Here is a 57,671-nt window from a genome sequence, read left to right on the forward strand (position 1 = left end):
CCGCGGGCGCCCATCCCGCGGTGCGGCAGGGCGCCAAGCCCTGACGGGGCCACCAGCAAACAAGCAAGCCCGGCAGCCCAACAACCCCGACAAGCCCGACAGACAGCGGAGGCGAACGCGCCGCAATGACGCACTCATCTGACACAACCGACTCCGCAGACACTCACCCGTTGGGCCCGCAGGAGTTGGCGCAGCGCCTCGGTGACGCGGCCCGGCCCGGCATCGGCCGCTTCGGGGAGTTCGGCGGGCGGTACGTGCCCGAGGCCCTCGTGGCCGCCCTCGACGAGCTCGACGAGGCCCGCCTCAAGGCCGAGTACGACCCGGAGTTCACCGCCGAACTCACCCGCTTGCACCTGACCTACACCGGCCGCCCGAGCCTGCTCACCGAGGTGCCGCGGTTCGCCGAACACGCCGGGGGAGCGCGGATCTTCCTCAAGCGCGAGGACCTCAACCACACCGGTTCCCACAAGATCAACAACGTGCTCGGCCAGGCGCTGCTGACCAAGCGGATGGGCAAGACCCGCGTCATCGCCGAGACCGGAGCCGGTCAGCACGGCGTCGCGACCGCCACCGCCGCCGCGCTCATGGGGCTGGAGTGCGTCGTCTACATGGGGGAGCGCGACACGCAGCGCCAGGCGCTCAACGTCGCCCGCATGCGGCTGCTCGGCGCGCAGGTCGTCCCGGTGACCAACGGCAGCCGCACCCTCAAGGACGCGATCAACGAGGCGATGCGCGACTGGGTGACGAATGTGTCAACCACTCACTACGTCATCGGCACCGTCACCGGCCCGCACCCGTTCCCGGAGATGGTGCGCAACTTCCACCGGATCATCGGCGACGAGGCCCGCGCCCAGCTCATGTCCGAGATCGGCGCGCTTCCGGACGCGGTGTGCGCGTGCGTCGGCGGCGGCTCCAACGCGATGGGCATCTTCCACGCGTTCGTGCCGTTCGAGCAGGTGCGGCTGTACGGCTTCGAGGCCGGCGGCGAGGGCGTCGACTCCGGCCGGCACGCCGCGCGCTTCTCCGGCGGCACCCCCGGCGTGCTGCACGGCGCCGCGAGCTACCTGCTGCAGGACGACGACGGGCAGACCGTCGAGTCGCACTCGGTCTCCGCGGGGCTGGACTACCCCAGCGTCGGGCCCGAGCACGCCTACCTGCACGACACCGGCCGCGCCGAATACCGCCCGATCAGCGACGACGAGGCGATGGAGGCGTTCCGGCTGCTGTGCCGCACCGAGGGCATCATCCCGGCCATCGAGTCGAGCCACGCCCTGGCCGGGGCGCTGCAGGTCGGCCGCGAGCTCGGCGACGAGGCGGTCGTGCTCGTCAACCTCTCCGGCCGCGGCGACAAGGACGTCGACACCGCCGCCCGCTGGTTCGGTCTCATCGACGGCGACGACCTCGTCGAGGCGGAGAAGAAGAAGGCGGCCGAGCCCGTCGAGGACTCGGCGGGGAGCGGAGCATGACGCGCATCGAAGACGTGCTGGCGGCCACGAAGGAGCAGGGCCGCGCCGCGCTCATCGGCTACCTGCCCGTCGGCTACCCGAGCGTCGAGGGTTCGCTGGAGGCGATGACGGCGCTCGTGGAATCCGGCGTCGACATCGTCGAGGTCGGCTTTCCCTACAGCGACCCGCTGATGGACGGACCGGTCATCCAGGCCGCCGCGCAGCACGCCCTGGCGAACGGGGTGCGGCTGCGTGACGTCTTCCGGGCGGTCCGGGCCGTCACCGACGCCGGTGGCGCGGCGGTCGTCATGAGCTATTGGAACCCGATCCTCGCCTACGGGGTCGACCGGTTCGCCGCCGACCTGGCGGCCGCGGGCGGCAGCGGCATCATCACCCCGGACCTCATCCCGGACGAGGCGGGCGCGTGGCTGAGCGCCGCCGACGCCCACGGGCTGTGCCCGATCTTCCTGCTCGCCCCGAGCAGCACCACCGACCGCATCGCGATGACGACGAGCGTGTGCCGCGGCTTCGTGTACGCGGCCTCGCTCATGGGCGTCACCGGCGAGCGCACGAGCGTCGGGGAGGCGGCGGGGGCGCTCGTCGCGCGGGTCCGGGAGGCGACCGACGAGTCGCACCTGCCGATCTGCGTGGGCCTGGGTGTCTCCAACCGCGAGCAGGCCGCCCAGGTGGCGGCCTTCGCGGACGGCGTGATCGTCGGATCCGCGCTGGTCAAGGCCCTGGACCCGTCCAGGCCGTTCTCAGCGGCGCTGACTAGCCTGCGCGCCGGAGCGCGCGAGTTGCGCGCGGGGGTCGAGGAGGGACGGACACCACGATGAGCCGGAGCGCGACGCTGGAGGCACCCCCGGGCGGCCAGGGAGGTGGCCGAGGAGGTGGCCGAGGTGGCCGTCGGTTGCTCGGGTACGCCCCGGCCGACTGGATCGGTCTGGTCGCGCGGCTCGTGCTCGGTGGCGTGCTCATCGTCGCCGGCGGCCTCAAGGTCACCTCACCGCTCGTCTCCGCGCGGGCCGTGCAGGCCTACCAGATCTTCCCGTTCGACGTCGCCGCGTACATCGGCTACGCCCTGCCGGTCATCGAGATCATCGTCGGGGCCCTGCTCGTCGTCGGGCTGTTCACGCGCCCCGCGGCGATCGTCGGCACGCTGCTCATGGCCGCGTTCGTCGTCGGGATCGCCTCGGCCTGGGCGCGGGGGCTGACGATCGACTGCGGCTGCTTCGGCGGCGGCGGCCAGGTGGGGGAGTCGGAGACGACCTACGGTCTCGACCTGGCCCGCGACCTGGGCCTGGCCGCGCTCGGGGTCTGGCTCGTCGCGCGTCCTCGCTCGGCGTTCGCGCTCGACTCCCGCCTCGCGGGCGGAGCCTGAGCGATGGCGAAGGCTCGGCCGCGCACAATGGTTGTCGACACGAGTCGTCTCTGATCCCAACAGCATCCAGTTCGAACGCACGAGGAGCCCGACATGACCTCCGACCACCAGTCGAAGGCCGACCGCAGCAGCCGGCAGGCGAAGATCGACGCCGCCGGCCCGAAACCCAGCAAGGCGCGGCCGGTGCTCATCGTCACGGTGGTGCTGGTGACCCTGCTGGCCCTGGGCGCGGCGGTCTTCTTCGGCAGCCGTTCGAGCGCCCCCGACGCGTCCCCGGCCCCCTCCGGCAGCGCCGACTACCCGCCGAGCGCCACCGGTGCCGAGGGCGGCATCTCGGTCAACGCCGACAAGGTGCAGCAGAACACCCCGCGGCTGGACATCTACGAGGACTTCCAGTGCCCGGCGTGCCAGCAGATCGAGCGGGCCCTCGGCCCGACGATCAAGCAGATGGCCGACGCCGGTGAGGTGCAGGTCGTTTACCACATCAAGACGTTCCTCGACGCCAACCTGCGCAACGACGCCTCGATGCGGGCGAGCATCGGCGCGGCCTGCGCCGACGACGCCGGGCACTTCCAGGCGTACCACGACCAGGTCTACGGCAACCCGCCCGCGCAGGAGGGACAGGGCTGGACCGACGAGCAGCTGCAGCAGTTCGCCGGCTCCGCGGGCCTGAGCGGGCAGGCGCTGACCACGTGGCAGCAGTGCACCGCGCAGAAGAAGTACGAGGCGTACTTCCAGCGGGTCGAGGAGGCCACGGCCCGTGACGGCATCACGAGCACGCCGAGCTTCCGCGTCAACGGCAAGGACTTCAAGCTCGACGAGCAGCAGGTCTCCTCCGCCGAGGACTTCCGCACCAAGGTCCTCGCGGCCGGCAAGTGATCCCGGCCGGCCGATGATCCTCGCGAGCCTGCCGGCGCTGCCGGCGCAGATCCCGAGCCCGGCGCAGGGCGTCTGGTACCTCGGGCCGGTGCCGATCCGGGCCTACGCGCTGTGCATCCTCGCGGGCATCGTCGTCGCGGTCTGGTGGACCCAGAAACGGCTCGATGCGCGCGGTGGCCAACCCGGGCAGGTGCTCGACCTCGCGATGTGGGCGGTGCCGTTCGGCATCGTCGGGGGGCGGCTGTACCACGTCGTCTCCTCCTACCAGCCGTACTTCGGACCGGGCGGGAATCCCGTTGACGCGCTGAAGATCTGGCAGGGCGGCCTGGGGATCTGGGGCGCGGTGGCGCTGGGCGCGGTGGGCGCGATCATCGCCTGCCGCCGCTACGGCGTGCCGGTGCGCGACCTCGCCGACGCGGTCGCCCCGCCGCTGCTCGTCGCGCAGGCCGTCGGCCGGCTCGGCAACTGGTTCAACAACGAGTTGTACGGCGGCCCGACCGACCTGCCGTGGGGGCTGCAGATCCACGCGTGGAACCACGCGACGGGCCAGGCGGTGCGCGACGCCGCCGGCAGCCCCGTCGTCCTCGGCACGTTCCACCCGACGTTCCTCTACGAGGCGCTGTGGTGCCTGTTCGCGGCCGCCGTCATCGTGCTCATCGAGCGCCGCACCCGGCAGCCGCGCGGCGCCCTCATCGCCTGGTACCTCATGCTCTACACCCTCGGCCGCGGGGTCATCGAGAACGTGCGCATCGACGAGGCGAACCACGTGTTCGGGTTGCGCCTCAACGTGTGGACCTCGGTGGTCGTCTTCCTCGGCGGCGCCGCGCTGCTGGTCGGCCTGCGCCGTCGGGAGCGCGCCGAACGGGCGCAGCCTGAGCTGGGGCAACGCGAAAAACCCGAGCGGCGAAGCGGCGTCGGCGACGGGGTGGTGTAAGCGCCGTCTCGGGGTGCTGGCAGGATGACGCCACCGCACCTCCCCGCACCGCACGGTGGGCCGAGACCGATGTCAGCGACCGCTGAGCGGGTGACCGGCCTCCCGCCACGCTGAGACAGCCGTATCAGCATCTGAAAGTCTGCGTGTTCGGCGGCGCGCGGCCGTGAGTATTCTGTGCGTACTCGCGCGGCCGCCGTCGTCTTGCGCCCGGTGCCGGTGACCCTTCACCGGCGCTGCTCTTCATAGTCGATAAGGACGGTGGTTGCCGATGCCCGGCCCCCTCTTCACGTCCCAGCCCGCGGCCCAGGGCCTGTACGACCCGGCCTTCGAGCATGACGCGTGTGGTGTCGCGATGGTCGCCACGCTGCGCGGAACGGCCGGTCACGACATCGTCGAGCACGCCCTCACCGCGCTGCGCAACCTCGACCACCGCGGTGCCACCGGCGCCGACCCTCGGGTCGGCGACGGCGCCGGCATCCTCATCCAGACCCCCGACGCGTTCTTCCGCGATGTCATGACCGAGCAGGGCGTCGAGTTGCCGGCCGCCGGCGGGTACGCCGCGGGCATGGCCTTCCTGCCGATGGACGAGGCCGCGCGGGCCGCCGCCGTCGAGTCGGTCGAGCGCGTCGTCGGCGAGGAGAACCTGCGGGTGCTCGGTTGGCGCGAGGTGCCCGTCGACCGCGACCTCGTCGGCGACATGGCGCGCGACGTCATGCCGTACTTCGCCCAGCTGTTCGTCGCCCCCGTCGACGAGTCGGTGCGCGGCCTCGACCTCGAGCGGCTCACCTTCTGCGCCCGCAAGCGCGCGGAGAAGGACGCCGACGTCTACTTCCCGTCGCTGTCCGCGCGTACCCACGTGTACAAGGGCATGTTGACGACCGATCAGCTCTCGGAGTTCTACCCCGATCTGCTCGACGAGCGGATGGCCACCGAACTGGCCCTCGTCCACTCCCGCTTCTCGACGAACACGTTCCCCAGCTGGCCGCTGGCGCACCCGTACCGCCTCATCGCCCACAACGGCGAGATCAACACCGTGCGCGGCAACCGCAACTGGATGCACGCGCGCGAGTCGCTCATGGTCTCCGACGTCATCCCCGGCGACATCGAGCGGCTGTTCCCGATCTGTACCCCGGGTGCCTCCGACTCCGCGACCTTCGACGAGGTGCTCGAGCTGCTGCACCTGGGCGGCCGGTCGCTGCCGCACGCGGTGCTCATGATGATCCCCGAGGCGTGGGAGAACCACGCCGAGATGAGTCCGGCCCGTCGCGCGTTCTACGAGTTCCACGGCTCGTTCATGGAGCCCTGGGACGGACCCGCCTGCGTCGCGTTCACCGACGGCTCCCTCGTCGGCGCGGTGCTCGACCGCAACGGGCTGCGCCCCGGACGCTGGTGGGTCACCGACGACGGCCTCGTCGTGCTCGCCTCGGAGGCGGGCGTGCTGCCGATCGACGACGAGCACATCGTGCGCCGCGGCCGGCTCAAGCCGGGCCGCATGTTCCTCGTCGACACGCAGGCGGGCCGCCTCATCGAGGACGACGAGATCAAGTCGGAGCTCGCGGGGGAGCACCCCTACGAGGAGTGGCTGAAGGCCGGCAAGGTGCGCTTCGACGAGCTGCCCGAGCGCGAGCACATCCTGCACACGCCCTCGTCGGTGGCGCGCCGCCAGCAGACCTTCGGGTACACCCAGGAGGAGCTGCGGATCATCCTGTCGCCGATGGCCCGCACGGGCGGTGAGGCGCTCGGCTCGATGGGCACGGACACGCCGATCGCGGTGCTCTCGGCCCGTCCCCGGCTGCTCTTCGACTACTTCAGCCAGCTGTTCGCGCAGGTGACGAACCCGCCGCTGGACGCCATCCGCGAGGAGCTCGTCACGAGCCTGGGCACCTCGCTCGGCCCGGAGTTCAACATCCTCGACCCCGGTCCGGGTCACTGCGGCCAGATCGTGCTGCCGTTCCCGGTCATCGACAACGACGAGCTCGCGAAGATCGTGCACATCGACGAGGACGACTTCGGCGAGACCGACGGCCCGGCCCGCACCGTCGTCGTGTCCGGTCTGTACGAGGTGGCCGGCGGGGCCCGGGCCATGAAGTCGCGCCTTGAGATGATCTTCAAGGAGGTCTCCGCGGCGATCGGCCGGGGCGCCGAGTACATCGTGCTCTCCGACCGCGACTCCGACGCCGACCACGCGCCGATCCCGTCGCTGCTGCTCACGGCCGCGGTGCAGCACCACCTCATCCGCACCAAGCAGCGCACCCGCGTCGGCCTGGTCGTCGAGGCCGGTGACGTGCGCGAGGTGCACCACGTGGCGCTGCTCATCGGCTACGGCGCGGGCGCGGTCAACCCGTACCTGGCGATGGAGACCGTCGAAGACCTGGTGCGCCGGCGCGGCATCACCGAGGTCACCGCCGAGAAGGCGGTCGCCAACCTCATCAAGGCGCTCGGCAAGGGCGTGCTCAAGGTCATGTCGAAGATGGGCATCAGCGCCGTCTCCAGCTACCGCAGCGCGCAGGTCTTCGAGTGTGTGGGCCTGAGCAAGGAGGTCGTCGACGCCTACTTCACGGGCACGACGAGCCGGCTCGGCGGCGTCGGGCTGGAGTCGATCGCGGCCGACGTCGCGGCCCGGCACGCGCAGGCCTTCCCCAAGGACGGCATCAGCCCCAGCCACCGCGTGCTCAACATCGGCGGCGAGTACCAGTGGCGCCGCGAGGGCGAGCCGCACCTGTTCGACCCGGAGACGGTCTTCCGCCTGCAGCACAGCACGCGCAACCGCCGCTACGACATCTTCAAGCAGTACACCCAGCGGGTGAACGACCAGTCCCACCGGCTCATGACGCTGCGCGGGCTGTTCGAGTTCGACTCCGACCGGCCGAGCATCCCGCTCGAGGAAGTCGAGCCTGTCAGCGAGATCGTCAAGCGGTTCAACACCGGCGCGATGAGCTACGGGTCGATCTCCAAGGAGGCCCACGAGACCCTCGCGATCGCGATGAACCACCTCGGCGGGCGCTCCAACACCGGCGAGGGCGGCGAGGACCCCGAGCGGCTCCTGGACCCGGAGCGGCGCAGCGCGATCAAGCAGGTCGCCTCCGGCCGGTTCGGCGTGACGAGCCTGTACCTGACGCACAGCGACGACATCCAGATCAAGATGGCCCAGGGCGCCAAGCCCGGCGAGGGCGGCCAGCTGCCCGGCCCGAAGGTGTACCCGTGGGTGGCGCGCACCCGGCACTCCACGCCGGGAGTCGGGCTCATCAGCCCGCCGCCGCACCACGACATCTACTCGATCGAGGACCTGGCCCAGCTGATCCACGACCTGAAGAACGCCAACCCGGCGGCGCGCGTGCACGTCAAGCTCGTCTCCGAGGTCGGCGTCGGCACGGTCGCGACCGGCGTGAGCAAGGCCCACGCCGACGTCGTGCTCATCTCCGGGCACGACGGCGGCACCGGTGCTTCGCCGCTGACGTCGCTCAAGCACGCCGGCGGACCGTGGGAGCTGGGGCTGGCCGAGACCCAGCAGACGCTCATCCTCAACGGGCTGCGCGACCGCATCGTCGTGCAGACCGACGGGCAGCTCAAGACCGGCCGCGACGTCGTCATCGCCGCGCTGCTGGGCGCCGAGGAGTTCGGTTTCGCGACCGCGCCGCTGGTCGTCTCCGGCTGCGTGATGATGCGCGTCTGCCACCTCGACACGTGCCCGGTGGGCGTCGCCACGCAGAACCCCGAGTTGCGGGCCCGCTTCTCCGGCAAGCCCGAGTTCGTCGAGACGTTCTTCGAGTACATCGCCACCGAGGTGCGCGAGCTGCTCGCCGAGCTCGGCTTCCGCTCGATCGAGGAGGCCGTCGGCCACACGTCGATCCTGCGCAAGGGCGCCGCGATCGAGCACTGGAAGGCGTCGGGGCTCGACCTGTCGCCGATCTTCGCGGAGGCCGTGCCGACCGACTCCCAGACGCGCTACTGCTCGAAGGAGCAGGACCACTCGCTCGACAAGGCGCTCGACAACGAGCTCATCGCGCAGGCGGCCCCGGCCATCGAGCGCGGCGAAAAGGTGACGATCGAGACGGGCGTGCGCAACGTCAACCGCACGGTCGGCACGATGCTCGGGCACCACGTCACGAAGGCCCACCCCGACGGGCTGCCCGACGACACGATCGACGTGACGCTGACCGGGCAGGCCGGGCAGTCGTTCGGCGCGTTCCTGCCGCGCGGTGTCACGCTGCGACTCGTCGGCGAGGCCAACGACTACACCGGCAAGGGACTGTCGGGCGGGCGCGTCGTCGTCCGGCCGTCGGGCGTCTCCCCGGTGCTCGCGGAGGCCAACGTCATCGCCGGCAACGTCGTCGCCTATGGCGCGACGAGCGGCGAGATCTTCCTGCGCGGCCAGGTGGGCGAGCGCTTCTGCGTGCGCAACTCCGGCGCGACCGCGGTCGTCGAGGGCGTCGGCGACCACGGCTGCGAGTACATGACCGGCGGCACGGCCCTCGTGCTCGGCCGGATCGGGCGCAACTTCGCGGCCGGCATGTCCGGCGGCGTCGCCTACGTGCTAGACATCATCAGCGAACGGGTCAACACCGAGCTGGTCGACGTGCTGCCGCTGCGGCCGACCGACCTCGACGTCGTGGCGACCCTGCTGCGCAAGCACGCCGACGAGACCGGCTCCGCGGTCGCGGCCACGCTGCTGGCCGACTGGCCCGAGCAGAGCCAGCGCATCAGCCTCGTGCTGCCGCGCGACTACCAGCGGGTGCTCGACGTGCGGGCCGCGGCCGCCGACGAGGGCCTGGATCTCGACGGCAACCAGGTGTGGAACCGGATCATGGAGGCATCCCGTGGCTGACCCCCGAGGCTTTCTCAAGAACCGCGAGCGGGAACTGCCCGCCCGCCGTCCCGTGCCCGTGCGCATCAAGGACTGGAACGAGGTCTACGAGCCGCAGCCCGTCGAGGAACTGCGGCAGCAGGCGGGCCGCTGCATGGACTGCGGCATCCCGTTCTGTCACTCCGGCTGCCCGCTGGGCAACCTCATCCCGGAGTGGAACAACTTCGCCTGGCAGGGCCGCTGGCCCGACGCGATCGAGCGGCTGCACGCGACGAACAACTTTCCGGAGTTCACCGGGCGGCTGTGCCCAGCGCCGTGCGAGACGTCGTGCGTGCTCGGCATCAACCAGCCGCCGGTGACGATCAAGCAGGTCGAGGTGACGACCATCGAGCGCGCCTTCGACGACGGCCGGGTCGTGCCGGTGCCGCCGGAGCGGCTCAACGGCCGCACCGTCGCCGTCATCGGCTCCGGGCCGGCGGGTCTGGCCACGGCCCAGCAGCTGACCCGCAGCGGGCACACCGTCGCGGTCTTCGAGCGCGCCGACAAGCCGGGCGGCCTGCTGCGCTACGGCATCCCGGAGTTCAAGATGGAGAAGCACGTGCTCGACCGGCGCCTCGCGCAGATGCGCGCCGAGGGCACCCGCTTCCGCAGCGGCGTCGACGTCGGCACCGAGGTGACCGGCGCGCAGCTGCGGCGCCGCTACGACGCGGTCGTGCTCGCGATCGGGTCGACGGTGCCGCGTGGGCTGAACGTGCCCGGCTCCGACCTCGACGGGGTCGTGCAGTCCATGACCTACCTGCCGCAGTCGAACCGGGTCTCGCTCGGCCAGAGCGTGCCCGACCAGATCGTCGCCACCGACAAGGACGTCGTCGTCATCGGAGGCGGTGACACCGGAGCCGACTGCATCGGCACGGCCCACCGTCAGGGCGCCCGGTCGGTGACGTCGCTGGAGATCATGCCGCGGCCGGGGGAGGAGCGCGCCCCCGGGCAGCCGTGGCCCACGTACCCCATGCTGTTCCGCGTCGCAAGCGCGCACGAGGAGGGCGGCGAGCGGGTCTACGCCGCGAGCACCAAGGAGATCCTCGGCGACGAGCACGGCAAGGTCAGCGGTTTGCGACTGGTCGAGGTGGCCTTCGAGAACGGCACGTTCACCGAGGTCGAGGGCACCGAGCGGGTCATCCCGGCGCAGCTCGTGCTGCTCGCCATGGGCTTCCTCGGGCCGCAGCGTGAGGGCCTCGTCGAGCAGCTGGGGGTCGAGCTCGACGAGCGCGGCAACATCCGGCGCGACGAGAACTTCATGACGAGCCAGCCCGGCGTGTTCGTCGCCGGCGACGCCGGCCGCGGTCAGTCGCTCATCGTGTGGGCCATTGCCGAGGGCCGCAGTGCCGCGCAAGGCGTGGACGCGTGGCTCACCGGCTCCTCGACGCTGCCCCGTCCGATCTCCCCGACCGAACGGCCGCTGGTGGTCTGACCCGCGGCTCGACGTTGCGCAATTGTGCTCTGCGCGACGGCGTGACAGCTGGTCGGCAACGGCCCCGGTGCGACGCAGCGGGGCCGTTGCCGTGCCGTCACACGCTGTTTTCCAGCAGGTTTCTGAATCGTGGCAGCCAGCGCAGTTGGAGCGAGCGACGGAGCACCCTCGATGCGGCCCGAGCGGGCCGGGGGCCATAGACTGGAGCCCATGCGTCGCGCCAAGATCGTCAGCACTCTGGGGCCGGCAGTGGCCACCCCGGAGGCCATCCGTCAGCTCGTCGATGCGGGCATGGATGTCGCCCGGATCAACCGCTCCCACGGCAGCCAGGAGGAGCACGCCCAGCAGATCCAGTGGGTCCGCGAGGCCAGCGAGGCCAGCGGCCGCGCGGTCGCCGTGCTCGTCGACCTGCAGGGCCCCAAGATCCGCACCACCCGCTTCTCCGGCGGCCCGGTCAATCTCGCCGTCGGCGACCGGTTCACGATCACCATCAACGAGGTCGACGGCAACAAGGAGCGCGTGGGCACCACGTTCAAGGGCCTGCCCGGTGACGTGCGCCCGGGTGACAGCCTCCTCATCGACGACGGCAAGATCGCCCTGCGCGCCCTCGAGGTCACCGACACCGACGTGATCACCGAGGTCGTCGAGGGCGGCGTCGTCTCCAACAACAAGGGCATCAACCTGCCCGGCGTCGCCGTCAGCGTGCCGGCCCTGTCCGAGAAGGACGAGGAAGACCTGCGCTGGGGGCTGCGCGAGGGCGCCGACTTCATCGCCTTGTCGTTCGTGCGGGACGCCCGCGACATCGACCGCTGCCACGAGATCATGGACGAGGAGGGCATCCGCCGCCCCGTCGTGGCGAAGATCGAGAAGCCGCAGGCCGTCGCCAACCTCTACGAGATCGTGCGCGCGTTCGACGGCATCATGGTGGCCCGCGGCGACCTCGGGGTGGAGATGCCGCTCGAAGAGGTGCCGCTGGTGCAGAAGCGCGCTATCGAACTCGCCCGCAGCCAGGCCAAGCCGGTGATCGTCGCCACCCAGGTGTTGGAGTCGATGATCGAGAACCCCCGCCCGACCCGCGCGGAGGCCAGCGACTGCGCGAACGCCGTGCTCGACGGAACCGACGCGATCATGCTGTCCGGGGAGACCTCGGTGGGCGCTTGGCCGATCATCGCCGTGAAGACGATGGCCCGGATCATCGAGAACACCGAGGATCACGGTCTGGCCCGCATCCGCGGCCTGACGACCCAGCCGTCGACGACCGGCGGTGCCGTCACCCGCGCCGCCGCCCAGATCGGGGAGGCGCTGCACGCGAAGTACCTCGTCGTGTTCACGACGTCCGGTGACTCCGCGCGCCGCATGTCGCGGGTCCGCCCCGCCCTGCCCATGCTCGCGTTCTCCCAGGACCCGCAGACCCGGCGGCGGCTCGCGCTCACGTGGGGCATCCAGACGTTCGACGTGCCCGACGTCAAGGACGTGCGTGACCTTGTGACCGGCACCGACGAGGTGCTGCAGTCGTACGGCGGCTGCACCGAGGGTGACGTGGTCGTCATCGTGGCCGGCACGTCGGCCGGGGTGAGCGGCACGACGAACATGCTGCAGGTGCACCGCGTCGGGGTGCTGGGCACCTGAGAAACGTGGAATCGGTCGGTGCGCTTGCCGGGTTATGCTCGGCACGGCGCACCAGCCGCCCGCCGGGGTGGTGGAATGGCAGACACGGGGCACTCAAAATGCTCTGACCTCACGGTCGTGCGGGTTCAAGTCCCGCTCCCGGCACAGCTGAACGATCCCGGCACGACGCCCGCCGACACGGGCGACGTGCCGGGATTAGCATTCGGCGGGGATCCGCGGGGCGATTCGGGCTCCCGGCGGGCGCGTTCTTCGCGCGAAAGTCACGGGCCCTCTTGGCCAGCCCGCTTGATCGGCCGGTGCCATCGACGCTTAGGCTTGGCATCGTGACCAACGCGCAAACCCCTGCGGAGAACGAGCCGAACGGCAGCACACCGCTCGGTGCCGACCAGCCCTCGCCGGCGCCGACCGCGCGCGGCGGGCGCGTCAGCCGCGGGACGAAGGCGGACGAGGCCGCCAAGCCGGCCCGCAAGACGGCCAAGAAGGCCGCCAAGAAGACCCCGGCCACGCCGAAGGCGCCCGACACGCCGAAGGCGCCCGACACCCCGGCCGCCGGCGCGGCTCCGGTGACCCCCGAACCCGCGGACACCGCCTCCGCCGCCGGGCCGCCGGCTCCGGGCACGCCGACGGCACCCGAGGAGTCGGCCGCGACCAGTGAGGGTGCCGGGCTGCGGGTGGTCGTCGCCGAGGACGAGGCCCTCATCCGTCTCGACCTCGCCGAGATGCTCGAAGACGCCGGCTACCAGGTCGTCGGTCAGGCCCCGGACGGGCAGCAGGCCGTCGAACTCATCCGCGAACACCGCCCCGACCTCGTCGTCATGGACGTCAAGATGCCCGTGCTCGACGGCATCAGCGCCGCGCAGATCGTCGGCAAGGAGCACCTGGCCCCGGTGGTCATGCTCACGGCCTTCAGCGACAAGGACCTCGTCGAGCGCGCCCGCGACGCCGGGGTCATGGCCTACGTCGTCAAGCCGTTCACCATCGACGACCTGCGCCCGGCGCTCGACATCGCCCGCTCGCGCTGGGACGAGATGCGTTCCCTGGAAGCGGAGATCGCCGACCTCGGCGAGCGCCTCGAGACCCGCAAGGCCGTCGACCGCGCCAAGGGCGTGCTGATGACGCAGCTCAAGCTCAGCGAGCCCGACGCGTTCCGCTGGATCCAGAAGACGGCGATGGATCGCCGCCTCGGCATGCGTGAGGTCGCCGAGGCCGTCATCAACGGTCTCCCCGGCAAGCGCTGACCCGCATCTGGCCCGGGCCCCGTGCCCGAGCCCTCCGATGAACCAGGTGGTGCGTTTCCTTCCGCTGCCGGGCCCGCGCCCATATGCTCGGGGCGTCGACCTGAACGCACGATCAGCGGCTTTCGAGGTCGTCGGCGCCCGCTCCGCCTCTCCCCAGGGCCGGACCGCGTGCGGCCGACCGGACCCCACCCTCGGACCGCGAGGTTCGTGACGTACAGTCGGCGTCGCGGTGACCCCCTGCACCGTTCGGATCGGAGCTGATCATGCATTCCCCTGCGTCTGCAGTGACGGTCTCGCCCCTCACGGACGAGCTGTTCGACGCGTTCGCCCACCTGTGGGTGGAGCGTCGTCACGACGCCGGTCTCTCGCGCGAAGCCGCGCAGCGGGCCGTGCTCGAGGGCCGCCTGGAGCGGGCCGCCCACCGCGACGGCGTCGTCGTCTTCCTGGCCCTCTCCGGCGGCGAGGCCGTCGGCTACGCCTGGGTCTACGACCAGGCCACGTCGATTCTGCTCGACACGCCCTCGATGGCGGTCGAGGAGCTCTTCGTGCTGCCCGGATCCCGGCGCCGCGGCGTCGCCCGGTCGCTGCTGCTGGCCGTCGGGGCCCGCGCCCAACGGTGCGGGGCCGACCACGTGACCGCGTCGCTGCCGAACCAGGCCCGCGAGGCGAACCGCATCTTCGCCCGGCTGGGTTTCGCCCCGCAGGTGACCCGCCGGATCGCGCCGACCAGCCTGCTCATGCGTCGGCTGCGGGGCATGGAGGCGTCGCCGTTGGAGAACCTCATGATCAACCGGCGGCGCTCCCTGCGCGCCCGCGGCCGCCGGCAGGAGAGCGCCTACTCCGGCTGAGCCGGCGTCCGTTCCTGCTGCTTCTCCGTCTGCCGCTCCTTCTGATTCGCCCCGTTCGCCGGGCGCAGCAGGCACGTGAGCCGGGACGAGCACACCGCGGCGCCGTCGTCGTCGGTGATGGCGATGGCGTAGGTCGCGACCGACCCGCCGCGGTGCAGCGGCTCGGCCACCGCGTGCACGCGCCCTGCTCGCACCGCTCGATGGTGGGTGCAGTTGAGGTCGACGCCCACGGCGATCCGGTCGCGGCCGGCGTGCAGCGCGGCCGCGACCGAGCCGACGGTCTCCGCGAGCACCGCCGACGCCCCGCCGTGCAGCAACCCGTACGGCTGGGTGTTGCCCTCGACCGGCATGCTCGCCGTGACCTGATCGGCGTCGGCGTGCGTCACCTCGATGCCCATCCGCTCCAGGAGCGTGCCGCGGCCGTGCAGGAGCGCCGCCAGCCCGCCCGCGGCGTCCGGCTCCTGCTGTGAATCGGGGGTCATGCGTTCACCCAGCCTTTCGTCGTGGCCGACCGTGCCCGGATCTTGTCGGTACCGCAGCTTAGGCTGCCACCTGTGAGCCGATTGCTTCTTCTCGACGGACATTCGATGGCCTACCGGGCCTTCTTCGCGCTGCCCGCGGAGAACTTCTCCACGAGCTCGGGCCAGACGACGAACGCCGTCTACGGCTTCACCTCGATGCTCATCAACATGCTGCGCGACGAGGAGCCCACCCACGTCGGGGTGGCGTTCGACCTGTCCCGGCAGACGTTTCGCACCGAGGCGTACCAGGAGTACAAGGCCACCCGCTCGGCCACGCCCGACGCGTTCCGCGGGCAGGTGCCGCTCGTGCAGGAGGTGCTCGACGCGCTGCGCATCCCGCACGTCTCGGTCGCCGGCTACGAGGCCGACGACATCATCGCCACGCTCACCACGCAGGCGGTCGCCGCCGGCATGGAGGTGCTCATCGTCTCCGGAGACCGCGACGCCTTCCAGCTCGTCGGGCCGCAGACCACCCTGCTGTACCCGGTGCGCGGCGTCTCGGAGGTCGCGCGGATGACCCCCGCGGCGGTCGAGGCCAAGTACGGCGTGCCCCCGGAGCGCTACAGCGACCTCGCGGCCCTCGTCGGCGAGACCTCCGACAACCTGCCCGGCGTGCCCGGGGTCGGGCCGAAGACCGCGGCCAAGTGGCTGGGGCAGTTCGGTGACCTCACCGGGCTTGTCGCGGGCGCCGACTCCATCAAGGGCAAGGCGGGGGAGTCGCTGCGCGCCCACCTGGGTCAGGTGCTGACCAACCGGCGGCTCAACGAGCTGGTCCGCGACGTCGACCTGCCGCTGGGCGTCGACGACCTCGCCCGGCGCACGTGGGACCGCGACGAGGTGCACACGGTCTTCGACGGGCTGCAGTTCGGCGTGCAGATGCGCGATCGGCTGTTCGCGCTGCAGACCGCGGAGCCGGAGGCGCAGGAGGGCTTCGACCTCGACGGAGACGTGCTCGCCCCCGGCGAGCTGGGCGGTTGGCTCGCCGAACAGGCCGGGCCGGGGGTGCGCACCGGTGTCGAGGTCGTCGGGCAGTGGGCCCGGGGCGCCGGCGACGCCGAGGGGGTGGCGTTCGCGGCGGGGGAGGCGTCGGCGTACGTCGAGGTCACCCGGCTGACTCCGGACGACGACCGGGCGCTGGCCCAGTGGCTGGCCGACCCGCAGCGGCCGAAGGTGCTGCACGACGCGAAGGCGCAGCTGCACCAGTTGCAGGCGCGCGGCTGGACGGTTCGGGGCGTCGTCGCCGACACCGCCTTGGCCGCCTACATCGCCCGGCCCGACCAGCGCAGCTACGACCTGGCCGACCTGTCGCTGCGGCACCTGCACCGCGAGCTGCGCACCGAGGCCGGCGACGCGGGCGCGGCCGGGCAGGGCATGCTCGCGCTCGAGCTCGCCGAGAACGAGACGGCGAACACCGCCATGGTGCGGGCCGCGGCGGTGCTCGACCTGTCGACGGTGCTCGACACCGTGCTCGCCGACACCGCCCAGACCGACCTGCTCACCGCCGTCGAACTGCCGCTCGTCGACATCCTCGCGACGATGGAACGCGTCGGCGTCGCCGTCGACATCGACCAGATGCGCTCGTTGGAGGCCGATTTCGCCGACAAGGTGGCCACCGCTCAGGCCGACGCGTGGAACGCGATCGGGGGCGAGCAGGTCAACCTCGGCTCGCCCAAGCAGCTGCAGGTCGTGCTCTTCGAGACCCTCGACCTGCCGAAGACCCGCCGCACGAAGACCGGGTACACCACCGACGCCGAGGCGCTCGCCGACCTGTTCGCCAAGACCGAGCACCCGTTTCTCGAGGCGCTGCTGCGCCACCGCGACGCGACCCGCCTGCGCGTGACCGTCGAGGGGCTGCTGAAGTCGGTCGCCGACGACGCCCGCATCCACACGACGTACGTGCAGACCGTTGCGGCGACCGGCCGGCTCTCCTCGGTCGACCCCAACCTGCAGAACATCCCGATCCGCACCGAGGAGGGGCGCCGCATCCGCGACGTCTTCGTCGTCGGCGACGGGTACGAGAGCCTCATGTCGGCCGACTACAGCCAGATCGAGATGCGGATCATGGCGCATCTGTCCGGCGACCCCGGGCTCATCGAGGCGTTCCGCTCCGGGGAAGACCTGCACCGGTTCGTCGGGTCGCGGGTGTTCGGCGTCGAGCCGGCCGACGTCAACAACGAGCAGCGGGCCAAGATCAAGGCCATGTCGTACGGGCTCGCCTACGGGCTGTCGGCCTTCGGGCTGTCGCGGCAGCTGGGCATCACGCCCGGCGAGGCGACCGGGCTCATGGAGGGCTACTTCGAGCGGTTCGGCGGCGTGCGCGACTACCTGCGGGAGATCGTCGCCACCGCCCGGCAGACCGGGTACACCGAGACGATGCTCGGGCGCCGCCGCTACCTGCCCGACCTCACCGCCGACAACCGGCAGCGCCGGGAGATGGCCGAGCGCATGGCGCTCAACGCCCCGATCCAGGGGTCGGCGGCCGACATCATGAAGGTCGCCATGCTCCGGGTCGACGCCGCGCTCGGCGAGGCGGGCGCCCGCTCCCGGGTGCTGCTGCAGGTGCACGACGAACTCGTCCTCGAGATCGCCGCCGGCGAGCGCGCCGACGTCGAGGCGCTCGTGCGCGAGCAGATGGGCGACGCCGTGACGATGGACGTGCCGCTGGAGGTGCACGTCGGCGTCGGACGCAGCTGGCACGACGCCGAGCACTGAGGCTGACGCGGCCCGGTGCTCGGGCCGGGGCCGGGCGTTGAGGCCGGGGGCCCCGCTCCCGGGCGCGTTCAGGCCGGGCGCCGGGCGACCCAGATGATCGTGCCCGGCAGGTACTCGCCGCGCAGCGGGCTCCAGCCGCCCCAGGTCTGCGGGTTGTGCGGCGGCCACCGCGGCTCGCGCAGCTGCTCCAACGTCAGGCCCGCGGCGACGATCTGCGCGACCCGGCTCTCGATCGTCGGGTGCGTCTCGGCGTACGTCAGCGCGCCGCGGGCGTCGCGCTCGGTGTAGGCGCGCCGGTCCCAGTACGGCGTCACGGCCGTGAGCCCCTCGTGCCCGGGCACGTCCGGAAAACACCAGCGGATCGGATGCGGTTCGGCGGCCACGAGCCGGCCACCGGGGCGCAGCACCCGGGCCGCCTCCGCGAAGAAGGCGCCCCCGTCGGCGACGAACGGCAACACCCCGTAGGCGGTGAAGACGACGTCGAACGACTCGTCCGCGAAGGGCAGGGCGCACCCGTCGCACTGCACGAGCGGCACCGCGCCGTCGCGGGCCGTGTCGATGCGGCGCGCCGCGGCCAGCATGCCGCCGGACAGGTCGCTCGCGACCACCCGCGCCCCGAGACCGGCCACGTACCGGGAGCCCTGGGCCGCACCGGCTCCGACCTCGAGCACGTCGCGCCCGGCCACCGGCCCGAGCAGCCCCAACTCCGACTCCCGCCAGCCCTCCGGACCCCAGACCAGCTCCGCGTCGCCGAGAAACGCGCCGTGCTCGTCGTAGTAGTCGGCGGCGTTGGCGTCCCACCAGCCGCGGTTGGCCCGCACCGCCTCCGCCGCGTCAACCGGCGCCCGCGTCACCGTGGGCACGTCGTCGGGGCGGGGCAGGGAATGCCCGTCGTCATCGAGGCGTTGACGCTCCTCGACAGGGTGCGACCCGCGGGCCTCTCGGGCCTCTCGCGACTTGCGGGCAGCGCGGGTGTCGGTCGGTTCGCTGGACGGCATGGTGCCAGTCTGCCCTCCGGGCCGAACGCGCCGAACGTGACGAACGGGCCGAATCACCCCCGAGAAGCCGCCTGGGTACACAGGTTTTGCGCCATCCGCGTGACGGTCGGTAGTGTTATCAAGAGCACACGTCTGTCCGCCGCCGACGACTCGCCCGAGACACGGGCCCGTGCGTCCGGCGGTTTCGTGTGTTCGGCGCTGGCTCAGCGGCGCGGGTGCAGGCCCGGGTCCGGAGCCCGTTTCACACCCTGTCCATCCAGGGCGATCGTGCCGTCACCGGCTGCAAACGCCGACAAACGTCTGCAGTCGTCTGCGTCACGGCGCCCCTCGAACACAACTGTCCATCGGAGCCCCTACATACATGACTGCCACCACGGCTACAGCTCAGATCGCGATCAACGACATCGGGTCGGAGGAAGACCTGATCGCGGCGATCGATTCCACGATCAAGCATTTCAATGACGGCGACATCGTCGAAGGTGTCATCGTCAAGGTCGACCGGGACGAGGTTCTCCTCGACATCGGGTACAAGACCGAGGGTGTCATTCCCTCCCGCGAACTTTCCATCAAGCACGATGTCGACCCCGACGAGGTCGTCACCGTGGGTGACGAGGTCGAGGCCCTGGTTCTCCAGAAGGAGGACAAGGAAGGCCGCCTCATCCTGTCCAAGAAGCGTGCGCAGTACGAGCGGGCGTGGGGCACCATCGAGAAGGTCAAGGAAGAGGACGGGGTCGTCACCGGCACCGTCATCGAGGTCGTCAAGGGCGGCCTGATCCTCGACATCGGGCTCCGGGGCTTCCTGCCTGCCTCCCTCGTCGAGATGCGCCGGGTCCGTGACCTGCAGCCGTACGTCGGCAAGGAGATCGAGGCCAAGATCATCGAGCTCGACAAGAACCGCAACAACGTGGTGCTGTCGCGTCGGGCGTGGCTCGAGCAGACCCAGTCCGAGGTGCGCACGACGTTCCTCAAGGAGCTGCAGAAGGGTCAGGTGCGCTCCGGCGTCGTCTCCTCGATCGTCAACTTCGGCGCGTTCGTCGACCTCGGTGGGGTCGACGGGCTCGTGCACGTCTCCGAGCTGTCCTGGAAGCACATCGACCACCCGTCCGAGGTCGTCGAGGTCGGCCAGGAGGTCACGGTCGAGGTGCTCGACGTCGACATGGACCGCGAGCGGGTCTCGCTGTCGCTGAAGGCGACCCAGGAAGACCCGTGGCAGCACTTCGCCCGCACCCACGCGATCGGTCAGGTCGTGCCGGGCAAGGTCACCAAGCTCGTTCCGTTCGGTGCGTTCGTGCGCGTCGACGACGGCATCGAGGGCCTGGTGCACATCTCCGAGCTGGCTGAGCGTCACGTCGAGCTGCCGGAGCAGGTCGTCACCGTCGGCGGCGACATCTTCGTCAAGGTCATCGACATCGACCTCGAGCGTCGCCGCATCAGCCTGAGCCTGAAGCAGGCCAACGACGCCGCGATCGGGAACGCCGAGTTCGACCCGACGCTGTACGGCATGGCGGCGGAGTACGACGAGCAGGGCAACTACAAGTACCCCGAGGGCTTCGACCCGGAGGCGAACGAGTGGCTGCCCGGCCACGAGGAGCAGCGCGAGCGCTGGGAGAAGCAGTACGCCGAGGCGCACGAACGCTGGGAGGCGCACCGCGCGCAGGTCGAGGAGGCCCTCAAGGCCGACGCCGAGGCCGCCGCGTCCGGCGAGACCGCCGCTCCGACCTCCTACTCCTCCGGTTCGCAGGACTCCGGTCAGGTCAGCGCCGCCGAGGGCACCCTCGCCTCCGACGCCGCGCTCGCCGCGCTTCGCGAGAAGCTCACCGGCCACTGAGTCGTCCTTAGCCGAGACTGAGTCGGTCAACCGGGCCCCGTCCCCGCAGCACGCGGGGGCGGGGCCCGCTGCCGTCTCCGCTGCCGTCTCCGGCGCAGTCTCCGGCGCCGTCGGAGGCCGTGTCGGACGACGTGTCGCGCGCCGGTCCGCGGGCGGCGCTTGCTAGAAAGTGCGGGTGAGGACGCAGCGACCGTCCCGGCCGTCCCCGCGCGGGCGCCGGATCGGCCCGTGGGCCGCGGGTTTCGACATCCAGGGGCACCGCGGGGCCAAGGCGCACCTGCCGGAGAGCACGTGGCCGGGATTCCTGCGGGCCGTCGAGTTGGGTTCGACGTCGGTCGAGTTCGACGTGCGCCTCACCGGCGACGGCGACGTCGTCGTCTGGCACGACGCGACCCTGGCCCGGGCCGACCCCGCGTTGCCCGCCGACGTGGCGCAGGCGTGGATCGCCGACCTGCCGACGAGCGTCGTCGTCGGAACCGCCGTGCGGCCCGGCTCCGCGCCGATCCTGCGCCTGCGCGACCTGCTGACCCGCCTGGGCGAGCAGCTGCCCAGCACCTGGGCCGTCGTCGAGGTGAAGGTCGACCACAACGTGCCCGGCGCCCCCATCGCCCGGGAGGCGCTCGTGGACGCGGTGCTCGCCGACATCGCCGCCACCGGTTTCGAGCGCGCCGTCGTGCACTCCTTCGACTGGGCGGTGCTCGAACGGGCCCGCCGGACCGCCTCCCACCTGCCGCGATCAGCGCTCGTCGAGGCGAAGACGCTGCGGCCGGGCAGCCCCTGGCTCGGCGGCGTCGACCCGGCCGGTTGGCGCGGCCCGCGCGATGTCGTCGCGGCGGCGGTCGCGGCCGGAGCCGACGCTCTGGCTCCGAACTGGCAGTGGCCCACCGATGCTCGCGAGCCGGGCGGCCGGATCGTGTCCGGCGGCGCGCTCGACGCGGCGTTCGTGGAGGCGGCGCACGACGCGGGCCTGCCGGTCGTGCCGTGGACGGTCAACGACCCCGCGCAGATCGCCCGGCTCATCGACCTCGGCGTCGACGGCATCGTCAGCGACAGCCCCGAACTGGTTACGCAGGCACTGACTTCGGCGCGGCGGCCGTCGGGCGGCTCACACGGGTGAGCGGGTGGGAAACACCCCGTGACCAGGTGGGCAGAGTTAGGGTCGGGGCATGTTGCGGATCGGTCTGACGGGGGGCATCGGCTCCGGAAAGTCGACGGTGACGGGCATCCTCGAGGAATTGGGGGCCCTCGTCATCGACGCCGACGCGCTGGCGCGGGAGGTGGTGGCCGCCGACACCGAGGGGTTGGCGGCGGTCGTCGAGCGGTTCGGGCCTGGGGTCATGGCCGCCGACGGTTCCCTCGACCGGCCGGCGCTGGCCTCCGCCGTCTTCGGCGACGAGCAGGCGCGCCGCGACCTGGAGGCGATCACGCACCCGCGCATCGCCGCCCGCACCGCGCAGATCATGACGGAGGCGGGCCCGGACCGGATCATCGTCCACGACGTGCCGCTGCTCGTCGAGAAGCGCATGGGCGGCAACTATCACCTCGTGGTCGTCGTCGACGCCCACCACGCGACCCGGCTCGAGCGGCTCGTGCAGCAGCGCGGGATGCCGGAGGCCGACGCCCGCGCGCGCATGGACCACCAGGCCAGCGACGACCAGCGCCGCGCCGCCGCCGACGTGGTCATCTCGAACGAGGGCTCGCTCGACGAGGTGCGGGACGCGACCCGCCGCCTGTGGGACGACCGGATCGTGCCGTTCGACGCGAATCTGCGCGCGGGCCGCGTCACCCGCTCCGCGGAGACCCCCGTGCTCGTCGACTACGACGAGGAGTGGCCCGCGACGGCGGCACGTCTGGCCGAACGCATCGGTGCGGCGCTGGGGGAGCGGGCCCCCGCGATCGAGCACGTCGGCTCCACCGCGGTGCCCGGCATGCCCGGCAAGGACGTCATCGACCTGCAGGTCGGGGTGCCGCGGCTCGCGGACGCCGACGACCCGGAGTTCGTCGGCGCCCTGGCCGCCATCGGGTTTCCGCGCATCGACGACTACCGCATGGACCACCCCACCGACGACCTGCCCGACCCGATGCTGTGGATCAAGCGGTTCCACGGGTCGTGCGACCCGGGTCGCGTCGTGCACCTGCACGTGCGCGAGCTGGAAAGCGCCGGCTGGCAGTACGCGCTGCTGTTCCGCGACTGGCTGCGGGCCGAGCCGGAGGCCGCCGCGGAATACGTCGACGTCAAGGCGAGCGTGTCGGCCGAGCACGGCGCGTCGAGCGAGTACGCGCAGGCCAAGGCGCCGTGGTTCAGCGAGATATGGCCTCGGATGCAGTCGTTCGCGCAGCGCACCGGCTGGCAGGACTGACAGCGGGCACACAGCCGCGGCACCGCTGGGCCCCGGGATGACGAGCGATCCTGTGCGGTAGTCGTCGGCGACCCGTCGACGCCCCCAGTTCGCGCCGCACGGAGGTCCGTCGTGCCCACCCATCCGCCCGTTCCCGCAGGTACCCCCGCAGTGGCCCCGGCCGCTGGGCCATCGGTCTCGGGTGACCTCGTGCTCGTCGGCGGCATGCCGGGCGCCGGCAAGTCGACGGCCATCGCGGCGGCGGGGCTCGACCTCGTCGGGGTGCGGGCGCTCGACCCCGACGGCCTTCGCCACTGGTTCGCCCGCCGGCTCCCAAGCACGCCGTACCGGTTCTACCGTCCGCTGTGTCACGCCCTGCACGCCGTCGTCGTGCTGAGCCTCATCCTGCTCGGCCCGCGCCGCGCCGGGCGTCTGCTCGTGCACGAGCCCAGCACCCGGCCGGCTCGGCTCCGAGCCCTGTCGTGGCTGGCCGGCCGCCGCGGCTGGCGCCCCGCGCTCGTGTACGTCGACGCCGCCCCGGAAGCCGCTCTCGCCGGGCAGGTCGCGCGCGGCCGGGTCGTCGACCCGTCGTCGTTCGCCGCCCACGTGCGCCGCTGGGAGCAGTTGCGGCGGGAGGCCGCCACCGGCCGATGCTGCGGCTGGTCGACGGTGCTCACCGACAGGGCCGGGGCCGCGGACGCCCTGCGCATCGTGCTGCGCGGCTCCGGTGACCTCGGTCGGCTTTCCTCGGTGGCTCGCGACGCGGGCTCGCACGAACCGCAGGCCGCCTGAACACCCGCTGAAGACCGCCTCCCCACTACTCTCCCGAGTACCGAATCGTGACCGAAAACACAGTCACGACAGATGAATTGGAGAGTCGGGATGAACAAGATCGCTGGGTCGACGGGTGCGCTGATCGCCGGGCTACTGCTCGCCGGGTGCGGCACGAACTCCGGGGCCACCGGGGCCACCGGGACATCGGCGGCTTCTGGGGCGGCCGGGGGAGTCGACCGCGTCTCGTCGGGCTCCGTGGTGGCGGCGCAGGCACCCGCCTCGGCGAACTCGGCGGCCCCGTTGGCCTCGGCGGCCTCGGCGGCTGCGCCGAGCGACGGCTCCGCTCGGCCTCCGCGCGACTGTCGCCCGATCACGAAGAAGCAGGTGAAGCGGCTGTTCGACCGCTGGAACGCTGCCGTGAAGAGCGGCGACCCGGAGGCCGTCGCGAAGAACTACGCTCCCGACTCCCTGCTGCTCGCGACGTTGAAGAACGAGCCGCGGACCACCCGCGCGGCGAAGGTGGACTACTTCGAGGAGTTCCTCGAGAGGAAGCCGGTCGGTCGCGTCATCGAGACCGACCGGCACATCGAGACCGACTGCCGCACGGCGCTCGACGCCGGCGTCTACGTGTTCACGTTCGCGAAGGACGGCAGCAAGACCGTCGCCCGGTACACGTTCACGTACCGCTGGGACGCGCGCCGCTGGCTCATCAGCAGCCACCACTCCTCGGCGATGCCGGAGCCGGTTGCGGCAGATTCGCCCTGGTTGAAGCCCTGATCGACGGGTTCCGTGGGGCGCTGCGGCGGGGTCTGACGGCCCCGCCGCAGCGGACGGGGAAGAACCTTGTCGGTGGTGGCGTTTACCGTCTTCGTTATGCGCCCCACGACCGACCTTCAACGCACGGTGGCCCCCATCCGGGTGGTCTCCGATTACGAGCCTTCGGGCGACCAGCCCACCGCCATCGCCGACCTCGCTCATCGGATCGACGCCGGCGAGCAGGACGTCGTGCTGCTCGGCGCCACCGGCACCGGTAAGTCGGCGACGACGGCCTGGCTCATCGAGCAGGTGCAGCGGCCGACGCTCGTGTTGGCCCCGAACAAGACGCTCGCCGCCCAGCTGGCGAACGAGTTCCGGGAGCTGTTGCCGCACAACGCGGTCGAGTACTTCGTCAGCTACTACGACTACTACCAGCCCGAGGCGTACGTGCCGCAGACGGACACGTACATCGAGAAGGACTCCTCGATCAACGACGAGGTCGAGCGGCTGCGGCACTCGGCGACCAACTCGCTGCTCACTCGTCGTGACGTCGTCGTCGTCGCGTCGGTGTCATGTATCTACGGCTTGGGCACGCCGCAGGAGTACGTCGACCGCATGGTGCGCCTGAAGGTCGGGCAGGAGATCGACCGCGACGAGCTGCTGCGGCAGTTCGTCACCATGCAGTACACCCGTAACGACCTCGCGTTCAGCCGCGGCACGTTCCGGGTGCGCGGCGACACCGTCGAGATCATCCCGGTCTACGAGGAGCTCGCGGTGCGCATCGAGTTCTTCGGCGACGAGATCGAGCGCATCTACACGCTGCACCCGGTCAGCGGTGAGGTCGTGCGCGAGGAAGACGAGATGTACGTCTTCCCCGCCACGCACTACGTCGCCGGTCCGGAGCGCATGGAGCGGGCGATCAAGGGCATCGAACTCGAACTCGCCGACCAGCTCGAGACCTTCGAGAAGCAGGGCAAGCTGCTCGAGGCCCAGCGGCTGCGCATGCGCACGACCTACGACATCGAGATGATGCGCCAGGTCGGCTCGTGCAGCGGCATCGAGAACTACTCGATGCACATCGACGGGCGCTCCCGCGGGTCGGCGCCGAACTGTCTGCTCGACTACTTCCCGGAGGATTTCCTGCTCGTCATCGACGAGTCGCACGTCACCGTGCCGCAGATCGGGGCGATGTACGAGGGCGACATGTCCCGCAAGCGGGTGCTCGTCGAGCACGGCTTCCGCCTGCCGAGCGCGATGGACAACCGGCCGCTGAAGTGGGAGGAGTTCCTCGAGCGCATCGGGCAGACCGTCTACCTGTCGGCGACGCCGGGCGACTACGAGCTGGCGAAGTCCGACGGGGTCGTCGAGCAGATCATCCGCCCGACCGGCCTGGTCGACCCGGAGATCGTGTTGCGCGGTACGAAGGGGCAGATCGACGACCTGCTCGAGCAGATCCACCAGCGCACGCAGCGCAACGAGCGGGTGCTCGTCACGACGCTGACGAAGAAGATGGCCGAAGACCTCACCGACTACCTCCTGGAGAAGGGGGTGCGGGTGCGCTACCTGCACTCCGAGGTCGACACCCTGCGGCGCGTCGAGCTGCTGCGGGAGCTGCGGATGGGGGATTACGACGTGCTCGTCGGCATCAACCTGCTGCGCGAGGGCCTCGACCTGCCCGAGGTGTCGTTGGTCAGCATCCTCGACGCCGACAAGGAGGGCTTCCTGCGCTCCACCCGCAGCCTGATTCAGACGATCGGCCGCGCCGCCCGCAACGTTTCGGGCCAGGTGCACATGTACGCCGACACGATCACCCCGTCGATGGCCGAGGCCATCGAGGAGACCCGCCGGCGGCGGGAGAAGCAGATCGCGTTCAACACCGCCAACGGCATCGACCCCAAGCCACTGCGCAAGCGCATCGCCGACATCACCGACATGCTCGCCCGCGAAGACGCCGACACCGAGGCGCTGCTGGGCAGCGGACGCAGCCAGTCGCGCGGGCGCAAGGGCGGCGGTCGGGCGTCGTCGGCGGCACCGGCTCCGTCGCGGATCGATCCCTCCGCCATGGCGTCGGCCGAGCTGGCCGAGCTCATTCAGGAGCTCACCGGGCAGATGCACGCCGCGGCCGGGGAGCTGCAGTTCGAGCTCGCGGCGCGGTTGCGCGACGAGATCGGTGACCTGAAGAAGGAGTTGCGGGCGATGCGCGCCGCGACCGGCTGACGGCACGACGGAGTCCGCCTCGGACACGATTTGCCGCTATTGCAGTGATCCGCGTGCCGCTACATAGACGTTCGGCTCCGGCATCTGGAAGGATGTGGCAGTCCTCGGAGGGGAGTATCCCGCGACGGCCACCTCGCCAGCACGGCGCCCAGCGCACCGGTCGGTACCGACCTGCAGCACTGGGCGACCCGGGGGGCCGACCCGCTCGATCGGGTGGGAGAGACCTCCGGCCGCCCGCTTGAGGTACCGGAAGGCTCTCCACCTATGAATACCCCCTTGTGGGTCTGGATCGCCACGATCGGCGTGACGTGCACCTTCCTGCTGGTCGACGTCCTGTGGATCGTGAAACGGCCGCACGTGCCGTCGATGGCCGAGTGCGCGCGCTACCTGGCCTTCTTCGTCAGCGCCGCGATCCTCTTCGGCATCGGTATCGGCGTGCTCGCCGGCTGGAACTTCGGCGCGGAGTTCTTCGCCGGCTGGTTGACCGAATACTCGTTGTCGATCGACAACCTGTTCGTCTTCATCATCATCATGGCCAAGTTCGGCGTGCCGGAGAAATACCAGCAGGCCGCGCTCATGGTGGGCATCATCATCGCGCTGATCCTGCGGGCGATCTTCATCGCCGTCGGCGCCGCGCTGATCAACCAGTTTGCGTGGGTGTTCTACATCTTCGGAGCGTTCCTCATCTACACGGCGGTCAAGCTGGCCAAGGAGGGCCTGGACGAGGACGAGGACGACGAGTTCAAGGAGAACGCCTTCCTCACCTGGGTCACCAAGCGTTTCCCGGCGACCACCTCGTGGCACGCGGGCACCAAGCTGTTCACGCACGAGAACGGCAAGCGCGTCATCACGCCGATGCTCATCGTCATCCTCGCGCTGGGCTCGACCGACCTCATGTTCGCGCTCGACTCGATTCCCGCCATCTACGGCCTGACCCGCGAGCCGTTCATCGTGCTGACCGCGAACATCTTCGCCCTCATGGGTCTGCGGCAGCTGTACTTCCTCATCGGCGGCCTGCTCAAGCGGCTCGTGTACCTCAGCCTCGGCCTGTCCGTGCTGCTGGCCTTCATCGGCGTGAAGCTCATCTTCCACGCGCTGCACGAGAACACCCTGCCGTTCCTCAACGGGGGTGAGCCGATCCACGCGGTGCCCGAGATCCCGACGTGGCTCTCCCTCATCGCGATCGTCCTCATCCTCGGTGTCACCACGATCGCCAGCCTCATGAAGACCTCCCGCGACAAGCGCGAGCAGGTCGGTTCCTGACCGCGGATCGAGTCAGATCGGCGCGGCTCGGCTCGGCGCGGATCGCGCTGGCCCGGAAATACGATCGGCGGCCCGGTGGGCATTCCCACCGGGCCGCCGGCGTGTGTTCCCACGGTTGCCCGGGTGACCGTGGGGAATTCGACGCGCGAAGTAGCTGCGCCTGGTGCTGTCGTGTCAACCCGGGCGCGGCCAGGCAGGCGCGCGGTCAGGCAGGCACTCCTGGCCGGGTGCTCACCCACATACCGAGCACAGCAACCCCGGGCGCGGCCGGGCAGGCGCCACAGCCGACGCTCGACCCCCACCTCAAATGCTCGCCGACGTCCCGAGGCCGCTACGCCTCCGACTCGGACGGGTGCCCGCGGAGAATTCGCCATATCGACGATCCCGATGAAGCCTCCCCGGGGGTCGGCCAGCGAACCCGCAGGCCAGGAGGCTGCCGCGAAAACGAACCCGCGACGCGATAGCCGAAATGGTGAAACGATCGCGGGTACCGGGGCCGACTGCGCGTGTGTTTGACACGCGGGTGCCGCCCGCCAACTCGCATGTCGGCGACCACGATGGAGTGCTTCGGGCATCTCGTGCAGGTCGGGCTCGGGGCGCTACTACGGAGGGCAGTCGGGGAGTTTGGCACCCTGCTGCCCGTTGTGGTGGTCGACCAGGGCCGCCCTTCAGTGGTCGTGAAGTGACCTATCTCACAATCTCTTCCTTGGGTGAATTCCATTGTGAGGGAGGTCTATTCGCAGCCCACGGAACTGCCTTGAATACGCCTGTGGCGCAGGGTTCTTCGCGCGATGGAGGGATAGGCCAGTGAACAATAGTTCGATATTCTATGAGCATGCATTCCTCTCCGATGGGCGACTTTTCCGGCGGTGCTGCGGCACCGGCCGGTGGCGTCGATGTGTCGGGAGGCGGGGTGGCCCAGCCTGTGGGGGAGGCGCTACTGGGGCAGGTTCAGGCGGCCCGCGCGGCGTTGTCGGGGTTGCCGGGGCTGTTGTCGCGGGTCGGGTCGGATGAGTTGCCCGAGCTGGCCGCTGCTGCCGCCGGCGCCGTGGCCGCGGCGTGCGCCGCGCAGGCGGCGGTCGTGCTGGAGGCCGAGAACCGCGGCGTCATCGCGGAGTCCGATCATCCGCGGGTGCCGGCATGGGTGCAGCAGTCGCACGTGGAAGCCGGGGTACCGGTGTCGCCCAGCCGGGCTCGGGCGTTGGGGGCGCTGGCGCGGATCTGCGATCGCCAGGACGCGGCGCCGCTACGGGAGGCCGTTCTTGAGGGGCGGGTCACCATCGAAGCTGCAGACCTGCTCGCCGGTACCTATCGGCGGTTGCAGGGGTCGATCGCCGTGACCTCCTGGGACGGGGTCATGGACGCGCTCATTCGGTTGGCTGCGCACGGGGTGAACCGGCGGGAACTGGCCGCGATGGAAGAGCGATCATCGGGCAGTACGGCACCGAGCAGGAATACCTGGAGCGGGAGCGCCGGTATGACCGGCGCGACTTCACCGAACTCACGCTCAATCCGCGGACGGGGATGTACGAAGGCCGCGTGCGGCTCGACGCCGCGTCGGCCGCGACGGTGATCGCCGCGATCAACGCCCTGAGCGCGCCGAGGCCCACTAAGCCAGCGACAGCTGACGCGGCTGACGCGGTTGACGCGGTTGACGCGGTTGACGCGGTTGACAGGGCCGAAGCGACGGACCCGGCGGCCGCCGGTAAGCCCGAGCCCGACCTGCGGACCGCGGGTGAACGCCGCGCCGACGCGCTCGTCGCGCTGGCCGCGCACGCCGCGGTTCCGGACAAGAACACTCCGGGCACCGGCTCCAAGGCCAAGGTCGTCGTGACCATCAAGCTCGCCGACCTGGTCGCCGGCCTCGAATCCGAGGCCCTGCCCGGCCTGTTCGCCGACCTCGTGCGCAAGCATCGCGAACACACCGGCGGCACCGGATTCCGCACCGACCACAACCACGACTGCGGCACCACCGCCTTCGGGCACACCCTGACCCCCGGCCAGGTGCGGGTGCTCTCCTGCGATGCGCAGATCATCCCCGCCGTCCTCGGCACCGGGCCCGAACCCCTCGACCTCGGCCGTGGAAAACGCCTGATCACACCGGCACTGGCCACCTACCTGGCCATGCGAGACGGCGGATGCACCTTCCCGGGCTGCTCCATGCCACCGGCCTGGTGCGACGGGCACCACCTGATCAGCTGGCTCATGGGCGGCCCCACCGACCGCCACAACACAGCGCTGCTCTGCCGACATCACCACACGGTCGTGCACCGGTACGGCTTCGTCGGGGTTGTGGTCGACGGCCAAGTCCGGTGGAGCAGAGCCGACGGCACCCCCATCGGCAACCGACCACGCGCCGGATAACGCCGACCGCCGAGCCGGACGGCTCGGAGATAGCACCGCGCGTCCCGATGTCGGTGACGCACGGCTTCGATACCCTGTCTCGCATGGTGGAAAGTCGCGAATCGCGGGACGCATCGGTGCAGTCGGTGGATCGAGCGATCTCGATCCTGCAGGTGCTCGCCCGAGGTGGCTCAGTGCGGGTCAGCGACATCGCGAGCAATCTCGACCTGCACAAGTCGACGGTCTCGCGGTTGCTGGCCACCCTCGAGGCGCGCGGCCTCGTCGCGAAGAACGAGACCCGCGGCAGCTACTCGCTCAGCGACGGCATCCTGCAGCTCGCCGCCGGGGCCACCCGGCGCCGCGGGGGGCCGGTCCTCGACCGTCAGATCTGCGAAGAACTCGCCGAGGCGGTGGGGGAGACGATCGTCGTGACCATCCTCGACGGCGACGCCGTGCTGAGCATCGATCAGGTCACCGGTCCCGCCCCCATCAGCGCCATCAACTGGATCGGGCAGCGCTCCCCGCTGCACGCCACGTCCTCGGGCAAGCTGTTCCTCGCCGAGGAATCGCCGGAGTCCGTCACACGCCTCCTGCCGACGCTCGCCCGCTACACCGACCGCACCATCACCGACCCGCAGGCGCTGGCCACCGAGCTCGCCGCCGTGCGCGACCAGGGCTTCGCCGTCGTACACGGGGAACGAACGCCCGGCCTGTCCGCCGTCTCCGTGCCCGTCCGCGACCTCGAGGGGCGCATGCTCGTCGCGCTCACCGTCTCCGGGCCCAGCACCCGCATCGCCCCCCAGGCGGTGCCGACCATCGTCACGCACGCTCGTGCTGCCGCCGCCCGCCTCTCGGAACGCAACGGGCACCCCAAGCGCGGCTGACCGCGCACTCCGAAACCCTTGACAGGTCGAGTCCGCGGCTGGTTCCGTTATCAAGTAGAACCGCATCGTGAATCGACCCGCGATGCGAAACAGCCGCCCAAGCGATCGTCAATGACGACGACGCGGTGGCCCCGCGCAACACCCTTCCGAAGAGAGCCCCATGGGACTGCCCGACCTCGACCCCCTGCTCCAGCCCTTCCACCTGCGCCACCTCACCCTGCGCAACCGGATCGTCAGCACCTCCCACGAGCCGGCGTTCGGCGAGGACGGCATGCCGAAGGACCGCTACCGCCTCTACCACCGCGAAAAGGCCCGCGGGGGAGTCGGATTGACGATGATGGGCGGCTCGGCCGTCGTCGCCCCCGACAGCCCGCCCGCGTTCGGCAACCTGCTGCTGTACAAAGACGAGATCGTCCCGTGGCTGCGCGCGATCGCCGACGACGTGCACGACGCCGGTGCCGGCCTCATGTGTCAGGTGACCCACCTCGGTCGGCGCAGTTCCAGCTACACGGGCGACTGGCTCCCGATGGTCTCGGCCTCCCCGGTGCGCGAGCCCGCCCACCGCGCCTTCCCCAAGGCCGCCGAGGACTGGGACCTCGACCGCATCGTCGACGACTACGTCTCCGCCGCGCAGCGCTGTCGCGAGGCCGGGCTCGACGGGATCGAGCTCTACCTCGCCGGGCACCTGCTCGACAGCTTCCTCTCCCCGCGCACCAACCGCCGCGACGACGAACTCGGCGGCGACCTGGCCCACCGGCTCGCCTTTCCCCGCCGGGTCGTCACCGCCGTGCGGCAGGCCGTCGGGCCGGAGTTCATCGTCGGCATCCGCATGATGGTCGAGGACGACCGGCCCGGCGCGCTGCCCCGCGACGAGGGCATGACCGCCCTGCGCGCGTTCATCGACGACGGCGTCGACTTCCTCTCGACGATCAAGGGGTCCATCGAGAGCGACCACACTCTCGCCCAGGTGATTCCGTCGATGGGGCAGCCCTCGGCGCCGTTCCTCGACTGGTCGGGCGCCATCAAGAGCGAGATCGACATCCCCGTCATGCACGCCTCGCGCATCGCCGACGTCGCCACCGCTCGCCACGCCGTGCGCGAGGGCCTGCTCGACCTCGTCGGCATGACCCGCGCCCAGCTCGCCGACCCCTACCTCGTCAGCAAGATCGCCCGCGGCGAGGAAGACCGCATCCGCCCGTGCGTCGGCGCCAACTACTGCCTCGACGCGATCTACGCCTCCGGCGACGCCAAGTGCGTGCACAACCCCGCCACCGGCCGCGAGGCGCTGCTGCCGCACGAGATCGAGCCCGACTCCGGTCCCGCCAAGCGCGCCGTCGTCATCGGAGCCGGTCCGGCCGGCCTCGAAGCCGCCCGCGTGCTCGGCGCCCGCGGCCACCACGTGACGCTCCTCGAGGCCGCCGACGCCCCCGGCGGGCAGCTGCGCATGCTGCAAGGCTCCCGGCACCGGCGCGACCTGCTCGGCATCGTCGACTGGCGGTTCGCCGAGGCCCGGCATCACGGCGTCGACATCAAACGCGGCCACTACGCCGAGGCCGACGAGGTGCTCGCCATGCACCCCGACGTCGTGTTCGTCGCCACCGGCGGCATGCCGAACTCCGACGTGCCCGCCGAGGGAACCACCCTCGTGCGGGACACGTGGGACCTGCTGGACGGCACCCTCAAGCCGTCCGGCGACGTGCTGTTCTTCGACGACCACGGCGGCCACCAGGCGCTCGACGCAGTCGAGGCCCTGCTCGAACGCGGCTGCCGCGTCGAGTACGTCACCCCGGAACGCACGATCGGCGTCGACGTCGGCTCGATGAACTCGCCCGCCTACCTGAAGCTGTTCGCCGAACACGACGTGCGCCTGAGCCTTCCGTACTACCTGCGGGCCGTGCGCAAGAGCCCGAACGGGCGGCTCGAGGCGACGCTGTGGAGCGAGTACGCCGACCGCGAGATCACCCGCGAGGTCGACCACGTCATCGTCGACCACGGCACCCTGCCGGTGGACGACCTCTACACCGAACTCGTCGCCGGGTCGATCAACGGCGGCGCCGTCGACCACGACGCGCTCATCGCCGGGCGGCCCCAGGAGGTCGTCCGCAATCCCGACGGCGCCTACCGGCTGTACCGCATCGGCGACGCCGTCACCAGCCGCAACATCCACGCCGCGATCTACGACGCACTGCGTCTGGCGCTCGCCGTCTGAGGCGGGACGTTCGTGACCGACCCACTGCGGAGCGGCCGCGCCGCTATGGAATATTGCACCTCGTGGGTGCGGGGCCCGCGGCCTCGCCTGCGGCGAACCGAGAGCGAGCGAGCATGCGCGTAGTCATCGTCGGCGCCGGCATGATCGGGGCCTGCACAGCCCTGGCGCTGGCCCGGGCCGGCTGCGAGGTCGAGGTGCTCGACCGGCTCCAGGTGGGGGCGGGCACGACGAGCCGCGGCGAGGGCAACGTGCTCGTCTCCGACAAGGGGCCCGGGCCCGAGCTCGACCTCGCCCTCGTCAGCCGCCGCCTCTGGGGCGACCTTGCGCTCGAGATCGGCGCCGACGCACTCGAATTCGAGGCCAAGGGCGGCGTCGTCGTCACCCCTGACACCGCCTCGCTGCCCGCGCTGCGGGAGTTCGCCGACGGCCAGGCCGCCGCGGGCGTGGACGCCCGGACCGTCGACGACGTGCACGAGCTCGAGCCGCACCTCGCGCCCGAGCTCGACGTCGGCATCTGGTACCCCCAGGACGCCCAGGTGCAGCCGGTGCTCGCGGCCCACGCGATCCTGCGGCACGCCTGCGCGCTCGGAGCCCGATACCGGCCCGGCACCACCGTCGTCGGCGCGCTCCAATGCGGCGGACGGCTCACCGGGGTGCGCACCGACACCGGGGACGTCGCGGCCGACGCCGTCGTCAACGCCGCCGGCACCTGGGGCGGCGCGGTCTCGGAGTCGCTCGGAGCGCCGGTGCCGGTGCTGCCGCGCCGCGGGTTCGTGCTCGTCACCGAGCCACTGCCGCTGTGGGTGCGGCACAAGGTCTACACCGCCGACTACGTGACGAACGTCGCCGCCTCCACCGAGGGCCTGGAAACCTCGTGCGTCGTCGAAAGCACCCGCGGCGGCACGATCCTCATCGGCGCCAGCCGCGAGCGCGTCGGCTACGACACGACGATGCTGCCCAGCACCCCCGCGCGCCTGGCCGCCCAGGCCGTCTCCCTCTTCCCGCGGCTCGCCGACGCCTCGCTGCTGCGCGTCTATCGGGGCTTCCGCCCGTACTGCCCCGACCCCCTGCCGGTCATCGGCCCCGACGACCGGATGCCCGGGCTCGTCCACGCCTGTGGCCACGAAGGAGCCGGGATCGGGCTCGCGCCCGCCACCGCCGAGCTCGTCGCCGCGCACCTGCTCGGCGGCGACGTCGACGCGGCCGCCGGGGGAGATGCCGCCGCCTTTTTGCCCGGCCGGTTCGCGACCGACACCGCGAAGGAGACGTGATGACCGAGTTCAGCTTCGACGGCCGGCCGGTGCCGTTCCGGCCGGGCCAGACCGTCGGCGCGGCCCTCGTCGCCGACGGGCGCCTCTCGTGGCGCAGCACCCGCCGCCACAGCGCCCCGCGCGGCATCTTCTGCGGCATCGGCGTCTGCTTCGACTGCCTCGTCACCGTCGACGGCCGCCCCAACGAACGCGCCTGCCTCGTGCCCGCCGCCGACGGCCTGCGCGTCAGCACCCAGGAGGGCACCGGACATGACGACTGAGCGCGCCGACCTCCTCGTTGTCGGAGCCGGTCCGGCCGGCCTCGCCGCCGCCGTCACCGCCGCCCTCGGCGGCCTGCGGGTCACGCTGCTCGACGCGGGCCCCGGTCTCGGCGGCCAGTATTGGCGCCACCCCGCGCCCGGCGCCGCCCGGGAGCTGCGCTCCTCGACCCGTCGCTACCACCACGACCTGCGCACCTACGCGGCGCTCACCGACTCCGTGGCCCGGCTTGCGGAGCGCGGCGCGCTGGCCTACCGGCCGAACCACCAGGTGTGGACCGCCGCCGTCTCGGACGGCACCTCCGGCGGCTTCGTCGCCCACGCCGTCGACCGCGGGGATGCCCGCGCTGAGCCGCGCGCCCGCCGCTACTCCGGCTCCCGGCTGCTCGTCGCGACCGGAGCCTACGACCGGCAGCTGCCGTTCGAGGGCTGGGACCTGCCGGGGGTGTTTTCCGCCGGCGGCCTGCAGGCGCTGCTCAAGGGCAACGGCGCGCGGGCCGGCAGCCGCGTCGTCATCGGCGGCACCGGGCCGTTCCTGCTGCCGGTGGCCGTCGGGCTCGCCCAGGCCGGGGCCGAGGTCGCTGCGGTCTGCGAGGCCTCCTCAGGCGCCGGCTGGCTGCGGCAGGCTCGCGCGCTGTCCGGCGTGCCCGGCAAGCTCGTCGAGGGCGCCGAGTATGCCGCTGAACTCGCCCGTTATCGCATCCCGCTGCGGCCCCGCACCGCGATCATCGCCGCCCGCGGCGACCGGCGAGTCGAAGAAGTGACGACCGCCCGGCTGTCCGCCCAGGGCGCGGTCGTGCCGGGCTCGCAGCGCACGCTCGTCGCCGACACGGTCGGGGTCGGCTGGGGGTTCGCGCCGCAGCTGGACCTGGCGGTGACCCTGGGGTGCGAGCTGACCGGCTCCGCGGACGGCAACGAGGTGGTCGTCGTCGACGCCGGACAGCGCACGAGCGTGCCGGGTGTCAGCGCCGCGGGGGAGGTGTGTGGTGTCGGTGGCGCGGTGCTCGCGCTGCGCGAGGGGCAGCTGGCGGCCGAGGCCGTGCTCGCCGACTCCGGTCGCGAACCGGTTACCGGCGCAGCCGATCTCGAGCGGGTGCGGCGCCTCGTCGCCGCCCACCGCGCGTTCGCCACTGCGATGCACACCGCGCACCCGCTGCCGCCGCGCTGGGGCGAGCAGGTCGGCGACGACGCCACCGTGTGCCGCTGCGAGGAGGTCACCGCCGGGGCCGTGCGGGCCGCCGTCGACGAAGGAGCCGGTGACGCCCGGCAGGTCAAGCAGCTGACCCGCGCCGGCATGGGCTGGTGCCAGGGGCGCATGTGCGCCGCCGGCGTCGAGTGCCTGGTGCGGTCGACGCGGCCGGACGCTCCCAGCGCCGGTGCGCCGCTGCGGATGCCCGCGAGCGAACGGCTCGTCGCCACGCCCGTGCCGCTGCGCGCCCTCGTCGCCGAGAGCGACGCCTGACACGCCGCGAGTCCACCCAGAGTCACCGAAGCAGCTCACCGAAGCAGTTCACCGAGGAAAGGAACAGCATGCGTTCGCAGGTCGTCTACCACGCCGTCGACAGCCACACCGAGGGCATGCCGACCCGCGTCATCACCGGGGGCGTCGGGGTGCTGCCCGGCGCGACGATGTTCGAGCGCCGGCAGCGGTTCGTCGCCGAACGCGACGGACTGCGCGAGCTGCTCATGCGCGAGCCCCGCGGCCACTCGGCGATGTCCGGGGCCATCCTGCAGCCGCCCACCCGCGACGACGCCGACTACGGCGTGCTCTACATCGAGGTCTCCGGCTGCCTGCCGATGTGCGGCCACGGCACGATCGGCGTCGCCACCGTGCTCGTCGAGACCGGCATGGTGCCCGTCGTCGAGCCGGAGACGGTCATCCGCCTCGACGCCCCCGCCGGCCTGGTCACCGCCCGGGTCGCGGTCAAGGACGGCCACGCGGAGTCGGTGACCCTGGAGAACGTCTCCTCGTACTGCCACGCGCTCGACGAGGTCGTCGACGTGCCGGGCTACGGGCAGGTGCGCTACGACATCGCCTACGGCGGCAACTTCTACGCGATCGTGCACCTGGAGGACCTCGGCATCGACTTCCAGCGGCGCAACGGCCAGCGGATGCTCGACGCCGGCCTGGCGATCATGGACGCCATCAACGCACAGAATCCTGTGCGGCACCCGGAGAATCCCGACATCAACGTGTGCCATCACGTCTACCTCGAGGCGCCCGGCTCCACCGCGCAGCACTCGCGGCACGCCATGGCGATCCACCCCGGCTGGTTCGACCGCTCACCGTGCGGCACCGGCACGAGCGCCCGCATGGCCCAGCTGCACGCCCGCGGCCTGCTCGGCGTCGACGAGCCGTTCGTCAACGAGTCGTTCATCGGCTCGCGTTTCATCGGCCGCATCGCCGGCGAGACGACCGTCGGCGACCGCCCCGGCATCCGCCCCACCGTCACCGGGCGCGCCTGGGTCACCGGCACCGCGCAGTACATGCTCGACCCCAGCGACCCGTTCCCGCGCGGCTTCACGATCTGATCGTCCCCGGACACAGCCTCCGAATTGCCCAGCTACGTATGCGAATTCGCAGGCCCGCCGGTTGGCGACGGGCCTTGACACGGGTGTCGGCCGCTGCTTTTCTGGCACGCGAATCGTCGGCCCTCGACCGTGAACGGTGGTGTGTCGAGCGCTGCTCCGCGACGGGGTCGACTGTGCGGTCGTCCCGGCCATGAACCGGTGGGAGATCTCATGACAACCGACGACCAGATCGCACGGGCTGAGCGCGAGGGGCCGCGCAGGGGCAAGGTCGGGGTGGTGTTCTTCGCCTCTCTGGCCGTCGCGCTGGCCTTCATCGGCTGGGGCGTGTTCTTCACCGACAGCATGCAGCGGTTCAACGCCGCCGCGCTGGAGACGATCATTCGCTCGTTCGGCTGGGTCTACCTCATCGCCACGACGTTTTTCATCTTCTTCCTGCTGTTTCTCGCCATGAGCCGGTTCGGGCGCATCCGCCTGGGACGCGACGAGGACCGTCCGGAATTCAGCACGCTGTCGTGGTGGGCGATGCTGTTCAGCGCCGGAATGGGCATCGGACTGGTGTTCTTCGGGGTCGGGGAGCCGATATCGCACCTGACGAACCCGCCGCTGGGGCGCGCGGAGCCGAATTCGATCGAGGCGGGCCGGCTCGCCATGCAGTACACGTTTTTCCACTGGGGACTGCATGCGTGGGCGCTCTACGGACTGGTTGCTCTCACGTTGGCCTACTTCCAGTTCCGCCGCGGCGCCCGCGGCATGATCAGCGCCGCCTTCTATCCGTTGTTCGGCGAGCGAGTCAACGGGTGGGTCGGCCACGTGATCGACATTCTCGCGATCTTCGTCACGGCCCTCGGGGTGGCGACCTCGTTCGGTCTGGGCGCGACCCAGATCAACGCCGGGCTCAACTACGAGTTCGGGATCACCGAAAGCATTCCCGTCCAGGTCGTGATCATCGTCGTCGTCATGTGCCTGTTCCTCGCGTCGGCCGTGTCCGGCCTGGACCGGGGTATCAAGATCCTCAGTAACCTCAACATGGCCCTGTTCACGCTCATCATGGTGTTCATCCTCATCGTGGGCCCGGCGGTCTTCATCTTCGACACGTTCACCGCCTCCATCGGCAACTACCTGCAGAACTTCCTGTCGATGAGCTTCACGTCCGGTGCCTTCACCGACGGTGCCGGCCAGGAATGGCTGCAGCAGTGGACGCTCTTCTACTGGGCCTGGTGGATGATGTGGGTCATGTGGGTCGGCACGTTCATCGCCCGCATCTCCAAGGGCCGCACGATCCGCGAATTCGTCGCCGGTGTGCTCATCGTGCCGAGCGTGCTGTGTTTCCTGTGGTTCTCGGTGCTGGGCGGGGCCGCGATCAATCTCGACATCTTCCACGGCGGAAACATCGGTGCCGCCGTGGCGGAGAACATCAGCACCGCCCTGTTCATCACCTTCGAGCAGTTCCCGATGAGCACCGTCGTCTCGCTCGTCGCGATCCTGCTGATCGGCTCGTTCTTCATCACCTCGGCCGACTCCGCGGCCTTCGTGCTCGCCATGCTGTCGAGCAACGGCGACATGAATCCGTCGGCGAAGATGAAGGTCATCTGGGGCGTCTTCGTCGCGTTCTTCGCCTTCGTGCTGCTCCTCGCGGGCGGCCTGGAGGCGGTACAGCAGGTCGCGATCATCACCGGCGTGCCGTTCACGATCCTGCTGCTGCTCATGGCCGTCTCGCTGTACCGCGGCGTCGCCGAGGAGTTCATGCCGGCTCACGAAGGCGGCCGCCAACACCGGACCGGGGAGGCGCACGGGCAGCCCGCGACCGAGGACGCGCGGGACCAGGCGCACTGACGAGTGGCCTGACGGCTACCCGGACGGGCTGAGAGCTACCAGCCGCGCTCGCGCCACTCCGGCACGCTGGGGCGCTCGGCGCCGAGGGTGGTGTCGGCGCCGTGGCCGGGGTAGACCCAGGTGTCGTCGTCGAAGACGGCGAACACCCGGCTCTCCAGGTCGTCCATGAGCTGCGTGAAGTCCTGCGGCGAGTTCGTCTTGCCGGGGCCGCCGGGGAAGAGGCTGTCGCCGGTGAACAGGTGCACGCGGCCGCCGGGCTCGGCCCACGCGAGCGCCACGGAGCCGGGCGTGTGGCCGGTCAGGCGCACGACCGACAGGTCGACGGCGCCGAACGAGATGACGTCGCCGTTCTCCACGGTCTCGTCGACGGCCACGGGCAGCTCCGGCGCGTCCGGGCCGCCCGCGTACGTCGTCGCGTGCGTCGCCTCGACGACGGCGCGCAGCGCGCGGTGGTGGTCCCAGTGCTGGTGGGTGGTGACGACCGCGTGCAGCCGCCCCGAGCCCTCCCGCACCAGCTCACCGATGCGCTCGTTGTCGTCGGCGGCGTCGATGAGCAGCTGCTCGTCGGTGGCGGTGCAGGTGAGCAGGTAGACGTTGTTGTCCATCGTGCCGACGCTGCATTTGCGGATCGTCAGGCCCTCGAGTTCGCGCACGTCGCTCGGTCCGCCGGGAGAGACATCTCCGGTGTAACCCATGTCACTGCTCCTGATCTGGTCGATAGCGGACGGGTGGCCGACCGCGAGCAGGAAGACGTCCGGACGGGGGGCGCCGCGTGACGTCTCGCCCGTTCGCGGGGCATTGCATTCAGTCTTGCCCATCGAGCGCCGTGACGGTGAACGGGGGGAGGCGGGTCGTGCCCCGCCGCGGCGAAGAGAACCTTGACGGGTCTTGTCAGTGCGGCCACATAGCATGTCCGACGTGCCGCAGCAGACCACCACATCCCCCCCGCCACCCGGCGCCGCCCTCACGCGCCCCACGCACGATCGGCTCGTCGTGCGTGGCGCGCGTGAGCACAACCTGCGCAACGTCTCGATCGACATCCCCCGCGACGCGCTGGTCGTCTTCACCGGGCTGTCCGGCTCGGGCAAGTCCTCCCTGGCGTTCGACACGATCTTCGCCGAGGGCCAGCGCCGCTACGTCGAATCGCTCTCGGCGTACGCCCGCCAGTTCCTCGGCCAGATGGACAAGCCCGACGTCGACTTCATCGAGGGGCTGTCGCCGGCCGTCTCCATCGATCAGAAGTCGACCAACCGCAACCCGCGCTCCACGGTCGGCACGATCACCGAGGTCTACGACTACCTGCGGCTGCTGTTCGCGCGGGCCGGGCGGCCGCACTGCCCGACGTGCGGCGAGCCGATCACCCGGCAGTCGCCGCAGCAGATCGTCGACCGCCTCATGGAGCTGCCCGAGCGCACCCGCTTCCAGGTGCTCGCGCCCGTCGTGCGCGGCCGCAAGGGGGAGTACGTCGACCTCTTCGCCGAGCTGCAGACCAAGGGCTTCTCCAGGGCCCGCGTCGACGGCGAGGTCGTCTCCCTCACCGAGCCGCCCGCGCTCGAGAAGCAGCGCAAGCACACGATCGAGGTCGTCGTCGACCGGCTGGTCGCCAAGGGGTCACCAGGTGAGGCGGGTGAGGCGGGCGCCGACCCGGGCGTCAAGCGCCGGCTCACCGACTCCGTGGAGACCGCGCTGCAGCTCACCGGCGGCGTGTTGCTCGTCGACCTCGTCGACGTCGAACCGGGCGGCACCTCGCCCGACGGCATGCCCAAGGAGCGGCGCTTCTCCGAGCGCATGGCCTGCCCCAACGACCACCCGCTGTCGATCGACGAGATCGAGCCGCGCACGTTCTCGTTCAACTCCCCGTTCGGCGCGTGCCCGGCCTGCACCGGCCTGGGCACCGAGCTCGAGGTCGACCCCGACCTCGTCGTGCCCGACCCGGATCTCACGCTGCGGCAGGGCGCGATCGCGCCGTGGACCCAGGGCGGCGGCCTGTCCGACTACTTCGTGCGGGTCGTCGGCGCGCTCGGGGAGGACCTGAAGTTCTCCCTCGACCAGCCGTGGCACTCCCTGCCCGAGCGCGCCAAGGAGGCGCTGCTGCACGGGCGCAACCACAAGGTGCACGTGCGCTACCGCAACCGGTTCGGCCGGGAGCGCTCGTACTCCACCGGCTTCGAGGGCGCCGTGTCGTTCGTGCGTCGCCGGCACGAGGAGACCGAGTCCGACTGGTCGCGCGAGCGGTACGAGGGCTACATGCGGCAGGTGCCGTGCCCGGTCTGCGGCGGGGCCCGGCTCAAGCCGGAGGCCCTGTCGGTGCTCGTCGGGGGGTTGAGCATCGCGCAGGTCAGCGCCAAGTCGATCACCGAGTGCGCGGCCTTCCTCGGTGAGCTGCGGCTCAGCGCCCGGGAGGCGCAGATCGCCGAGCGGGTGCTCAAGGAGATCCAGTCGCGCCTGGGCTTCCTGCTCGACGTCGGCCTCGACTACCTCTCGCTCGACCGGCCCGCGGCCACGCTCTCCGGCGGCGAGGCACAACGCATCCGGCTCGCGACCCAGATCGGTTCGGGCCTCGTCGGGGTGCTGTACGTGCTCGACGAGCCGTCGATCGGGCTCCACCAGCGCGACAACCACCGGCTCATCCAAACCCTCACCCGGCTGCGCGACCTCGGCAACACGCTCATCGTCGTCGAGCACGACGAAGACACGATCGACGCCGCCGACTGGGCCGTCGACATCGGTCCCGGGGCCGGGGAGCACGGCGGCCGGGTCGTCTACTCCGGCCCGGTCGACGGGCTGCGCGCCCACGCGGAGTCGGTCACCGGCGCCTACCTGTCCGGGCGCCGCGAGATCGCGCTGCCGCAGCACCGCCGCGGCATCGACAAGAACCGGCAGGTGCGGGTCGTCGGCGCGCGACAGAACAACCTGCACGACGTCACGGTCGACTTCCCGCTCGGCGCGTTCGTCGCGGTCACCGGGGTGTCGGGCTCCGGCAAGTCGACGCTGGTCAACGACATCCTCTACAACGTGCTCGCCAACAAGCTCAACGGCGCCCGGCACGTGCCCGGGCGGCACAAGACGGTCACCGGGCTCGACCACCTCGACAAGGTCGTGCACGTCGACCAGAGCCCGATCGGCCGCACCCCCCGCTCGAACCCGGCCACGTACACCGGGGTGTTCGACAACATCCGCAAGTTGTTCGCGGAGACCACCGAGGCGAAGATCCGCGGCTACATGCCCGGCCGGTTCTCGTTCAACGTCAAAGGCGGCCGCTGCGACGCGTGCTCCGGCGACGGCACGATCAAGATCGAGATGAACTTCCTGCCCGACGTGTACGTGCCGTGCGAGGTGTGCCACGGCGCCCGGTACAACCGGGAGACCCTCGAGGTGCACTTCAAGGGCAAGACGATCGCCGAGGTGCTCGACATGCCGATCGAGGAGGCCACCGAGTTCTTCGCGGCGGTGCCGGCGATCGCGCGGCACATGCGCACGCTCAACGACGTCGGCCTCGGCTACGTGCGGCTCGGGCAGCCCGCGCCGACCCTGTCCGGGGGCGAGGCGCAGCGCGTCAAGCTCGCCGCCGAGCTGCAGAAGCGCAGCACCGGCCGCACGATCTACGTGCTCGACGAACCAACCACCGGGCTGCACTTCGAAGACATCCGCAAGCTGCTCGGCGTGCTCCAGGGCCTGGTCGACAAGGGCAACACGGTCATCGTCATCGAACACAACCTCGACGTCATCAAGTGTGCCGACTGGGTCGTCGACCTCGGCCCCGAGGGCGGCAACCGCGGCGGGCTGGTCGTCGCCACCGGCACCCCGGAGCGGGTGGCCGCCAACCCCGACAGCCACACCGGCCGGTTCCTGCAGGGGGTGTTGGGCCGCAGCGCGCACGTTCCCGACGTCGCGCCCGTCGTCCCCGTGCAGGAGGCCCTCGCGCCGGCACGGGGCGCGAAGGCGGCGCGGGCGGGCGCCGCGAAGGGCACCCAGCGCGCGAAAGCCACCACGACCGAGAAGACCGCGAAAACCACGAAGACTGCGAAACGCAGCCCGCGACGGTCCGCCTGAGGGAGCGCTCAGCGGCTTTGACAGAATCAGCGGCACGCACAGCGACCAAGGAGGATCTCGTGAACACCGCCCGCCCTGACCGCCGTCAGTTTCTCGCCGCGATCGGCACCATCGCGGTCGCGGGGGTGACGATCCCGGTGCTGGCTGGCTGCGGTTCGGGATCGGAGGCGCCGACGGCGTCGTTCCCCGAGGTCGACGACGCGACCAAGCAGGCGATCGGCGCCGCGATCAACGCCGGCGAGGTCCCGGTCGGCGGGGCCAAGTTCTTCACCGACGCCGGCCTCATCGTCACCCAGCCCACCCAGGGGCAGTACGTGGCGCTCACCGACATCTGCCCGCACGAGCAGGGCAAGGTCACCCGCCTGACCAACGGCAAACTCGTCTGCCCGCTGCACGGCAGCCAGTTCGACCCCGCCACCGGGGCCGTCACCGCCGGACCCTCGCTCGCCGGGCTGGCCACCAAGTCGGTCAGTGTCTCCGGCTCCTCGGCGACGCTGACCTGACCTGACCTGACCTGACCTGACCTGACCTGAGCTGCGCTGACCTGAGCTGCTACTCCTCGCCGAGGTAGGCCTTGCGCACCTCGTCGCTGGCGAGCAGGTCGCGGCCAGGGCCCTCGAGCACGATGCTGCCGACCTCGAGCACGTAGCCGTGGTCGGCGAGCTTGAGGGCCGCCTGGGCGTTCTGCTCGACGAGCAGGATCGTCGTGCCCTGAGCGCGCAGCGTGCGCACGGTCTGCATGATCCGTTGCATCATCAGGGGCGACAGGCCCATCGACGGCTCGTCGAGCAGCAGCAGCCTCGGCCGGCTCATCATCGCCCGGCCCATCGCGAGCATCTGCTGCTCGCCGCCGGAGAACGTGCCCGCCGGCTGCGCGCGCCGCTCCCGCAGGATCGGGAACAGCTCGAACGCCGCCTCCAGGTCGTCCTTGAGCTCGCTGTCGCGGCGGCTGTACCCGCCGAGCAGCAGGTTCTCCTCGACGCTCATCCGCGGGAAGATCCGCCGCCCCTCGGGGGAATGCGCGACCCCCATCGTGACGATCTTGTGCGCCGGGGCCCGATCGATCCGCTCGCCCTCGAACAGGATCGAGCCCGACTCCGGACGCAGCAGCCCCGAGATCGTGCGCAGCGTCGTCGTCTTGCCGGCGCCGTTCGTGCCGATGAGGCAGACCACCTGACCCTGCTCGACCGTCACCGAGATGCCCTTGACGGCCTTGATCTTGCCGTAGCTGACGACGAGGTCCTTGATCTCGAGCATGGCGCTCACGCCTGGTCCTCCTTCGCCCGCCGGTGCCCACCGGCCGCCTGCGCCGCCTTCGCCTCGGCAGCCCTGATCTCGGCCAACTCGGCCTCGTCGGCCTCCGTGATGTCGGAGTCGGTGCCGTCTCCGGTGCCGATGTACGCCTCGATGACCCGCGGGTCGGACTGCACGACCTTCGGGGTGCCCTCGACGAGGGTCGCGCCCCGCACCAGGCACAGCACCCGGTCGCACAGGTTGAAGATGAACCGCATGTCGTGCTCGATGACGACGACCGCGAGGCCGCTGTCGCGGATCTTGAAGATGAGCCGTTCGGCGTCGCGGGTCTCCTGCGGGTTCATGCCGGCGGTGGGCTCATCGAGCAGCAGCACCTTCGGCTCGGTGGCCAGGGCCCGCGCGATCTCCAGCCGCCGCTGATCGCCGTACGGCAGGTTGCGCGCGAGGATCTCCGCCGAGGCGCCGAGGCCGACGTAGTCGAGCAGCTCCTGCGCCTTCTGCCGGGTCTCCGCCTCCTCGCGGCGATACTTCGGCCCGTGCAGGATCGACGTGAGCGCCTTGGACGACGTGCGGCAGTACCGCCCGACCATGACGTTCTCCAGCGCCGTCATGTTCGCGAACAGCCGGATGTTCTGGAACGTGCGCGCCATGCCTGCCATGACGACCTTGCGCGGCCGCGGCGGCAGCACGGTGCCGCTCAGCCGCACCTCACCCTCGGTGGGCCGGTACATGCCGGTGAGGCAGTTGAAGAACGTCGTCTTGCCGGCGCCGTTCGGGCCGATGAGCCCGACGATCTCGCCCGGGTAGACGTCGAGGTCGACGTCGTCGACGGCCAGCAGACCGCCGAAGCGCATGACGATGCCGCGCGCCCGCAGCAGGGGCTCCGCGCCGCGACCGGGGTCGTCCGGGGTCTCGCGTGCCGTCTCCGCGGCAACCGTGCTCATTCGGTGACTCCTTCCGTCTGCCGCAGATGGACCTTCTGCACGTTGGAGGCGAGGTGTTCGTCTTCCTCGTGGAACTCCAGCTTGCGGCGCCGGCTGGCGACCAGGCCCTCGGGGCGGAACCGCATCATGAGCACGAGCAGCAGCCCGAACAGCAGCAGCCGGTACTCGCTGAAGAAGCGCAGCTTCTCCGGCAGCAGCTTGAGGATCACTGCGCCGATGAGCACACCGCCGACGGTGCCCATGCCGCCGAGCACGACGGCCGCGAGCAGGAACGCGGACTCGAGAAACTGGTACTGGTCGGGGGTCACCGACACGTCGTGGTGCGCCTTGATGGTGCCCGCCAGGCCGGCGAGGAACGCGCCGCCGGCGAACGCGAACAGCTTGAGGCCGAAGGTGTTGACGCCCATCGCGTCGGCTGCCGTCTCGTCCTCGCGGATCGCCACCCATCCGCGGCCGATGCGGCTGTTGTTGAGGCGGGTGAACACCAGGATGATGAGGCCGAGCACGACCAGCAGCAGCAGGTAGTAGTTCGCGAACCGGGTCAGCGTCACCCCGAAGATCTGGTGCTGCTGCCCGAAGTCGAACCCGAAGAGCACGAGCTCGGGGATGGCCGGGATGCCGTTCGGCCCGTTCGTCAGGTTCGGCCCGTTGTTGCCGTCGAGGTTGAACATCGCGTACCGGAAGATCTCGCCGAACGCGAGCGTGACGATCGCCAGGTAGTCGCCGGAGACCCGCAGCGTCGGGCTGCCGATGATCAGGCCCAACAGGGCGCAGAAGCACGCGCCGATGAGCACGGTGACCAGGAACGGGGGCGTCCACTTGAGCGTGGCGAACGCCGAACCCGACAGCACCGCCCCGACGTAGGCGCCCGCCCCCAGGAACGCGATGTAGCCGAGGTCGAGCAGCCCGGCGAGGCCGACGACGATGTTCAGACCGAGGGCCGTGGCGGCGAAGATGATGACCTGCGTGGCGATCGACATGTTCGCGTCCGACCCGCTCTGGGTCATCGGGAACGCGAACGCCGCCGCGAAGGCCGCGAGCATGAGCACCCGGGAGTGGCGGGAGCCGACGATGCCCAGCCAGGTGAAGAACCGCGCGGCCGACAGCGCGGCCGCCACGACCCCGAGCGTCACGAGTAGGAGCACGAACTGCCACGGGTCGCGCAGCGCGAGGGCGTCGGCCGCCAGCAGCAGGAAGGCGGCCACGCCGACGACGATGATGAGGATCTCCGCCCAGCCCGGCAGCGCGACCAGGGTGACGTCGCGGTCGGCGCGGGCGGGGCTGAAGTGCCCTCCGGCGGCCGTCAGCACGGCACCGGCGACCACCACCCAGGCTCCGGGGTCGGCGTTGATGAGCCCACCCGCCTCCAGGGTGATCGCGAGCAGCACGAGCACCATGTAGCCGAGCGCCCCCAGGCCCAGCGCGCGCAGGGCCGGCGCGGTGTCGAGGTAGCGGCCGAGTCGGTGCAGCGGACCGCGCATCCCGAGCGCGAGCACGAGACCCAGCGCCCCGATGACGATCATCGAGATCTGCACCGGCGCGGGGTTGACGTACATCGTCAGGTCGCCGAGCACCCGCGGGTTGTAGCACCACGACATGAGTGAGCCGACGACGAGCAGCAGCGTGCCGGCGAGCGCCAGCGGCCAGGCGGCCCGGGCGAGCCCCGAGTCGGGCGCCGGCTTGGCGAGCAGGGTGGCGGTCATGCGCGGTCCACCACCCGGGCGCCGAGCAGGCCCTGGGGCCGGAAGAAGAGCACGAGGATGAGCAGCGAGAACGCGAAGACGTCCTTCCACGTGCTGCCGATGAACGGGATGCCGCTGGCCAGCGCCTCCGCGACCCCGAGCACGAGCCCGCCGACGACGGCCCCCTGCACGTTGCCGATGCCGCCGAGCACGGCCGCGGTGAAGGCCTTGAGGCCGGCCATGAAGCCCATCCGGAAGTCGATGTTGTTGTTCTGCAGGCCGTAGGCGATGCCCGCGATGCCGGCCAGGGCCGCGCCGACCGCGAACGCGATGACGATGACCTTGTCGACGTTGATGCCCATGAGGCGGGCCGTGTCCGGATCCTGCGACACCGCCTGCATCGCGCGGCCCTGCTTGGTCTTGTTGATGAACCAGTACAGGAAGATCGCGCACACGAGCAGGGCGCCCATCGTGAACAGCGCCGGGCGCTGCACCTGCACCGGGCCCAGCGAGATCGCCGCGCCGGTGACGTGCTCGATCGGCGGGAACGGGATCTTCGCCCGGGCGTTCGGGAAGCCGGGAATCGTGCCGTAGAAGAGCCGCACGAACTCCTGCAGGAAGATCGAGATGCCGATCGCCGTGATGAGCGGGGCCAGTCGTGGCGCCCCCCGCAACGGGCGGTACGCGACACGCTCCATGACCACGGCGGTGAGCACCGAGGCCGCGATCGCGCCGAGCAGCATCACCGGCAGCACCCACAGGGCGGTCGTGCCCCGGAAGAGCAGGAAGTACGTGCTCAGGGCCCCGAAGGCGCCGATCATGAAGACCTCGCCGTGGGCGAAGTTGATGAGTTGGACGATGCCGTAGACCACCGTGTAGCCCACGGCGATCAGGGCGTAGAGCGAGCCGTTGGTGAGGCCGTTCACCAGCTGCTGGGGGATGTCACCCATGAGTGGTTGGTCCTTCGTGTCTGCCGTCGTGCTGTCCACTGTCCGGTGCGCCGACGCCGGGGAGGCGCAACCGGTGGCGTGACACGCGACACGGGCGGTGGAGCTGGGGCTCCGCCGCCCGTGTCACGTGCGCTGAGAAATACCGGGTGTCTACTCGACGCTGCCCGTCTTGGCCGCCGCCCACTTGCCGTCCTTGACCTCGTAGGCCGTGAGGACGCGCGTGGTGCTGTCGCCGTACTGGTCGAAGGAGACCTTGCCGGTGACCCCCTCGAAGTCGACCTTGCCGACCGCGTCGACCGTGGCCTGGCGCGCCGAGCTGGCGTCCTGCGCGCTGGCCAGCGAGGTCTTCAGGCCCTCGATGATCGCGTTCGCCGCGTCGTAGGAGTACGCGCCGTACGCCCCGGCCGCGTCGCTGTACCCGGCCGCCTTGTAGGCGTCGAGGAAGGTCTTGCCCTTCTCCAGCGACTCGGTCGGCGCGCCCACCGAGGTGGCCATATCGCCGGTCGCCGTGGCGCCCGCGAGCTCGATGAACTTCGGGTCGTAGATGCCGTCGCCGCCCATGAGCGGAACGTTGAGACCGGCGCTCTTCATCTGCTGGCTCAGCGGCCCGGCCTGCGGGTACTCGCCGCCGTAGTAGACCGCCTGCGGCTTGCCGCCCTGCACCGCGGTGATCGCGGTCTGGAAGTTCGCGTCGTCGGGGTTGATCGTCGTCGCGGCGGTGATCTTGCCGCCCTTGGCCGTGAAGTCCTTGGTGAACGCGTCGACGAGGCCCTGGCCGTAGGCCTTCTTGTCGTGGATCGTCGCGACGTTCTTGATGCCCTTGGACAGCAGGTACTGGGCGGCGAACGGGCCCTGCACGTCGTCGGTGGTGCAGGTGCGGAAGTAGTTCGCGTAGGTGCGCTTGGGGGCGGTCGCGAAGTCCGCGCCCTTGGTCAGGGCGGGGTTCGTGTTCGCGGGGGAGACCTGCACGATGTTGGCCGAGGCGAGCACCGGCTGCACGTTCTGGGCCACCGAGCTGTTGAGGGTGCCGACGACGCCGATGACGTTCGGGTCACCGGCGAGCGCGGTGGCCGCGTTCTTGCCGGTCTCCGGCTTGGCCTCGTCGTCCTTCGCGTCGACCTGCAGGGTCCAGCCCGGGATGGCGCCCGATTCGTTGGCCTGCTTGACGGCGAGGTCGACGGAGTTGCGGATGCCCAGACCGAGGGCGGACAGGTCGCCGGACAGCGGGGCGATGACACCGATCGTGGCGACCTTGCCGGAGGCCTGGCCGCCGGAGCCGGAGCCGGAGTCGCCGCCGCGGGAGCCGCAGGCGGACAGGGCCAACGAGGCCGCGAAGATCGTCACGCCGACGCGGACTGCGGAACGCTTGAGCACAGGGACCTCCTGTGAGGGGTAGCGCGGAGACGGGTGCTCACCCGGCTCCGACTCGCTCCAACGGACCGCAGCGAGTGGGCAGGACAGTAGATCGGATAGGTGCCGACACACATCATTTGTGGGCCACCGTGGCCAGGTCGTTACCTATTCGATGGCCGACCGTAAGGTGGTGCGGTGCCCGATCCAGCGTCCTACCGGCCCCGAACGGCCGACATTCCAACCGAACCCGGCGTCTACCGGTTCCGTGACGCCGAGGGTCGGGTCATCTACGTCGGGAAGGCGAAGTCGCTGCGATCCCGGCTGTCCTCGTACTTCCAGGATCAGTGGGCGCTGCACCCGCGCACGCGCACGATGGTCAACACCGGCGCGAGCGTCGAGTGGACGGTCGTGGCCACCGAGGTGGAGGCGCTGCAACTGGAGTACTCCTGGATCAAGGAGTACGACCCGCGGTTCAACGTCAAGTACCGCGACGACAAGTCGTACCCGTACCTCGCGGTGACGATGGGGGAGGAGTTTCCCCGCGCCCAGGTCATGCGGGGCGCCAAGCGTAAGAGCACCCGCTACTTCGGGCCGTACGCGCACGCGTGGGCGATCCGGGAGACCCTCGACACGCTGTTGCGGGTGTTCCCGCTGCGCACCTGCAGCAACGGCGTGTTCCGCCGCGCCGGGCAGGTCGGGCGGCCGTGCCTGCTCGGCTACATCGACAAGTGTTCGGCGCCCTGCGTCGGGCGGGTCGACGCCGAGGAACACCGCCGCATCGCCGCGGACTTCTGCGACTTCATGGGCGGCGACACCGGCCGGTTCGTGCGCCGGCTGCAACGACGCATGAAGGCGGCCGCGGCCGAGCTCGACTTCGAGACCGCGGCCCGGCTGCGCGACGACATCGGGGCGCTGGAGAAGGCGCTGGAACACTCGGCCGTCGTCTTCACCGACGCCACCGACGCCGATGTGTTCGGCCTCGCCGGCGACGAACTGGAGGCGGCGGTGCAGGTCTTCCACGTGCGCGGCGGCCGGATCCGCGGCCAGCGCGGCTGGGTGCTCGAACGCGCGCACGTGCCCGACGAGGACGACGGCACGCTCATCGGGCACCTGCTCGCCCAGGTCTACGGCGGCCGCGCGGCCGGCGACGTGCCCCGCGAGGTGCTCGTGCCGGTGCTCCCGGCCGACGCCGACGCCCTCGGGCAGTGGCTCGGCGGCCTCGCCGGGAGGCGGGTCGACCTGCGGGTGCCGCAGCGCGGCGACAAGCGGGCCCTCCTGCAGACCGTCGAACGCAACGCCCACCAGTCCCTGGCGCGGCACAAGGTCTCCCGCGCCGGCGACCTCACCAACCGCGGCCGCGCCCTCGAGGAGCTGCGCGAGGCCCTCGACCTCGACGAGGCCCCGCTGCGCATCGAGTGCTACGACGTCTCGCACGTGCAGGGCACGAACGTCGTCGCGTCCATGGTCGTCTTCGAGGACGGCCTGCCGCGCAAGTCCGAATACCGGCGGTTCGCGATCCGTGGCTTGGCTGGCTCGGGCGGCTCGGCTGCCTCGGGCGGCTCGGCTGGCTCGGGTGATCCCGGCGCCGACGAGCCGCCGGTGCGCTCCGACGACACCGCCGCGATGCACGAGGTGCTCACCCGCCGGTTCCGCCGGCACCGCGGCGCCGAGACCGCCTCCGAGACCGGGGAGCCCGACGACGGGCCGGTGGGCGATGCCGGCGTCGAGCGGGCCGAGCCGGCCGAGACGACCGAGGCTCCAGAGGCGACTGAGGCACCTACTCAGCCCGGCATCGACCCGGAGACGGGCCGCCCGCGGCGGTTCGCGTACGCCCCGCAACTCGTCGTCGTCGACGGCGGCCTGCCGCAGGTCAACGCCGCGCAGGCGGCGCTGTCCGACCTCGGGGTGACGGACGTCGCGGTCGTCGGGCTCGCCAAGCGGCTCGAGGAGCTGTGGCTGCCGGGGGAGGAGTTTCCCGTCGTGCTGCCGCGCACGAGCGAGGGGCTGTTCCTGCTGCAGCGGCTGCGCGACGAGGCGCACCGGTTCGCGATCACCTACCACCGGCAGAAGCGCTCGAAGGCGATGACGGCCAGCGCGCTCGACGGCATCCCGGGGCTCGGCGCCGCCCGACGCACCGCGCTGCTCAAGCGGTTTCGCACGGTCTCCGCGGTGCGGGCGGCGAGCGTGGAGGAGCTGCAGGAGGTCGACGGGATCGGCCCGGCGCTGGCGGCCTCGATCCACGCCGCCCTGTCGCGATCGAGCGCCGCGCCCGCCGTCAACGTCATGACCGGCGAGGTCGCCGACTGAGGGTCCCGGCCGGCCGGCGGTCGGGCCCGTTGCGCGACGGGCTCGCCGAGTCGGGGCTGCGGCCTCGTGTGCACCGATGCGCCTGCGAAGATGGGACGAGCAGCGACACCACAGCGGCCCCGGCCGGGCGCAGGCAGCCCACCGGTCCGCGCACATCGAGGAGCAGTGGCATGAACGACCGGAGGGCACCGGCGGACGCGCCCGAGATTGTCATCCTCACCGGCATGTCCGGAGCGGGACGCAGCACGGCGGCGCACGCCATCGAGGACCTCGGCTGGTACGTCGTCGACAACCTGCCGCCGCAGATGCTGCCCGCGCTCGTCGAACTCACCAGCGCCCCGGCCGGCGGGGCCGCCTCGCCGGCGCGGGTCGCGGCCGTGGTCGACGCCCGCAGCGGCGACTTCTTCAACGCCTTCCAGCAGGCCCTGCACGACCTGCGGGCCGCCGGCTACGTGCCGCGGATGGTGTTCATCGACGCGAACGACGAGTCGCTCGTGCGGCGCTTCGAGAGCGTGCGCCGCCCGCACCCGCTGCAGGGCGACGGGCGCCTGCTCGACGGCATCCTGCGCGAACGGCAGCTGCTCTCCGACGTGCGCTCCGAGGCCGACCTCGTCGTCGACACCTCCGGCCTCAACGTGCACCAGCTGTCCGCGAAGGTCCGGGACGCGATGGGCGGGCGGGCCGCCGCCGCGCGGCTGCGCATCGCGGTCGTCTCGTTCGGGTTCAAGTACGGCGTGCCGCTCGACGCCGACCTCGTGTTCGACATGCGGTTCCTGCCCAACCCGTTCTGGATCCCCGAGCTGCGGCCGTTCAACGGTCGCGACAAGGCCGTCTCCGACTACGTCCTGTCCCGGCCGGGCGCGACGGAATTCATCGAGCGCCTCGTCGACCTGCTCGACACGATGATCGCCGGGTACCTGGCCGAGGGGCGGCGCTACATCACGATCGCCATCGGCTGCACCGGCGGCAAGCACCGTTCGGTCGCGACCGCCGAGGAGGTGGCGCGCCGGCTCAACACCCCGGAGATCGCGACTCTGCTGTTCCACCGCGACCTGGGGCGCGAGTGACCCGCACGAAGGTCGTCGCCCTCGGCGGGGGGCACGGCCTGTTCGCCACGCTCGGAGCCCTGCGGCACGTCACCGACTCGCTGACGGCGATCGTCACGGTCGCCGACGACGGCGGGTCCAGCGGGCGGCTGCGCAAAGAGTACGACGTGCTGCCGCCCGGCGACCTGCGGATGGCCCTGGCCGCCCTGTGCGACGACTCCCAATGGGGGCACCTGTGGCGCGACGCGCTGCAACACCGCTTTCCCGGAGGCGGGCCGCTCGGCGGCCACGCGCTGGGCAACCTGCTCATCGTCAGCCTGTGGGATCTGTTGGGCGACACCGTCTCCGGGTTGGAGATGGTGGGGCGGCTGCTCGGCGCCCGCGGCCGGGTGCTGCCGATGGCGGCGGTGCCACTGGAGATCACCGCGCGGGTGCGCGGGGCCGACGTCATGCGCCCCGAGGAGGTCTCGCTCGTGCGCGGCCAGGTCGCGGTGGCGACGACCCCCGGGGAGGTGCTCGCGATCGCGCTCGACCCGGCGGAGGCGCCGGTGTCGCCGGACACGATCGCAGCGGTGCACGACGCCGACTGGGTGATCCTCGGCCCGGGGTCGTGGTTCACCTCGATCATGCCGCACCTCATGGTGCCCGACCTGGCCCGCGCGCTGCGCGAGACGTCGGCGCGCCGGCTCCTGACGCTCAACCTGCAGCTGAACACCGGTGAGACGTCGGGCTTCTCGGCGGCCAACCACCTCGAGGTGCTCGCCGCGCACGCGCCCGGCATGCGGCTCGACGTCGTGCTCGCCGACCCGAGCGTCGTCGTCGGCAGCGGGCAGCGCGAGCAGCTGCGCCAGGTGGCCGCCGCGATGGGCGCCCGGCTCGTCGTCATGCCCGTCGCACAGGCCGACGACGATGGCAAGCACGACACGCTGCGGCTGGCGGCCGCGTATCGCGACATCATCGGCGGCTGAGCGCGCGCGCAGGCGATAACGAGACGAAAATCACTGCCGCGCAATGATTTACAACGTTCGCGGGGCGGTAACCGGTCGGACGACACGCCGAGGGATGGCAGGATGACCCCCATGGCGATGACCGCGAAAGTGAAGGACGAGCTGAGCCGGCTGCCGGTGACCAAACCGTGCTGCCGCAAGGCCGAGGTCGCGGCGACCCTGCGTTTCGCGGGCGGACTGCACATCATCTCGGGCCGCATCGTCATCGAGGCCGAACTCGACACCGCGAGTGCCGCCCGCCGGCTGCGCACCGCTCTGCTCGACATGTACGGCACGCCCAGCGAACTCGTCGTCGTCTCCGCCGGCGGCCTGCGCCGCTCGAGCCGGTATGTCGTGCGCGTCGAGGAGGGCGGCGAGGCCCTGGCCCGGCAGACCGGGCTCATCGACCTGCGCGGACGCCCGGTGCGCGGCCTGCCGCCGCGGGTCGTCAACGGCGCGACCTGCGACGCCGAGGCGGCCTGGCGCGGCGCGTTTCTCGCGCACGGCTCGCTGACGGAGCCGGGCCGGTCCTCCTCCCTGGAGATCACCTGCCCCGGCCCTGAGGCCGCGCTGGCGATGGTCGGTGCCGCCCGCCGCATGGACCTCACGGCCAAGGCGCGCGAGGTGCGCGGTGTCGACCGCGTCGTGCTGCGCGACGGCGACGCGATCGGGGCGATGCTGACCCGGCTCGGGGCGCACGACGCCGTGCTGGCCTGGGAGGAGCGCCGGGTGCGCCGCGAGGTGCGGGCCACCGCGAACCGGCTCGCGAACTTCGACGACGCCAACCTGCGCCGCTCGGCCCGGGCCGCGGTCGCTGCGGGTGCGCGGGTCGAGCGCGCGCTGGAGATCCTCGGCGACGACATCCCCGACCACCTGCGGGAGGCGGGCACGCTGCGCCTGGAGCACAAGCAGGCCAGCCTCGAGGAACTCGGCGGGCTGGCTCAGCCTCCGATGACGAAGGACGCCGTGGCCGGTCGGATCCGGCGGCTGCTCGCGATGGCCGACAAACGCGCCGCCGAGCAGGGCATCCCCGGCACCGAGGCGGTGCTCACCGAGGAGATGCTCGAGGCGTAGGCACGGGCCGCTCGCGGGATCGCCCAAGTTTCCCGAGCACCGGGGCTGTCTGGCTGACCTAGATCGAATAGGGTCGGGAGTGATCGTACGACGAGGTACGAGTCCGCCGTGCCGGACGAGGTCCTCGCGAGGCGGCCCGACGGCCAGCCCCGAACGACCGATTCCTCTCGGCGGGCAAGGTTCCCGACAACCACTCAGGAAGGCTCAGCTGTGACTGTACGTGTGGGTATCAATGGCTTCGGGCGCATCGGCCGGAACTTCTTCCGGGCCGCCGTCGCCTCCGGCGCTGACGTCGAGATCGTCGCCGTCAACGACCTGACCGACAACAAGACCCTCGCCCACCTGCTGAAGTACGACTCGATTCTCGGCCGCTTCCCCGGCGAGGTCACCTACGACGAAGAGTCGATCTCGGTCGACGGCAAGAAGATCCTCGCCTTCGAGGAGCGCGACCCGGCCAACCTGCCGTGGGGCGAGCACAACGTCGACGTCGTCGTCGAGTCCACCGGCTTCTTCACCGACGCCACCAAGGCCAAGGCGCACATCGACGCCGGCGCCAAGAAGGTCGTCATCTCCGCTCCGGCGAAGAACGAAGACATCACCATCGTCATGGGCGTCAACGACGACAAGTACGACGGCAGCCAGACGATCATCTCCAACGCCTCGTGCACGACGAACTGCCTGGCCCCGATGGCCAAGGCCCTCAACGACGGCCTGGGCATCGAGCGTGGTCTCATGACGACGATCCACGCCTACACGCAGGACCAGAACCTGCAGGACGGCCCGCACAAGGACCTGCGTCGCGCCCGCGCCGCGGCCCTGAACATGGTGCCGACCACGACCGGCGCCGCCAAGGCCGTCGCCCTCGTGCTGCCCGAGCTCAAGGGCAAGCTCGACGGCTACGCCATGCGCGTGCCGACCCCGACCGGCTCCGCCACCGACCTCACCTTCGAGGCCTCGCGCGAGACGACCGTCGAGGAGGTCAACGAGATCGTCAAGAAGGCGGCCTCCGAGGGCTCGCTCAAGGGTCGCCTCGTCTACACCGAAGACCCGATCGTCTCCAAGGACATCGAGACCGACCCGGCCAGCTGCATCTTCGACGCGCAGCTGACCAAGGTCATCGGCAACACGGTCAAGGTGCTCGGCTGGTACGACAACGAGTGGGGCTACTCCAACCGTCTCGTCGACCTCACCGTGCTCGTCGGCTCCAAGCTCAGCTGATCACCTGATCACCTGCTGATCCGGAGTCGGTAGCTCCAGTCCTACGGCGTGCGCCGGGTGACCATCCGGTCGCCCGGCGCACGCCGTCTTCATTGCCCGAGTTTTCGCACGACTTTTTCGCACCACCTAGGAGTGCCCATGCAGACCACCGAGGATCTTCTCGCCGGCGACGTGCGCGGCAAGCGCGTACTCGTCCGCAGCGACCTCAACGTTCCCCTCGACGCCGACCGCAACATCACCGACGACGGTCGGGTGCGGGCGTCGGCCCCGACGATCAAGGCCCTCGCCGACGCCGGCGCCAAGGTCATCGTCGTCGCCCACCTCGGCCGTCCCAAGGGCGCGCCCGAGGAGAAGTACTCGCTCAAGCCCGTCGTCGCCCGCCTGTCCGAACTCGTCGGCCGCGAGGTGAAGTTCGCGTCCGACACCACCGGCTCCTCCGCCAAGGAGACCGTCGACTCCCTCGCCGACGGCGACGTCGCGCTGCTGGAGAACCTGCGGTTCAACAAGGGCGAGACGAGCAAGGACGAGGCCGAGCGCGGCGCCTTCGCCGACGAGCTCGCCTCGCTGGCCGACGCCTTCGTCTCCGACGGCTTCGGTGTCGTGCACCGCAAGCAGGCCTCGGTCTACGACGTCGCCACCAAGCTGCCGCACTACGCCGGCGCGCTCGTCGGCACCGAGGTCGGCGTGCTCAAGCGGCTCACCGAAGACCCGCAGCGCCCGTTCGCCGTGGTACTCGGCGGCGCGAAGGTCAGCGACAAGCTCGGCGTCATCGCCAACCTGCTCAACGTCGCCGACCGCCTCATCATCGGTGGCGGCATGGTCTTCACCTTCCTCAAGGCCGAGGGCTACGAGGTCGGCAAGAGCCTGCTCGAGGCCGACCAGGTCGAGACCGTCAAGGGCTACCTGGAGCAGGCCAAGGAGAAGGGCGTCGAGATCGTGCTGCCCACGGACATCGTCGCCGCCGACGAGTTCTCCGCCGGCTCGGCGCACGAGGTCGTCGCGGCCGACGCGATCCCCGCCGACAAGATGGGCCTGGACATCGGCCCGGAGTCGGCCAAGCTGTTCGCCGACAAGCTCGCCGACTGCAAGACGGTGTTCTGGAACGGCCCCATGGGCGCGTTCGAGATGGCCCCGTTCGCGGCCGGCACTAAGGCGCTCGCGCAGGCGCTCGTCGACATCACCGCCCAGGGCGCCCTCACCGTCGTCGGTGGCGGCGACTCCGCGGCCGCGGTGCGTCAGCTCGGCTACGCCGACTCCGACTTCGGGCACATCTCCACCGGTGGCGGCGCCTCGCTGGAGTACCTCGAGGGCAAGACGCTCCCGGGCATCGAGATCCTCTCCTCCTGAGCCGTCTCCCTGACCAGCAACGACGAAAGGCAACGATGAGCCAGCGCACCCCGCTCATGGCGGGCAACTGGAAGATGAACCTCGACCACGT

44 protein-coding genes and 1 tRNA gene (1 of these 45 running past the window's edge) are annotated in these 57,671 nt (G+C 71.0%); 37 read left to right on the plus strand and 8 right to left on the minus strand.

Annotated features, from left to right (window positions below):
- Positions 1–125: 125 nt before the first annotated feature.
- From trpB to PINTE_RS01640, 11 genes are all read left to right on the plus strand, one after another.
- Positions 126–1,466: a tryptophan synthase subunit beta gene (gene trpB / locus PINTE_RS01590; RefSeq protein ID WP_373280130.1), complete on the plus strand. Its 1,341-nt coding sequence runs from the start codon at positions 126–128 to the stop codon at positions 1,464–1,466.
- Positions 1,463–2,281: a tryptophan synthase subunit alpha gene (gene trpA, locus PINTE_RS01595; protein ID WP_068425297.1), complete on the plus strand. Its 819-nt coding sequence runs from the start codon at positions 1,463–1,465 to the stop codon at positions 2,279–2,281. The genes trpB and trpA overlap by 4 nt, the downstream gene beginning before the upstream one ends.
- 74 nt (positions 2,282–2,355) lie before the next feature.
- A complete protein-coding gene (locus PINTE_RS01600; RefSeq protein ID WP_068425299.1) occupies positions 2,356–2,826 on the plus strand; it encodes a DoxX family protein in 471 nt (156 codons plus the stop codon).
- Between the two features lie 93 nt (positions 2,827–2,919).
- Positions 2,920–3,705 carry a DsbA family protein gene (locus PINTE_RS01605; RefSeq protein ID WP_068425303.1) on the plus strand — a complete coding sequence of 262 codons (786 nt, stop codon included), beginning with the start codon at positions 2,920–2,922 and terminating at the stop codon, positions 3,703–3,705.
- A 13-nt stretch (positions 3,706–3,718) separates the two neighbouring features.
- On the plus strand, positions 3,719–4,639 hold the full coding sequence (gene lgt / locus PINTE_RS01610; protein WP_068425306.1) for a prolipoprotein diacylglyceryl transferase: 921 nt from the start codon (positions 3,719–3,721) through the stop codon (positions 4,637–4,639).
- Between the two features lie 268 nt (positions 4,640–4,907).
- Positions 4,908–9,464, plus strand: coding sequence for a glutamate synthase large subunit (gltB, locus tag PINTE_RS01615; protein ID WP_068425310.1), 4,557 nt, complete (start codon positions 4,908–4,910; stop codon positions 9,462–9,464).
- Positions 9,457–10,914, plus strand: a complete 1,458-nt coding sequence (locus tag PINTE_RS01620) for a glutamate synthase subunit beta (protein ID WP_068425312.1) — start codon at positions 9,457–9,459, stop codon at positions 10,912–10,914. Before gltB ends, PINTE_RS01620 begins: the two co-directional genes overlap by 8 nt.
- 210 nt (positions 10,915–11,124) lie before the next feature.
- Complete coding sequence (gene pyk / locus PINTE_RS01625; protein ID WP_068425316.1) at positions 11,125–12,543, plus strand: pyruvate kinase; 1,419 nt, start codon at positions 11,125–11,127, stop codon at positions 12,541–12,543.
- A gap of 61 nt (positions 12,544–12,604) precedes the next feature.
- A tRNA-Leu gene (locus PINTE_RS01630) sits at positions 12,605–12,687 on the plus strand.
- 419 nt (positions 12,688–13,106) lie between these two features.
- Positions 13,107–13,781: an ANTAR domain-containing response regulator gene (locus PINTE_RS01635; protein WP_084343089.1), complete on the plus strand. Its 675-nt coding sequence runs from the start codon at positions 13,107–13,109 to the stop codon at positions 13,779–13,781.
- A 284-nt stretch (positions 13,782–14,065) separates the two neighbouring features.
- Positions 14,066–14,629, plus strand: a complete 564-nt coding sequence (locus tag PINTE_RS01640) for a GNAT family N-acetyltransferase (protein ID WP_068425318.1) — start codon at positions 14,066–14,068, stop codon at positions 14,627–14,629.
- Here PINTE_RS01640 and PINTE_RS01645 read toward each other — a convergent pair.
- On the minus strand, positions 14,617–15,111 hold the full coding sequence (locus tag PINTE_RS01645) for a PaaI family thioesterase (RefSeq protein WP_084343091.1): 495 nt from the start codon (positions 15,109–15,111) through the stop codon (positions 14,617–14,619). The two genes, PINTE_RS01640 and PINTE_RS01645, sit on opposite strands and share 13 nt — an antisense overlap.
- Positions 15,112–15,183: 72 nt before the next feature.
- Here PINTE_RS01645 and polA point away from each other — a divergent pair, with 72 nt between their 5' ends.
- Positions 15,184–17,862: a DNA polymerase I gene (gene polA / locus PINTE_RS01650; RefSeq protein WP_068425323.1), complete on the plus strand. Its 2,679-nt coding sequence runs from the start codon at positions 15,184–15,186 to the stop codon at positions 17,860–17,862.
- Positions 17,863–17,930: 68 nt separating this feature from the next.
- Here polA and PINTE_RS01655 read toward each other — a convergent pair whose 3' ends face one another.
- A complete protein-coding gene (locus PINTE_RS01655; protein WP_084343092.1) occupies positions 17,931–18,860 on the minus strand; it encodes a class I SAM-dependent methyltransferase in 930 nt (309 codons plus the stop codon).
- 361 nt (positions 18,861–19,221) lie between these two features.
- Here PINTE_RS01655 and rpsA point away from each other — a divergent pair, with 361 nt between their 5' ends.
- From rpsA to PINTE_RS01735, 16 genes are all read left to right on the plus strand, one after another.
- Positions 19,222–20,688, plus strand: a complete 1,467-nt coding sequence (gene rpsA, locus PINTE_RS01660; protein ID WP_068425325.1) for a 30S ribosomal protein S1 — start codon at positions 19,222–19,224, stop codon at positions 20,686–20,688.
- 175 nt (positions 20,689–20,863) lie between these two features.
- A complete protein-coding gene (locus tag PINTE_RS01665) occupies positions 20,864–21,805 on the plus strand; it encodes a glycerophosphodiester phosphodiesterase family protein (RefSeq protein ID WP_068425327.1) in 942 nt (313 codons plus the stop codon).
- Between the two features lie 49 nt (positions 21,806–21,854).
- On the plus strand, positions 21,855–23,048 hold the full coding sequence (gene coaE / locus PINTE_RS01670) for a dephospho-CoA kinase (RefSeq protein ID WP_068425330.1): 1,194 nt from the start codon (positions 21,855–21,857) through the stop codon (positions 23,046–23,048).
- Positions 23,049–23,159: 111 nt separating this feature from the next.
- Positions 23,160–23,819, plus strand: a complete 660-nt coding sequence (locus tag PINTE_RS01675; RefSeq protein WP_157087024.1) for an AAA family ATPase — start codon at positions 23,160–23,162, stop codon at positions 23,817–23,819.
- 90 nt (positions 23,820–23,909) lie between these two features.
- On the plus strand, positions 23,910–24,578 hold the full coding sequence (locus tag PINTE_RS01680) for an SgcJ/EcaC family oxidoreductase (RefSeq protein WP_084343094.1): 669 nt from the start codon (positions 23,910–23,912) through the stop codon (positions 24,576–24,578).
- Between the two features lie 96 nt (positions 24,579–24,674).
- The gene (gene uvrB / locus PINTE_RS01685) at positions 24,675–26,774 is read left to right on the plus strand and encodes an excinuclease ABC subunit UvrB (protein WP_068425336.1); all 2,100 of its coding nucleotides are present in this window, start codon (positions 24,675–24,677) and stop codon (positions 26,772–26,774) included.
- 264 nt (positions 26,775–27,038) lie between these two features.
- Positions 27,039–28,037 (plus strand): TerC/Alx family metal homeostasis membrane protein, encoded by a 999-nt coding sequence (locus PINTE_RS01690; RefSeq protein WP_068425339.1) that lies wholly within the window; start codon positions 27,039–27,041, stop codon positions 28,035–28,037.
- Between the two features lie 835 nt (positions 28,038–28,872).
- Positions 28,873–29,610, plus strand: coding sequence for a hypothetical protein (locus PINTE_RS24110; RefSeq protein ID WP_245642742.1), 738 nt, complete (start codon positions 28,873–28,875; stop codon positions 29,608–29,610).
- Positions 29,562–30,401: an HNH endonuclease signature motif containing protein gene (locus PINTE_RS01700; protein ID WP_245642743.1), complete on the plus strand. Its 840-nt coding sequence runs from the start codon at positions 29,562–29,564 to the stop codon at positions 30,399–30,401. The genes PINTE_RS24110 and PINTE_RS01700 overlap by 49 nt, the downstream gene beginning before the upstream one ends.
- An 83-nt stretch (positions 30,402–30,484) precedes the next feature.
- The gene (locus PINTE_RS01705) at positions 30,485–31,264 is read left to right on the plus strand and encodes an IclR family transcriptional regulator (protein WP_068425473.1); all 780 of its coding nucleotides are present in this window, start codon (positions 30,485–30,487) and stop codon (positions 31,262–31,264) included.
- Between the two features lie 160 nt (positions 31,265–31,424).
- Positions 31,425–33,473 carry an NADH:flavin oxidoreductase gene (locus PINTE_RS01710; RefSeq protein ID WP_157087025.1) on the plus strand — a complete coding sequence of 683 codons (2,049 nt, stop codon included), beginning with the start codon at positions 31,425–31,427 and terminating at the stop codon, positions 33,471–33,473.
- Between the two features lie 113 nt (positions 33,474–33,586).
- Positions 33,587–34,744, plus strand: coding sequence for an NAD(P)/FAD-dependent oxidoreductase (locus PINTE_RS01715; RefSeq protein ID WP_068425347.1), 1,158 nt, complete (start codon positions 33,587–33,589; stop codon positions 34,742–34,744).
- Positions 34,744–35,004: a (2Fe-2S)-binding protein gene (locus PINTE_RS01720; protein ID WP_068425350.1), complete on the plus strand. Its 261-nt coding sequence runs from the start codon at positions 34,744–34,746 to the stop codon at positions 35,002–35,004. Before PINTE_RS01715 ends, PINTE_RS01720 begins: the two co-directional genes overlap by 1 nt.
- Positions 34,994–36,463: an FAD/NAD(P)-dependent oxidoreductase gene (locus tag PINTE_RS01725; RefSeq protein ID WP_068425354.1), complete on the plus strand. Its 1,470-nt coding sequence runs from the start codon at positions 34,994–34,996 to the stop codon at positions 36,461–36,463. The genes PINTE_RS01720 and PINTE_RS01725 overlap by 11 nt, the downstream gene beginning before the upstream one ends.
- 68 nt (positions 36,464–36,531) lie before the next feature.
- Complete coding sequence (locus PINTE_RS01730; protein ID WP_068425355.1) at positions 36,532–37,533, plus strand: proline racemase family protein; 1,002 nt, start codon at positions 36,532–36,534, stop codon at positions 37,531–37,533.
- Between the two features lie 210 nt (positions 37,534–37,743).
- Positions 37,744–39,366 carry a glycine betaine uptake BCCT transporter gene (locus PINTE_RS01735; protein ID WP_084343096.1) on the plus strand — a complete coding sequence of 541 codons (1,623 nt, stop codon included), beginning with the start codon at positions 37,744–37,746 and terminating at the stop codon, positions 39,364–39,366.
- A 35-nt stretch (positions 39,367–39,401) separates the two neighbouring features.
- Here the strand turns inward: PINTE_RS01735 and PINTE_RS01740 are convergent, their stop codons facing one another.
- Positions 39,402–40,061, minus strand: coding sequence for an MBL fold metallo-hydrolase (locus tag PINTE_RS01740; protein ID WP_068425359.1), 660 nt, complete (start codon positions 40,059–40,061; stop codon positions 39,402–39,404).
- 214 nt (positions 40,062–40,275) lie between these two features.
- Here PINTE_RS01740 and uvrA point away from each other — a divergent pair, with 214 nt between their 5' ends.
- Both uvrA and PINTE_RS23055 read left to right on the plus strand, forming a co-directional pair.
- Positions 40,276–43,419, plus strand: a complete 3,144-nt coding sequence (gene uvrA / locus PINTE_RS01745; protein ID WP_068425363.1) for an excinuclease ABC subunit UvrA — start codon at positions 40,276–40,278, stop codon at positions 43,417–43,419.
- Between the two features lie 59 nt (positions 43,420–43,478).
- Complete coding sequence (locus PINTE_RS23055) at positions 43,479–43,922, plus strand: Rieske (2Fe-2S) protein (RefSeq protein ID WP_068425366.1); 444 nt, start codon at positions 43,479–43,481, stop codon at positions 43,920–43,922.
- A 49-nt stretch (positions 43,923–43,971) separates the two neighbouring features.
- Here the strand turns inward: PINTE_RS23055 and PINTE_RS01755 are convergent, their stop codons facing one another.
- The 5 genes from PINTE_RS01755 to PINTE_RS01775 form a co-directional block, all read right to left on the minus strand.
- The gene (locus PINTE_RS01755; RefSeq protein WP_245642749.1) at positions 43,972–44,676 is read right to left on the minus strand and encodes an ABC transporter ATP-binding protein; all 705 of its coding nucleotides are present in this window, start codon (positions 44,674–44,676) and stop codon (positions 43,972–43,974) included.
- A gap of 5 nt (positions 44,677–44,681) precedes the next feature.
- Complete coding sequence (locus PINTE_RS01760) at positions 44,682–45,617, minus strand: ABC transporter ATP-binding protein (RefSeq protein WP_084343098.1); 936 nt, start codon at positions 45,615–45,617, stop codon at positions 44,682–44,684.
- On the minus strand, positions 45,614–47,320 hold the full coding sequence (locus tag PINTE_RS01765) for a branched-chain amino acid ABC transporter permease (RefSeq protein ID WP_068425370.1): 1,707 nt from the start codon (positions 47,318–47,320) through the stop codon (positions 45,614–45,616). The genes PINTE_RS01760 and PINTE_RS01765 overlap by 4 nt, the downstream gene beginning before the upstream one ends.
- Complete coding sequence (locus PINTE_RS01770; protein WP_068425375.1) at positions 47,317–48,249, minus strand: branched-chain amino acid ABC transporter permease; 933 nt, start codon at positions 48,247–48,249, stop codon at positions 47,317–47,319. Before PINTE_RS01770 ends, PINTE_RS01765 begins: the two co-directional genes overlap by 4 nt.
- Positions 48,250–48,399: 150 nt before the next feature.
- On the minus strand, positions 48,400–49,623 hold the full coding sequence (locus PINTE_RS01775) for a branched-chain amino acid ABC transporter substrate-binding protein (protein WP_068425378.1): 1,224 nt from the start codon (positions 49,621–49,623) through the stop codon (positions 48,400–48,402).
- A gap of 174 nt (positions 49,624–49,797) precedes the next feature.
- Here PINTE_RS01775 and uvrC point away from each other — a divergent pair, with 174 nt between their 5' ends.
- The 7 genes from uvrC to tpiA all read left to right on the plus strand — a co-directional run.
- Positions 49,798–51,909, plus strand: coding sequence for an excinuclease ABC subunit UvrC (gene uvrC, locus PINTE_RS01780; protein WP_068425381.1), 2,112 nt, complete (start codon positions 49,798–49,800; stop codon positions 51,907–51,909).
- A 170-nt stretch (positions 51,910–52,079) separates the two neighbouring features.
- Positions 52,080–52,976 (plus strand): RNase adapter RapZ, encoded by an 897-nt coding sequence (gene rapZ, locus PINTE_RS01785; protein ID WP_068425384.1) that lies wholly within the window; start codon positions 52,080–52,082, stop codon positions 52,974–52,976.
- Positions 52,973–53,923: a gluconeogenesis factor YvcK family protein gene (locus tag PINTE_RS01790; protein WP_068425388.1), complete on the plus strand. Its 951-nt coding sequence runs from the start codon at positions 52,973–52,975 to the stop codon at positions 53,921–53,923. Before rapZ ends, PINTE_RS01790 begins: the two co-directional genes overlap by 4 nt.
- Before the next feature lie 111 nt (positions 53,924–54,034).
- Positions 54,035–55,015, plus strand: a complete 981-nt coding sequence (gene whiA, locus PINTE_RS01795) for a DNA-binding protein WhiA (RefSeq protein WP_068425393.1) — start codon at positions 54,035–54,037, stop codon at positions 55,013–55,015.
- A gap of 210 nt (positions 55,016–55,225) precedes the next feature.
- The gene (gap, locus tag PINTE_RS01800) at positions 55,226–56,233 is read left to right on the plus strand and encodes a type I glyceraldehyde-3-phosphate dehydrogenase (protein ID WP_068425395.1); all 1,008 of its coding nucleotides are present in this window, start codon (positions 55,226–55,228) and stop codon (positions 56,231–56,233) included.
- 138 nt (positions 56,234–56,371) lie between these two features.
- On the plus strand, positions 56,372–57,580 hold the full coding sequence (locus PINTE_RS01805; protein ID WP_068425397.1) for a phosphoglycerate kinase: 1,209 nt from the start codon (positions 56,372–56,374) through the stop codon (positions 57,578–57,580).
- Between the two features lie 35 nt (positions 57,581–57,615).
- On the plus strand, positions 57,616–57,671 hold the beginning of the coding sequence (tpiA, locus tag PINTE_RS01810; RefSeq protein WP_068425399.1) for a triose-phosphate isomerase. Its footprint extends 727 nt past the window's final position; 56 of the gene's 783 nt are visible here — the first part of the coding sequence; its start codon is at positions 57,616–57,618; the stop codon falls past the right edge of the window.

Source organism: Piscicoccus intestinalis NBRC 104926, from assembly GCF_001515525.1.
GTDB classification, from domain to species: Bacteria; Actinomycetota; Actinomycetes; order Actinomycetales; family Dermatophilaceae; genus Kineosphaera; species Kineosphaera intestinalis.

Coding starts and splice junctions, on each gene's coding strand:
- PINTE_RS01730 (WP_068425355.1), top strand. CDS start 36,532: ATGCGTTCGCAGGTCGTCTACCACGCCGTCGACAGCCACACCGAGGGC.
- gltB (WP_068425310.1), top strand. CDS start 4,908: ATGCCCGGCCCCCTCTTCACGTCCCAGCCCGCGGCCCAGGGCCTGTAC.
- PINTE_RS01725 (WP_068425354.1), top strand. CDS start 34,994: ATGACGACTGAGCGCGCCGACCTCCTCGTTGTCGGAGCCGGTCCGGCC.
- PINTE_RS01605 (WP_068425303.1), top strand. CDS start 2,920: ATGACCTCCGACCACCAGTCGAAGGCCGACCGCAGCAGCCGGCAGGCG.
- PINTE_RS01770 (WP_068425375.1), bottom strand. CDS start 48,249: ATGGGTGACATCCCCCAGCAGCTGGTGAACGGCCTCACCAACGGCTCG.
- PINTE_RS01690 (WP_068425339.1), top strand. CDS start 27,039: ATGAATACCCCCTTGTGGGTCTGGATCGCCACGATCGGCGTGACGTGC.
- PINTE_RS01740 (WP_068425359.1), bottom strand. CDS start 40,061: ATGGGTTACACCGGAGATGTCTCTCCCGGCGGACCGAGCGACGTGCGC.
- PINTE_RS01715 (WP_068425347.1), top strand. CDS start 33,587: ATGCGCGTAGTCATCGTCGGCGCCGGCATGATCGGGGCCTGCACAGCC.
- lgt (WP_068425306.1), top strand. CDS start 3,719: ATGATCCTCGCGAGCCTGCCGGCGCTGCCGGCGCAGATCCCGAGCCCG.
- PINTE_RS24110 (WP_245642742.1), top strand. CDS start 28,873: ATGCATTCCTCTCCGATGGGCGACTTTTCCGGCGGTGCTGCGGCACCG.
- PINTE_RS01760 (WP_084343098.1), bottom strand. CDS start 45,617: ATGAGCACGGTTGCCGCGGAGACGGCACGCGAGACCCCGGACGACCCC.
- PINTE_RS01680 (WP_084343094.1), top strand. CDS start 23,910: ATGAACAAGATCGCTGGGTCGACGGGTGCGCTGATCGCCGGGCTACTG.
- PINTE_RS01765 (WP_068425370.1), bottom strand. CDS start 47,320: ATGACCGCCACCCTGCTCGCCAAGCCGGCGCCCGACTCGGGGCTCGCC.
- PINTE_RS01710 (WP_157087025.1), top strand. CDS start 31,425: ATGGGACTGCCCGACCTCGACCCCCTGCTCCAGCCCTTCCACCTGCGC.
- uvrB (WP_068425336.1), top strand. CDS start 24,675: ATGCGCCCCACGACCGACCTTCAACGCACGGTGGCCCCCATCCGGGTG.
- trpA (WP_068425297.1), top strand. CDS start 1,463: ATGACGCGCATCGAAGACGTGCTGGCGGCCACGAAGGAGCAGGGCCGC.
- PINTE_RS01700 (WP_245642743.1), top strand. CDS start 29,562: ATGTACGAAGGCCGCGTGCGGCTCGACGCCGCGTCGGCCGCGACGGTG.
- PINTE_RS01805 (WP_068425397.1), top strand. CDS start 56,372: ATGCAGACCACCGAGGATCTTCTCGCCGGCGACGTGCGCGGCAAGCGC.
- PINTE_RS01755 (WP_245642749.1), bottom strand. CDS start 44,676: ATGCTCGAGATCAAGGACCTCGTCGTCAGCTACGGCAAGATCAAGGCC.
- trpB (WP_373280130.1), top strand. CDS start 126: ATGACGCACTCATCTGACACAACCGACTCCGCAGACACTCACCCGTTG.
- PINTE_RS01720 (WP_068425350.1), top strand. CDS start 34,744: ATGACCGAGTTCAGCTTCGACGGCCGGCCGGTGCCGTTCCGGCCGGGC.
- PINTE_RS01735 (WP_084343096.1), top strand. CDS start 37,744: ATGACAACCGACGACCAGATCGCACGGGCTGAGCGCGAGGGGCCGCGC.
- PINTE_RS01705 (WP_068425473.1), top strand. CDS start 30,485: ATGGTGGAAAGTCGCGAATCGCGGGACGCATCGGTGCAGTCGGTGGAT.
- whiA (WP_068425393.1), top strand. CDS start 54,035: ATGGCGATGACCGCGAAAGTGAAGGACGAGCTGAGCCGGCTGCCGGTG.
- uvrA (WP_068425363.1), top strand. CDS start 40,276: ATGTCCGACGTGCCGCAGCAGACCACCACATCCCCCCCGCCACCCGGC.
- PINTE_RS01645 (WP_084343091.1), bottom strand. CDS start 15,111: ATGACCCCCGATTCACAGCAGGAGCCGGACGCCGCGGGCGGGCTGGCG.
- pyk (WP_068425316.1), top strand. CDS start 11,125: ATGCGTCGCGCCAAGATCGTCAGCACTCTGGGGCCGGCAGTGGCCACC.
- rapZ (WP_068425384.1), top strand. CDS start 52,080: ATGAACGACCGGAGGGCACCGGCGGACGCGCCCGAGATTGTCATCCTC.
- coaE (WP_068425330.1), top strand. CDS start 21,855: ATGTTGCGGATCGGTCTGACGGGGGGCATCGGCTCCGGAAAGTCGACG.
- rpsA (WP_068425325.1), top strand. CDS start 19,222: ATGACTGCCACCACGGCTACAGCTCAGATCGCGATCAACGACATCGGG.
- PINTE_RS01655 (WP_084343092.1), bottom strand. CDS start 18,860: ATGCCGTCCAGCGAACCGACCGACACCCGCGCTGCCCGCAAGTCGCGA.